General features: G+C 64.5%; 61 protein-coding genes, 8 pseudogenes and 1 riboswitch (1 of these 70 running past the window's edge). Of the genes and pseudogenes, 39 read left to right on the top strand and 30 right to left on the bottom strand.

Annotation, left to right across the window (positions count from 1 at the left end; all coding sequences use genetic code 11):
* The 3 genes in view from ADT71_RS08845 to ADT71_RS08835 are tightly spaced (at most 11 nt apart) and all read right to left on the bottom strand, a layout consistent with a single transcriptional unit that may run on beyond the window.
* A protein-coding gene (locus tag ADT71_RS08845) for a major capsid protein (RefSeq protein ID WP_054436285.1) crosses the window boundary here: on the bottom strand, positions 1-35 show its start. It extends 982 nt beyond the left edge of the window; only the first 35 of its 1,017 coding nucleotides appear in the window; its start codon is at positions 33-35; its stop codon lies beyond the left edge, outside the window.
* 11 nt (positions 36-46) lie between these two features.
* Positions 47-412 carry a head decoration protein gene (locus ADT71_RS08840; protein ID WP_054436284.1) on the bottom strand — a complete coding sequence of 122 codons (366 nt, stop codon included), beginning with the start codon at positions 410-412 and terminating at the stop codon, positions 47-49.
* 3 nt (positions 413-415) lie between these two features.
* Positions 416-1,492 carry a DUF2213 domain-containing protein gene (locus ADT71_RS08835; RefSeq protein ID WP_231635743.1) on the bottom strand — a complete coding sequence of 359 codons (1,077 nt, stop codon included), beginning with the start codon at positions 1,490-1,492 and terminating at the stop codon, positions 416-418.
* A 515-nt stretch (positions 1,493-2,007) separates the two neighbouring features.
* Here ADT71_RS08835 and ADT71_RS31260 point away from each other — a divergent pair.
* The gene (locus ADT71_RS31260) at positions 2,008-2,241 is read left to right on the top strand and encodes a hypothetical protein (RefSeq protein WP_132469712.1); all 234 of its coding nucleotides are present in this window, start codon (positions 2,008-2,010) and stop codon (positions 2,239-2,241) included.
* Between the two features lie 54 nt (positions 2,242-2,295).
* Here ADT71_RS31260 and ADT71_RS08825 read toward each other — a convergent pair whose 3' ends face one another.
* The 20 genes and pseudogenes from ADT71_RS08825 to ADT71_RS08740 form a co-directional block, all read right to left on the bottom strand.
* Entirely contained in the window at positions 2,296-2,712 is a 417-nt protein-coding gene (locus ADT71_RS08825) for a hypothetical protein (protein ID WP_132469711.1), read from the bottom strand.
* 176 nt (positions 2,713-2,888) lie between these two features.
* Complete coding sequence (locus tag ADT71_RS08820; RefSeq protein WP_197282967.1) at positions 2,889-3,692, bottom strand: phage minor head protein; 804 nt, start codon at positions 3,690-3,692, stop codon at positions 2,889-2,891.
* Between the two features lie 88 nt (positions 3,693-3,780).
* Positions 3,781-4,491, bottom strand: a complete 711-nt coding sequence (locus ADT71_RS32035; protein ID WP_054436279.1) for a hypothetical protein — start codon at positions 4,489-4,491, stop codon at positions 3,781-3,783.
* A pseudogene (locus tag ADT71_RS33350) lies at positions 4,479-5,569 on the bottom strand (DUF1073 domain-containing protein). The gene ADT71_RS32035 and the pseudogene ADT71_RS33350 overlap by 13 nt, the downstream one beginning before the upstream one ends.
* 189 nt (positions 5,570-5,758) lie before the next feature.
* Positions 5,759-7,195 carry a phage terminase large subunit gene (gene terL, locus ADT71_RS08800; RefSeq protein ID WP_082370239.1) on the bottom strand — a complete coding sequence of 479 codons (1,437 nt, stop codon included), beginning with the start codon at positions 7,193-7,195 and terminating at the stop codon, positions 5,759-5,761.
* Positions 7,192-7,461 (bottom strand): hypothetical protein, encoded by a 270-nt coding sequence (locus ADT71_RS08795; RefSeq protein WP_054436276.1) that lies wholly within the window; start codon positions 7,459-7,461, stop codon positions 7,192-7,194. The genes terL and ADT71_RS08795 overlap by 4 nt, the downstream gene beginning before the upstream one ends.
* Positions 7,462-7,651: 190 nt before the next feature.
* Positions 7,652-7,777: a hypothetical protein gene (locus ADT71_RS34905; RefSeq protein WP_255351618.1), complete on the bottom strand. Its 126-nt coding sequence runs from the start codon at positions 7,775-7,777 to the stop codon at positions 7,652-7,654.
* Positions 7,777-8,244: a DUF2280 domain-containing protein gene (locus tag ADT71_RS08790; protein WP_054436302.1), complete on the bottom strand. Its 468-nt coding sequence runs from the start codon at positions 8,242-8,244 to the stop codon at positions 7,777-7,779. The genes ADT71_RS34905 and ADT71_RS08790 overlap by 1 nt, the downstream gene beginning before the upstream one ends.
* 20 nt (positions 8,245-8,264) lie before the next feature.
* On the bottom strand, positions 8,265-8,840 hold the full coding sequence (locus tag ADT71_RS08785) for a putative metallopeptidase (RefSeq protein ID WP_231635742.1): 576 nt from the start codon (positions 8,838-8,840) through the stop codon (positions 8,265-8,267).
* A gap of 47 nt (positions 8,841-8,887) precedes the next feature.
* Positions 8,888-9,088 carry a hypothetical protein gene (locus tag ADT71_RS31255; RefSeq protein WP_132469709.1) on the bottom strand — a complete coding sequence of 67 codons (201 nt, stop codon included), beginning with the start codon at positions 9,086-9,088 and terminating at the stop codon, positions 8,888-8,890.
* Entirely contained in the window at positions 9,075-9,647 is a 573-nt protein-coding gene (locus ADT71_RS08780; RefSeq protein WP_054436274.1) for a hypothetical protein, read from the bottom strand. Before ADT71_RS08780 ends, ADT71_RS31255 begins: the two co-directional genes overlap by 14 nt.
* Positions 9,644-10,279, bottom strand: coding sequence for a hypothetical protein (locus ADT71_RS08775; RefSeq protein WP_054436273.1), 636 nt, complete (start codon positions 10,277-10,279; stop codon positions 9,644-9,646). The genes ADT71_RS08780 and ADT71_RS08775 overlap by 4 nt, the downstream gene beginning before the upstream one ends.
* A gap of 528 nt (positions 10,280-10,807) precedes the next feature.
* On the bottom strand, positions 10,808-11,188 hold the full coding sequence (locus tag ADT71_RS08770) for a hypothetical protein (protein ID WP_054436272.1): 381 nt from the start codon (positions 11,186-11,188) through the stop codon (positions 10,808-10,810).
* Positions 11,185-11,337: a hypothetical protein gene (locus ADT71_RS31250; RefSeq protein ID WP_156336527.1), complete on the bottom strand. Its 153-nt coding sequence runs from the start codon at positions 11,335-11,337 to the stop codon at positions 11,185-11,187. The genes ADT71_RS08770 and ADT71_RS31250 overlap by 4 nt, the downstream gene beginning before the upstream one ends.
* Positions 11,334-11,543 (bottom strand): hypothetical protein, encoded by a 210-nt coding sequence (locus ADT71_RS08765; protein ID WP_054436271.1) that lies wholly within the window; start codon positions 11,541-11,543, stop codon positions 11,334-11,336. The genes ADT71_RS31250 and ADT71_RS08765 overlap by 4 nt, the downstream gene beginning before the upstream one ends.
* Complete coding sequence (locus ADT71_RS08760) at positions 11,543-11,824, bottom strand: DUF2312 domain-containing protein (protein ID WP_054436270.1); 282 nt, start codon at positions 11,822-11,824, stop codon at positions 11,543-11,545. The genes ADT71_RS08765 and ADT71_RS08760 overlap by 1 nt, the downstream gene beginning before the upstream one ends.
* Before the next feature lie 79 nt (positions 11,825-11,903).
* Positions 11,904-12,230: a hypothetical protein gene (locus ADT71_RS08755; RefSeq protein ID WP_054436269.1), complete on the bottom strand. Its 327-nt coding sequence runs from the start codon at positions 12,228-12,230 to the stop codon at positions 11,904-11,906.
* Between the two features lie 219 nt (positions 12,231-12,449).
* Positions 12,450-13,283, bottom strand: coding sequence for a DNA adenine methylase (locus ADT71_RS08750; protein WP_054436268.1), 834 nt, complete (start codon positions 13,281-13,283; stop codon positions 12,450-12,452).
* Positions 13,284-13,286: 3 nt separating this feature from the next.
* A complete protein-coding gene (locus ADT71_RS08745) occupies positions 13,287-13,601 on the bottom strand; it encodes a hypothetical protein (RefSeq protein ID WP_054436267.1) in 315 nt (104 codons plus the stop codon).
* A complete protein-coding gene (locus ADT71_RS08740) occupies positions 13,598-13,804 on the bottom strand; it encodes a helix-turn-helix transcriptional regulator (RefSeq protein WP_054436266.1) in 207 nt (68 codons plus the stop codon). Before ADT71_RS08740 ends, ADT71_RS08745 begins: the two co-directional genes overlap by 4 nt.
* Between ADT71_RS08740 and ADT71_RS08735 the strand changes: the two genes are divergently transcribed.
* The gene (locus ADT71_RS08735; RefSeq protein WP_082370238.1) at positions 13,803-14,555 is read left to right on the top strand and encodes a S24 family peptidase; all 753 of its coding nucleotides are present in this window, start codon (positions 13,803-13,805) and stop codon (positions 14,553-14,555) included. The genes ADT71_RS08740 and ADT71_RS08735 overlap by 2 nt on opposite strands.
* 287 nt (positions 14,556-14,842) lie before the next feature.
* Here ADT71_RS08735 and ADT71_RS08730 read toward each other — a convergent pair whose 3' ends face one another.
* Positions 14,843-15,733 carry a hypothetical protein gene (locus ADT71_RS08730; RefSeq protein WP_054436264.1) on the bottom strand — a complete coding sequence of 297 codons (891 nt, stop codon included), beginning with the start codon at positions 15,731-15,733 and terminating at the stop codon, positions 14,843-14,845.
* A gap of 78 nt (positions 15,734-15,811) precedes the next feature.
* Here ADT71_RS08730 and ADT71_RS08725 point away from each other — a divergent pair, with 78 nt between their 5' ends.
* The 12 genes from ADT71_RS08725 to ADT71_RS08670 all read left to right on the top strand — a co-directional run bounded on the left by ADT71_RS08725 (position 15,812) and on the right by ADT71_RS08670 (position 22,775).
* Positions 15,812-16,222 (top strand): HIRAN domain-containing protein, encoded by a 411-nt coding sequence (locus ADT71_RS08725; RefSeq protein WP_082370237.1) that lies wholly within the window; start codon positions 15,812-15,814, stop codon positions 16,220-16,222.
* 128 nt (positions 16,223-16,350) lie between these two features.
* Positions 16,351-16,734 (top strand): hypothetical protein, encoded by a 384-nt coding sequence (locus tag ADT71_RS08720; protein ID WP_054436263.1) that lies wholly within the window; start codon positions 16,351-16,353, stop codon positions 16,732-16,734.
* Positions 16,731-17,045 (top strand): hypothetical protein, encoded by a 315-nt coding sequence (locus ADT71_RS08715; protein ID WP_054436262.1) that lies wholly within the window; start codon positions 16,731-16,733, stop codon positions 17,043-17,045. Before ADT71_RS08720 ends, ADT71_RS08715 begins: the two co-directional genes overlap by 4 nt.
* On the top strand, positions 17,042-17,242 hold the full coding sequence (locus ADT71_RS08710) for a hypothetical protein (RefSeq protein ID WP_054436261.1): 201 nt from the start codon (positions 17,042-17,044) through the stop codon (positions 17,240-17,242). The genes ADT71_RS08715 and ADT71_RS08710 overlap by 4 nt, the downstream gene beginning before the upstream one ends.
* Before the next feature lie 358 nt (positions 17,243-17,600).
* Positions 17,601-18,377, top strand: a complete 777-nt coding sequence (locus ADT71_RS32020; protein WP_197282963.1) for a hypothetical protein — start codon at positions 17,601-17,603, stop codon at positions 18,375-18,377.
* Positions 18,378-18,391: 14 nt separating this feature from the next.
* Entirely contained in the window at positions 18,392-19,381 is a 990-nt protein-coding gene (locus ADT71_RS08700) for a hypothetical protein (RefSeq protein ID WP_132469706.1), read from the top strand.
* A gap of 2 nt (positions 19,382-19,383) precedes the next feature.
* Entirely contained in the window at positions 19,384-19,869 is a 486-nt protein-coding gene (locus ADT71_RS08695; RefSeq protein WP_054436259.1) for an HNH endonuclease signature motif containing protein, read from the top strand.
* A gap of 1 nt (position 19,870) precedes the next feature.
* On the top strand, positions 19,871-20,482 hold the full coding sequence (ssb, locus tag ADT71_RS08690) for a single-stranded DNA-binding protein (protein ID WP_054436258.1): 612 nt from the start codon (positions 19,871-19,873) through the stop codon (positions 20,480-20,482).
* Positions 20,479-20,874 (top strand): hypothetical protein, encoded by a 396-nt coding sequence (locus ADT71_RS08685; RefSeq protein WP_132469705.1) that lies wholly within the window; start codon positions 20,479-20,481, stop codon positions 20,872-20,874. Before ssb ends, ADT71_RS08685 begins: the two co-directional genes overlap by 4 nt.
* A gap of 2 nt (positions 20,875-20,876) precedes the next feature.
* Complete coding sequence (locus ADT71_RS08680) at positions 20,877-21,263, top strand: hypothetical protein (protein WP_054436256.1); 387 nt, start codon at positions 20,877-20,879, stop codon at positions 21,261-21,263.
* On the top strand, positions 21,256-21,663 hold the full coding sequence (locus ADT71_RS08675; RefSeq protein WP_054436255.1) for a recombination protein NinB: 408 nt from the start codon (positions 21,256-21,258) through the stop codon (positions 21,661-21,663). The genes ADT71_RS08680 and ADT71_RS08675 overlap by 8 nt, the downstream gene beginning before the upstream one ends.
* Positions 21,660-22,775, top strand: coding sequence for an ATP-dependent RecD-like DNA helicase (locus ADT71_RS08670; RefSeq protein ID WP_054436254.1), 1,116 nt, complete (start codon positions 21,660-21,662; stop codon positions 22,773-22,775). Before ADT71_RS08675 ends, ADT71_RS08670 begins: the two co-directional genes overlap by 4 nt.
* Before the next feature lie 58 nt (positions 22,776-22,833).
* Here ADT71_RS08670 and ADT71_RS08665 read toward each other — a convergent pair whose 3' ends face one another.
* A complete protein-coding gene (locus ADT71_RS08665; RefSeq protein WP_054436253.1) occupies positions 22,834-23,622 on the bottom strand; it encodes an HNH endonuclease in 789 nt (262 codons plus the stop codon).
* Here ADT71_RS08665 and ADT71_RS35570 point away from each other — a divergent pair.
* The 6 genes and pseudogenes from ADT71_RS35570 to ADT71_RS35565 all read left to right on the top strand — a co-directional run.
* Positions 23,616-24,083, top strand: a pseudogene (locus ADT71_RS35570) (DNA methyltransferase); the annotation flags it as partial. The gene ADT71_RS08665 and the pseudogene ADT71_RS35570 sit on opposite strands and share 7 nt — an antisense overlap.
* 514 nt (positions 24,084-24,597) lie before the next feature.
* A complete protein-coding gene (locus ADT71_RS32015) occupies positions 24,598-24,927 on the top strand; it encodes a DNA methyltransferase (protein WP_369818212.1) in 330 nt (109 codons plus the stop codon).
* Positions 24,924-25,172, top strand: a complete 249-nt coding sequence (locus ADT71_RS31245; RefSeq protein ID WP_132469703.1) for a hypothetical protein — start codon at positions 24,924-24,926, stop codon at positions 25,170-25,172. Before ADT71_RS32015 ends, ADT71_RS31245 begins: the two co-directional genes overlap by 4 nt.
* Positions 25,156-26,217 carry a tyrosine-type recombinase/integrase gene (locus tag ADT71_RS08650; RefSeq protein ID WP_165913309.1) on the top strand — a complete coding sequence of 354 codons (1,062 nt, stop codon included), beginning with the start codon at positions 25,156-25,158 and terminating at the stop codon, positions 26,215-26,217. Before ADT71_RS31245 ends, ADT71_RS08650 begins: the two co-directional genes overlap by 17 nt.
* An 82-nt stretch (positions 26,218-26,299) precedes the next feature.
* Positions 26,300-28,183: a potassium transporter Kup gene (locus tag ADT71_RS08645; RefSeq protein WP_054436250.1), complete on the top strand. Its 1,884-nt coding sequence runs from the start codon at positions 26,300-26,302 to the stop codon at positions 28,181-28,183.
* A 65-nt stretch (positions 28,184-28,248) separates the two neighbouring features.
* The gene (locus ADT71_RS35565; RefSeq protein WP_347812944.1) at positions 28,249-28,797 is read left to right on the top strand and encodes a YbaN family protein; all 549 of its coding nucleotides are present in this window, start codon (positions 28,249-28,251) and stop codon (positions 28,795-28,797) included.
* Positions 28,798-28,806: 9 nt separating this feature from the next.
* Here ADT71_RS35565 and ADT71_RS08635 read toward each other — a convergent pair whose 3' ends face one another.
* Positions 28,807-29,475 carry a TenA family protein gene (locus ADT71_RS08635; RefSeq protein ID WP_231635741.1) on the bottom strand — a complete coding sequence of 223 codons (669 nt, stop codon included), beginning with the start codon at positions 29,473-29,475 and terminating at the stop codon, positions 28,807-28,809.
* A 55-nt stretch (positions 29,476-29,530) separates the two neighbouring features.
* A riboswitch (TPP riboswitch) is annotated at positions 29,531-29,653 on the bottom strand.
* A 126-nt stretch (positions 29,654-29,779) separates the two neighbouring features.
* Here ADT71_RS08635 and ADT71_RS08630 point away from each other — a divergent pair.
* The 9 genes and pseudogenes from ADT71_RS08630 to ADT71_RS08590 all read left to right on the top strand — a co-directional run bounded on the left by ADT71_RS08630 (position 29,780) and on the right by ADT71_RS08590 (position 40,729).
* Positions 29,780-30,360: pseudogene (locus tag ADT71_RS08630) on the top strand (ANTAR domain-containing response regulator).
* Complete coding sequence (locus ADT71_RS08625) at positions 30,357-31,571, top strand: ABC transporter substrate-binding protein (protein ID WP_054436249.1); 1,215 nt, start codon at positions 30,357-30,359, stop codon at positions 31,569-31,571. The pseudogene ADT71_RS08630 and the gene ADT71_RS08625 overlap by 4 nt, the downstream one beginning before the upstream one ends.
* A gap of 317 nt (positions 31,572-31,888) precedes the next feature.
* Entirely contained in the window at positions 31,889-33,145 is a 1,257-nt protein-coding gene (locus tag ADT71_RS08620) for a NarK/NasA family nitrate transporter (protein WP_054436248.1), read from the top strand.
* A 73-nt stretch (positions 33,146-33,218) separates the two neighbouring features.
* Positions 33,219-34,424, top strand: a complete 1,206-nt coding sequence (locus tag ADT71_RS08615; protein ID WP_054436247.1) for an alginate export family protein — start codon at positions 33,219-33,221, stop codon at positions 34,422-34,424.
* Positions 34,425-34,645: 221 nt separating this feature from the next.
* A pseudogene (gene nirB, locus ADT71_RS08610) lies at positions 34,646-37,158 on the top strand (nitrite reductase large subunit NirB).
* Between the two features lie 5 nt (positions 37,159-37,163).
* Positions 37,164-37,497 (top strand): annotated as a pseudogene (nirD, locus tag ADT71_RS08605) (nitrite reductase small subunit NirD).
* A pseudogene (cobA, locus tag ADT71_RS08600) lies at positions 37,497-38,278 on the top strand (uroporphyrinogen-III C-methyltransferase). The pseudogenes nirD and cobA overlap by 1 nt, the downstream one beginning before the upstream one ends.
* On the top strand, positions 38,278-39,540 hold the full coding sequence (locus ADT71_RS08595) for a molybdopterin molybdotransferase MoeA (protein WP_054436246.1): 1,263 nt from the start codon (positions 38,278-38,280) through the stop codon (positions 39,538-39,540). Before cobA ends, ADT71_RS08595 begins: the two are co-directional and overlap by 1 nt.
* Before the next feature lie 193 nt (positions 39,541-39,733).
* Positions 39,734-40,729, top strand: a complete 996-nt coding sequence (locus ADT71_RS08590) for a DUF6607 family protein (RefSeq protein WP_054436245.1) — start codon at positions 39,734-39,736, stop codon at positions 40,727-40,729.
* A 242-nt stretch (positions 40,730-40,971) separates the two neighbouring features.
* Here the strand turns inward: ADT71_RS08590 and ADT71_RS08585 are convergent, their stop codons facing one another.
* Positions 40,972-41,988 carry an IS110 family transposase gene (locus ADT71_RS08585; protein WP_054436244.1) on the bottom strand — a complete coding sequence of 339 codons (1,017 nt, stop codon included), beginning with the start codon at positions 41,986-41,988 and terminating at the stop codon, positions 40,972-40,974.
* 188 nt (positions 41,989-42,176) lie between these two features.
* Here ADT71_RS08585 and ADT71_RS08580 point away from each other — a divergent pair, with 188 nt between their 5' ends.
* From ADT71_RS08580 to ADT71_RS08545, 9 genes and pseudogenes are all read left to right on the top strand, one after another.
* Positions 42,177-42,875, top strand: coding sequence for a 2OG-Fe(II) oxygenase (locus ADT71_RS08580; RefSeq protein WP_054436243.1), 699 nt, complete (start codon positions 42,177-42,179; stop codon positions 42,873-42,875).
* A complete protein-coding gene (alkB, locus tag ADT71_RS08575) occupies positions 42,865-43,506 on the top strand; it encodes a DNA oxidative demethylase AlkB (protein ID WP_054436242.1) in 642 nt (213 codons plus the stop codon). Before ADT71_RS08580 ends, alkB begins: the two co-directional genes overlap by 11 nt.
* Entirely contained in the window at positions 43,503-44,054 is a 552-nt protein-coding gene (locus ADT71_RS08570) for a DNA-3-methyladenine glycosylase I (RefSeq protein WP_054436241.1), read from the top strand. Before alkB ends, ADT71_RS08570 begins: the two co-directional genes overlap by 4 nt.
* A 67-nt stretch (positions 44,055-44,121) precedes the next feature.
* Positions 44,122-45,360 (top strand): annotated as a pseudogene (locus tag ADT71_RS33345) (S9 family peptidase); the annotation flags it as partial.
* Between the two features lie 199 nt (positions 45,361-45,559).
* The gene (locus ADT71_RS33340) at positions 45,560-46,252 is read left to right on the top strand and encodes a prolyl oligopeptidase family serine peptidase (protein ID WP_369818211.1); all 693 of its coding nucleotides are present in this window, start codon (positions 45,560-45,562) and stop codon (positions 46,250-46,252) included.
* Between the two features lie 85 nt (positions 46,253-46,337).
* A complete protein-coding gene (gene rpoZ, locus ADT71_RS08560; protein ID WP_054436240.1) occupies positions 46,338-46,682 on the top strand; it encodes a DNA-directed RNA polymerase subunit omega in 345 nt (114 codons plus the stop codon).
* A 73-nt stretch (positions 46,683-46,755) separates the two neighbouring features.
* Positions 46,756-47,574, top strand: coding sequence for a ParA family protein (locus ADT71_RS08555; protein ID WP_231635740.1), 819 nt, complete (start codon positions 46,756-46,758; stop codon positions 47,572-47,574).
* Positions 47,575-47,643: 69 nt separating this feature from the next.
* Entirely contained in the window at positions 47,644-48,687 is a 1,044-nt protein-coding gene (locus ADT71_RS08550) for a DUF3667 domain-containing protein (protein ID WP_054436239.1), read from the top strand.
* 46 nt (positions 48,688-48,733) lie between these two features.
* Complete coding sequence (locus tag ADT71_RS08545; protein ID WP_054436238.1) at positions 48,734-49,594, top strand: exonuclease domain-containing protein; 861 nt, start codon at positions 48,734-48,736, stop codon at positions 49,592-49,594.
* A gap of 43 nt (positions 49,595-49,637) precedes the next feature.
* Here ADT71_RS08545 and ADT71_RS08540 read toward each other — a convergent pair whose 3' ends face one another.
* On the bottom strand, positions 49,638-50,432 hold the full coding sequence (locus tag ADT71_RS08540; RefSeq protein WP_197282960.1) for an alpha/beta fold hydrolase: 795 nt from the start codon (positions 50,430-50,432) through the stop codon (positions 49,638-49,640).
* An 87-nt stretch (positions 50,433-50,519) separates the two neighbouring features.
* Here ADT71_RS08540 and ADT71_RS08535 point away from each other — a divergent pair, with 87 nt between their 5' ends.
* Positions 50,520-51,416, top strand: coding sequence for a LysR family transcriptional regulator (locus tag ADT71_RS08535; protein ID WP_054436237.1), 897 nt, complete (start codon positions 50,520-50,522; stop codon positions 51,414-51,416).
* A 3-nt stretch (positions 51,417-51,419) separates the two neighbouring features.
* On the opposite strand, the gene ADT71_RS08530 is transcribed toward ADT71_RS08535, so the two are convergent.
* Positions 51,420-51,896, bottom strand: a complete 477-nt coding sequence (locus ADT71_RS08530; protein ID WP_054436236.1) for a hypothetical protein — start codon at positions 51,894-51,896, stop codon at positions 51,420-51,422.
* A gap of 230 nt (positions 51,897-52,126) precedes the next feature.
* A pseudogene (locus ADT71_RS32010) lies at positions 52,127-52,700 on the bottom strand (TonB-dependent receptor); the annotation flags it as partial.

The following is a 52,700-nucleotide window of genomic DNA, read 5'->3' as shown; positions in this document are numbered from 1 at the left end:
AAGGCCGACGAGTTGAAGACGTCCATTCCAGCCATTGTAGGGCCCCTTAGCGTACGATGATGCCGAGCGTTGCGAGCGCGGCATTGGCGGTTGCGATGGCTGCGGCGTCGGCGCCGGCAGAGTAAGTCAGATGGGCGCCGACCACCTGCGCGTCGCGCGAAACGACGGTGCGCTTGGCGGTGCCGACTACGCCTTCGAAAAGGATGCCGGCAACGGTTTGCGAGCCGTCCGAAGCGCCCGGCGTATAGCGGACGAAATTGCCGCCCGAGGTGAGCTTTCCGAGGATGGTGCCGGCGACGAGGCCCGGCGACGCACCGCCGGCTACAGTTACCTGGTCGCGCGAACGGTACATGCCCTTGGCTTCGGAAATGAGGAATCCAGCGGTGTGGATGCCTTCGGTCAGGATGGCCATGTCTTACGCTCCCTTCTTCATGGATACGCCGGCCGACTGGAACAGGTTGTCGTTCCAGGCCGCGGCCCCGTCTGCGAGATTGATGGGCGAGCCGAGCGGTTTCACGCCGTTGTCCTCGACCTTCGCGTCCTTGGTCAGCACGGCAAACGAGGCGGCGATCTGGTCGGCGGTCCAGTCCTTGGCCGCGTCGCCCATCTGCTTCGAGACGGTGGCCGACATGATGGCGGCTTCGTCCATCTCGTCGGTGACGGTGATTCCGAGGGTCTTGGCCTTGTCGGCGACGATGATCAGCGCCTTGCCTGCGTCGCGCAGCTGGGCCGGGGTCGGCTTGGCATCCTTCACCTGCTGTTCGAGCGTGGTGATCTTCGCGTCCTTGGTCTGACTTTCGGCCGTCAGGGTGGCGACCTGCGTTTCCAGGCCTGCGACCTTGCCATTGGCGGCGTCACGGGCGGCGAGGAGGGTGGCAATGTTCGCGGCGGCGGTGTCCGCATTGCTCACATCGACGGACAGCCCGTCGATAAGTACGATCTTCGGCACAGGGCTCTCCTGAGTGAGTGAATCGAGAATGTTGGAGGGAAGGGCGTCGCAGACGGCGAACCCGTCCTTGATGGCGCACTCGGAACCGGCGCGGCCGCGATCGACGAGCGCAACGTGGTTGCCGGTGATGGACTTCTGGCGGGCCTGGCACTTGGTGCCGTCTGGTGCCGTGAAGTCGCCGAATTCGAGGTCGCTGCTGTAGCCGTTGCTCAGCTCGCGCTTGCCGCCGTCGACCTTGGCAATGGCCTCGGCGTCGGTCAGCAGCAGGTCGAAGGCGAGGTAATCGCCGTCGCGCATCGCGCCCATGATCGTGCCGCGCGCGTGGTCACGCCAATTGTAGGTGGTCACGGGGGCGGCGGGGTGGTCGTCAGTGACCGGCTTGCCGATGAAGCTGCGGACGGACTTCTCGTCAAAGACGGTGTCGTCGTCGCGAAGCACGTTGACCAGCGCGGTATCGCGGTGGCCGTGCTTGTTGTCAGGGTCAACCTCGGAGCCACCGTACTGATAGACGCCGGTGCGAGCCGCGCGTGCGCGAACGGCCATGGCGCCGCCTTCGATGCGGCGGGGGGCGTCAAGGGTGAGGCTGTCCCGAAATTGCATATCCGAGAGGATATTAAGTCTGGACGATGTGGCTTACCGCTGTCAGCGGTGCTCCATGTCTATGCAAGAACCTTCGCCGAGATCATCTTTCGATGCCGCCGCAATCAGCGATGCAGAGGAGATACTCCAAGGGGAGATACTCCAAGAGGAGATACTCCAAGAGGTGAGAGACGAATTGATAGTTCAGCTTCGGCCGGGCTCTGACCACCACGCTTGGGTTAGCGATGCGGTCAACGTAGTCGAGGGCAAAGGTGGTAAATGCCCCCTACCCGCACGATGCGTGACAGGGAGTGACGATTGGAAAAAGGTTCACTTGAAAGTGATCATGCCGAGCAAGCAGTCGCTTATGCTGGTTAAGCTAGCAATTAAACGAGACGATTAATTGTCGAGGGTGTTGATTTCGAGTGGGAATCAGCATACACAAAATATGCCGGTTCGATGGAAGTCACGGCGAGGGAGTGACCGTCTTCACGCGCCAGGCTTCGTGCAGCGCGGCTGTCAGGCACCAACCTTCTTCTCCTCCAAATTTCATAGCTGGCGCCAGCTTTATATTTTCACCTTACTCGGTGCACCGGGTCATGGAGCTTTTTGCCATGCCCAGGAAGAAGAAGCGCGGCATTTCTGTATGGATGCCGCTGATTAAAGCCGTTGCCGTTGAACTGCTGAAGTTCGGACTGGCCTACCTCAAGTGAGGCGAGGCGGCGTCTACTGACGCCGCCGACCCACTCCATTTCTGGGCAATCAAACTACCAAGCGTTGGAATCGCCCGCATTGTCTTCGTTGTTGGAGGGCACAATGCTAACAGTCAGCGACTTGGCAGTGGCGCGTTCGTTCCACTTTTCATAAACCCAGATGCGGTTTTCCCCCGCCTTCAACGTGAGTACAGCGCTGAAATTGAATGAGGCAGGGCCGTCCTGCCAATTGAAAGTCTTGGTATCTACAGTGTTGCCGTTCTGGCGAATTTCTATGGTCGAAGTTGGATTTTGCTGATTTCCATTTCCAGAGATGCCGAAGGACCCTTTAAGGATATATGTCCCGGCTCTTTGCACTTTCACCAGTTGTTTAACCGAATTGAATTTCTCTTCGACCATGGTAATGGCTTGGGCTGACGCTATGACCGGAGTTAGTGCAGTTAGCAGTGCAATGGCAATTGACGTGCGCATCCCATCCTCCATTTTCAATTTCCACTATAGTTATAGGTGTATTGAAAATGTAGGTGATTGGGTAATATGAATTACAACTTTATTGCATGCGGTTGGAAGCGTTACCTTTTTTTGTCGCTGATTTTACCAGACGCGACAACGCTTGGATTTCTCCACCGTTTGAGCCGTCTGGGCGGCTATTCGAAATTGAGTACTGCTTGTGATCGACACCCGCAGTAAGGCAACCTTCCCGGCAGGTCCTGCGGCGCCGTCTCATCGGTGTACTCATTCCCATCCCGCGCCTGATGATTGAGGCGCGGGTGGGCTTTCCGGCTATGCCGCCAGATCCACGTATCGATTCCCGCCTCCCGGCGCCGCTCCTCCGCTAGCGCGCTGGTCAGCTTGTTGAGCTGGTCCGAGGCGATGCGCGTCGCCCGGCTGCGGCTCACGCCCACGCTGTCCCGGATGGTCTTCGCCACATCGCGCGCCGGTGTCCGGTTCTGCAGGCCATCGAACACGGCGTTGCTGATCTTCTGCCGCGTCACGTCGGACACGTCCTTGACCAGGGCGACGTTCCACTCGATCGAGGTCTCTAGGTTGGCACGCACGTCGCCGGCGCCGATCATGGTGCCCAGGTCTACGCCGGTGGCAGAAAGGACTGCGCCGCGCCACTTGCCGCGGAACCACTGCTCGGTCCGAAGTGCCCAGTCTCGCACCTCAGGCGTCAGCAGCAGCACAAGCCGGTTGATCTGCTCGGCAGCGCCGTCGATCTCGGCGCGGACGTCAGCCGGCGCGTCCGTCGTCATCTCGGAGACGGTGGCGGCATAGGCGGCGATGATGCGTTCTGCACCGGCTGCCCACGCTTGAACCACAGGGTTATACACAGCCCGAAACAGGTTCGTCGCAAGCGTCCCCGGTGGGTCGATGTCGCGTAGGACGATCGAGCGTTTGCGGCTTCCCGGTTTGGCTCGGCGCGCCATGGCTGAGAGATCATACGTCATTGCGCGCTGCCCGCGAAGTCGCTACAATGCAGCTTCCCACGGGTCGTTTCGGACGTGTGTTTGAGGCTCGCTTCATCAAACCCCGTGGTCATTTCACCCACCATGCATTCATCGGATAGACGGCTTTCGAACTCGTCTCGTAGATGACCGTCATCGTTCCGCGACGGTTGGTATAGGTCGCCTCGAAGCGAGGGCCGTTCATGCCGCGCGATTTGGCAGGACGAACGTCAGTTGCTTGGTTGAGGCCGGTGGCGGCGCGCACGAGATCACCCTTCGTCAGCGCTTTCGCGCCGTGCACCTTGCCTTCGGGGCCGTGGTTCTTCCAGGCATGTGCGATACCGGAATGATCGAGCCGCAGTTCTTTTCCTGCGATGTCGATCCCTGTGCGCTGCTTTACGAGACGCGCAGCAGAGGGCGACACGTCACCGACCGGTCGCTGCTTCTGCCCGCGCCCTCCGCCGATGGCCCTGCCGACATAATCGCCCGGTGATCCACCCCCTCCAGGTCCAGACTTGAACTGGCCGCCGCGAGCGCCGCGCCCCCAGTGGTGCTTATTTCCGTCCTCAAAAGGGGAACTGCCGGTCGGCACACCCCCGTCGTTGACAGCACGGCGGGCGGGCACATTCGTCCCGCCCCCGGCAGACGCAGGATCACCTTCCTTTCCGGCTTGGAGGGCAGACGGATCGTCGTCCGTCTCGTCATCCTCGGAGGTGAGGCCGAACCTCTGCGCCTCCGGGATCTTGGCGAGAGCGTCGGCCAGCCCAGGCATATAGCCACGCTCTTCAATCAGGTTCTGCACGCGCGGGACATGGCCTCTTCCGGCAACATGCCGGTGTCGATCAGCTTCGTGATCGCGTCCATGAGCAAGTCGAAGGTCTCGGCCTCTTCCTTCTCGGTCGGCTTGCGAAGCGGAGCCCAGAGCCACCAGACCTTGTCCGGGTTCTTGGCGCCCGCCGATCGGATCAGAATCGGGTCCAGCTGCTCCAAGCAGGGCCGGGTCTCGTTTTCCTGCCCGTCGCCGACCGTGTCCCACCAATTATCCGTGTCGTGGTCACCGGTGGCGTTCATGCCGCCGGGCGAGCGGCCCATGATCTTGGTGAAGGGGATGCCGGACACGGCGGCCATGCGCTGGTCGATCGCGTCCATGAACGCGGGGATGCCGGACCAGTTGATCTGGTAGTCGTCGATCTTCTCGCCGGGGTCGTCCGTGCCGGTGCCGGAGCGGTAGACCGTCGCGTTAAGAGTGCTTTCCGAGCTGGCGATCAAGGCGATGCGCTCGTTGAGCTGCTGCTTGCCCGCCTCGCTGCCCATCATGTCGAGAAGGTCGGGGATACCGATGCGCAGCAGTTTGGCCTTGCGGATCAGCTCGACGAACCAGGTCTGCGCATGGTCGGAGTTCTGCACGGCGCCGAAGACGCGCAGAAGCTGGCTATCGCCCCAGTACACTTCCTCGTCGCTGACGGACGTTCCCGCCGGGATGGGATCGCCTCGGAACGGTATGACACGGCTCGGGTGTATCGTCGCCTGGCGGCCGTCGCTGTCGATCCGGAATCGCCGCGGCATCCGGTACGTGGGCGAGGCAAGCTCCTTATCGAAGTCCTCGGCGTGATCTCCCAGCGCGAAACGACGTTGACGGCGATCAAGCCACCCTTCTGGATCGTTTCCGGGTTCAGTTCGCTCGCATGGTCGCCAGCGGTCACGAGAATCAAGGCGCCGCCGCCGATGCCGCGCAGGACCTCGGCCTGCTTCACTTTGGCGCGCAGGCCGAGGCGCTTCTCTTCCTTCTCGATCAGTTCGATCGTGGGCTTGTCGGCCTGCCAGTCTCGCCACTTCTGCGTGCGGTCGGCGGCGGGAAGGGTGATGACCTTCCGAAGCATGCCGGACGACATGTAGGCGGCGAGGGCCAGCTGATGGGAGAAGACGCCGGGAAGCGCGGTCGATGCCGCGAGGGAACCTCGGCTGAATGGGTTGAGGCGGCCGACTGCCTCAATCGCCCCGCGAAGACTGTCGGTAAGAAACGCCATAGCGGGGAGGGTACGGCGCGGGCTTTACCGCCTTTACCGCCCTTAGCCTAGCAGCCCCGCCGTCGAATGCCTGCGCTTCTGGAGAGCCACGACTTCGAACGCGCGTGACGTGCTGTCCACCCGGTCGTCGTGCTTGGCGCTCGGGAAGGCCTCAAGCTCGGTGAACCACGGCTCGTTCCATTCACCGCGATAGACGTCGACGTTGCCCGCCTCGCACTGCGCCGAGAACGGGCCGAAGCGGGTGATCTTGTCGCCGGTCTCAGTTGACGACCGCACGGTATAGCCGGACAGCATGAGCGTCAGCGCCTTGACCTGGCTCTTGCCTGCCTGCCCAGGGTCCTGCGGTAGCGAAATGATCGTCTCCTTCCCGTCCTGCGAGGCGTTGTTCATGATGAACGTCTCGACACCGGCGGGCGTGGTCTGAACGGTGTTGTTGTGGACCACGATGTACCGTCCCTCCGGCGTGCGGCCGATCTTCGTGCGGCTCGTTGCGTCGGGGTTCGGGTTCTCAGGTGAAGGCGGGGTGGCCGCAAGGTCATATCCGGCGCCGAACACGGTCCCCACGGGAATGGCGTCGACCACCCGGCACCATGAGCGTTGGAAGTAGAGACCCGCAGCGGGCCGAATCTTCCAGTTGCCTCCCAACAAACGCTCGCGCTCGACCTGCGGCAGGGCGAGCAGCGACGCCATGTACCCCGGATCGGCGGCCATCAGCGCTTTGTTGTCGGTCAGTTTGGCCGGAATGAACGTCAGCGACTTCGCTGGGATGGGTATCGTCTCGCCCTCATCGTTCAGCATGGTGTACTGGGCAAGGTCGGCGGGATCGTCTGCCCACCGCAGATCTTCGCCGACACGCACGAACCACCGCAGCTTGCCCGATCGCTCAGGGATGGGCAGACCCGTGTCCTGGTCGATCCACCATGCGATGAGGTCAGCGACCCAGCTGTCAGCGTCAGGGTTGCAGGTCGCGCGAACGTAGGGCCGGACGCCGCACATGGAGCGGTTCCGGCTGATCATGTACCAGAACTGGGTGGGCGTGAAGTGCGTGAGCTCGTCGAAGCAGATGAGCGGGATCTGCGAGCCCTGCCAATTCAGCCGGGTCTTATCGTGCTCCAGGTGAGCGAAGCTGACAGACGCGCCGGTCGGGAAAGACCATGTGAGGTTGTGCTCTTTCGGCTCCGCGTGGAGCAGGGGATAGAGCGTGGTGCTCTCGTCCCATAGGCCACCCTCGTTGCGGATCTGGACCGTGGAGCGTCGGAAGAACACTGCACCGAATCCCGGATTTCTGACGTGGCGCAGCGGCTCCATGAGCAGGCCCCAGGTCTTGCCGCCGCCCGCGCCGCCGCCGTAGATGACGATGTCGGCAGGCGATGACAGGAACGCTGTCTGGGGGCCGGGCTGGGGCTTGATCGTCTCGGCGGTGATCTCGGGGCCGCCGTTATGTCCGATGCCGGGGGTGATCGAGGTATGTGCGTTCACAGGTGCACGCGTTCCTCGCGCAGATTTTCAGCAGCACGTCGCAGGTAGGCGTAGTGCATCCCCGCCCGGCCGTCCTTCGGTATCAGGCTTTCAATCATACGGGCGGCGACGAGGTGCGGCGCGCTGTCGAAGCAACGGCCGCCCATGGTGCAGCGACCCTGATCGGAGCACGATGGTGCGTATCCCTCGCACGCGAGGATCGCGTTGCCGAAGCGCACCGAGTTCGCCCCGTGGCGCAGGTCGCGTTCAGTGACCTTAACCCTCATCGGAATATCCGTCGTCCGCGCTCATCACGCTGGCGAGGCCCGACCATTGGCCCCTCAGTTTCACCGCAATGCGTGCAGCGGAGCAAAAAATCACGATCGGGCTGGGCCTCGTCTACCAGAACATGGCCGATCGCGTGCTCATGGTTCCCCGCGCACTTCGTGCAGGCGTGATGGTCGAAGTCCCAGACGATCATCCTTCGTCCTCCGACTGCATATCGACTGCCTCGATGCACTCATGGCAGAACTCGGCCGTCGCCATATCTTCGGGTGCAAAGTCGTCGCCGCAGCATTCGCAGCAGACCATGCCGTCATCCATCAGTTGTCCCTCCCATTGTCAGGCAGCGCGAACACGGCGACTGCGGGCGGTGGCGCGGGCAGATCCTTCCCGTCCTTGCCGGTCAGTTCGCGGCGATTGGTGTAGGCGTTGCCCATTTCCTCGGCAGCCTGCTTGTGCAGCTGGGCGGCCAGGGGTAAGTTGCCCTTGTCCTCGGCTTTCGTGGCCATGCGCTGGAGCGCACGGAGGCGGGTGGACCGGTGCGCGATCGCGATCTGCGAGGAATCGTCCACGAACGACTTACGGGCCGCTTCGAACAGGGTGCGCCACTTGGCGGCCACCTGCGCGCCTGACACCTTCGTCGGGTCGTACTTCGCGACATGCTGGCGGGTGATGGCGAGGCCGAATTCCTTGTTTACCGCTTCCACCACCTGCGAAGGGGTGTCGAAGCACGCCAGCGCCTGCACGATGTGGGTTTTCATCTCGTCGTTGAGTTTGGCTTCCGCCATGGTTCCGTATCCTTCCGGTATCAGGCGACGGAGCGCAGGCACGTGCCGCAAACACCGGCGATCGACGCGCGACCAATGGTCGGACCAGCCTTCGCGGCATTGACCATGGCCGACACGCCAGCGGCCTCCGCGCCATACCTTGCGACGACGCCCACGAACTCTTCGACGTCATGCCCCCGCATCACAAACGCAGGAGTTCCGTCCTGTTTGAACTTGGGCATGCCGAACTCGTCGAGCTTCTGGGCGCAGTGATAAAGCTCGTGCTCTACCAGGGCGCAGAACGATGGATCGTCCATTCCGGCGGCAGCGGGCGCGCTGAATGTCAGCAGGAAGTCCGGCATCCCGTCGAACCATTCCTCCACCTGCTGGATCGCCCGAGCGCGCTGCCACTTGCCCATAGCCATGGGGGGCATCAGCTCAGCCTGCCCAATGACCGCGCGCAACTGCTTGCTGTTGTCGCAGTTGGTCCACAGCACGCCAAGAGCGGCATCCCGCAGGTGGACATGCTCGATGTTGAACAGCGGGCTCGCCTCATCGAGGAACGTGGCGCGAATCCACTCCAGCAGTTCCGGCGCGGGGACGAACCGGTCCAGCATTTCGAGATCAGACAGCGTAGCGAGGTCGTGGGGTGGGTACGGGCGATTCATCGCGCAGCCTCCTCCCGAAGGAACCGCTTCCGTTCCGCTGCCATGCGCTTCGCCCCGATCGCCTTGCGCCAGGCGAGCACCGTGGACTTGCCCCAGATCTGTTCGACCCGGCGCCATCCGTGCTTCTTGAACTTCTCCATGAACTCGGGGGGGATGGGCTTCGGTGCGGAGGTGGGCAGGAGCTTACTCTTCGACATCGGAGGCCTCGTCTTCATCAACAATTGCAAACCCGTGGGAGGCGGCGAGCTTGAAGTGCTCGAATGCGCTCTCACGGGCTTCAGGGGTGGCGCGGTTCCAGGCGCGGACGATCAGGGTGCAGAGCGTGCTGTCCTTGTCGTCGTCCGCGAAGTTGGCCCCGGTCTCGTAGCGGCGCTGGGTCACATGCTCGCGGAGGGCGTTCACCGGCAGGTGGTCGGTGCTGGCGCGCTTGAGCAGGGGTAGGGCTTCATCCTGGGGCAGCGAGGCGACCGCGGCGTAGTGGTCTACCGACAGCGTGCGGTCGCGCAGGGCCGGGGGGAACGTGGTCGCGGCCTTGAGTGCGTCCTTCAGGCGCTTCGGGGCGAGGCCGAGGTTCTCGCTCAGGAAGTCGAAGCCGGATTGGGTCAGGTATCCAGCCTCTTTGCCCTCAGCCATCCAGTCGGCTAAAAGCCAGTCGCATTCCCGGCGCTGGTCGGCGAGGCCACGGCCGCGCTCGATCCATTCCTCTTGGGTGGTCGCCGGGGCGCCAGCAGAGATGATGGTGGTGAGCGCGTTCATGCCGCCGTCTCCCGGCGAACGCGCGCCGTGTAAGTGCCGTCCTGATGGCGCCAGAGATAGCTGCGGGTCTCGGCGATCTCCTTCCAGCGGATGGGCAGGGCGTCGATCTCCGTTTGGTCGCACTGGCCGGCGGCGAGGCGGGCCATGGTCTCGTCCATCCGGGCCTCAAGCTCTCGGCGGACAGCGGTCTCGGCGCGGCGCCTGACATGAACGGGGTCGTCGTTCCGCTTCCAGCCTTGCATGAGGGAGATGCACTCGGCGATCGAGGGGAACCACTCGCACTTCGCCGTCGCCTGGTCAGCGAGATAGCTGATCTGGTCCGTCGGGTATCCGCCCAGCTTCTTCTGGTAGGCTGAGATCAGAAGCTTGCCGCTCACGTCGTCGGAGTTCCGCTTGGGCAGGACCGCCAGCATCACCCGGAGGCACTGGTTGAAGTGATCGCGGTCACATGGTTCGAGCGTGGGCAAGGGCGCTACCGCCAAAGCCTGCGCCGCCGCCAGCGTCTCGTCGTCGAGCCGGGCCATCAAAGTCGTCGAGTCCGAGTTGACGATCGAGTTCAGCGATTGCGCCGTCACGCGGCCTTGCGGCACTTCGCAAAGCAGGCGAGCCGCCGTTGTTCCGATTGCTTCCATTGCGATACCGTCCTTCGTCGTGTGCTTTGCGGAGCCAGTTGCGCCAGGTGGCGTCCCAGTCGGACTTGACGCCCTTCGCGCCGGGGGCGGCGCTGGCCCAGTCGCGGAATTTCGAGAGTTCCCGGTCCACCGCGCCGTCCGGCCAAGCCGAGACTTCGGTTGCGGTGCGGTCGTCGAGGTCGGCAGGCGACCAGTCAGCGGGAAGCCGGGTCCCCTTACGCGCACGCGGGGTTTGTGTTTTCGGGTGGGTATGGGTGGTGGGGTTAGAATTATTTTCATTGGGGAGGAGGGAAAGGGAGGGTTCCGGCGTGACAGTCTCAGGGACAGTCACGGCCTCGTCACGGGACTGTCCCGTGACATTCCCGTCCGTGTCACGGTCTCTGGCGCGCTGACGCCGCTTGCGCTCGCGCTCCACGGACCGCTTTTGCTCAAGAGCATCGTCGCGACCTTCCAGCGCGCGGACGGCAATAAGGATCGCCTCCATCGGTGCGCCTGCGGCAGACATTGCCTCCATGAGCTCAGACACCTTCACTGGTCGGCGCCTCCGAAATGTACCTCGATCCGGCCAGGCTTCTCGGGCTCGGCGAAATGGTAGTGGGGCCGGAACTTGCGATCATCGATGCCGAGGGCGTCAGCGATGCCGTCGCGGGCAGCCTTAAAGCTGGCGATCATGTTGTCGTCGTCGCGGAACCGGCGGTCAGGGGGATAGAAGGTGATCTTCACCGGGATTGACCCGGCCTCGGCCAGTTCTACGCCAATGGCTTTCACGCCAGGGCCGAGGGCGGCGCGCGCCAGAAGCGCAGCCTCTTGCCGAGCATTGCGCTTGACGCGTGAGGTCCGCAACCAGTGCGACCGCGCATTCGGCGACAGGCGCTTGTCCGGCCAGGGAAGGGAGATCACCCGGCTCACTGGCGCGTAGCCTTCGGCTGCTCGACAAGCTCGGTCATGCCATACCGGCGCGCCTCGGCTTCAAGCATGGCGAGCTTGCGGCGCGCGGCCTCGATCTGCCCAGGCAGGTAGCAGCGTCGCCGGTATTCGCTTTCGGACATTGCGGTCACAGCGCACTCCAGTCGATGGCCGGCTTGTCAATTCCGCGAGCGCGCATGTCGGCGCGCATCTGGTCGGCGGTGGCGCGGATCAGGGCACGGTCATCGGCAGCACGGGTCTTGGCCCGGCGGCGGCGCAGTGCCTCAGCGCCGGGGCGTTCGACTGGCTCCGTGATGACGACGGGCGCCGGAGCGCGGCGGAAAAGCCGGGCCAGCATCAGTCGATACCCAGCGCGTTCTTGTAGGTGTCGAGCAGCATGTCCATCTCGCGGCGGTCATCCGGCTTCATCTTCCGGATGCGGACGATCTGGCGCATGATCTTGATATCGTATCCGACCGCCTTTCCTTCGTTGTAAACGTCGCGGATATCGTCCGAGATGCCCTTCTTCTCGTCCTCAAGACGCTCCACGCGCTCAATCAACAGGCGAAGGCGATCGTCAGCGGCGCGGTTCTCTTTGCGCTCGGTTCCGGGGATGGAGATTTGTGCGGTGTCGGGCATGTTGGTTCTCCGTGGGGGGCGGGTTAGGCCGCGCCCTTGATCTGGTCTGCTTCGAGGCAAATGGCCGTCAGGGCGGTCATCAGCGGACGGATGGTGTCGGCGAGCTGGCAGGTCTCGCGGTGGTCGCGGTGACGTCGGAAAGGGCCTCGGCGAACTGGCCCGCGAGGTTCGACAGTCGCGAAATCGTCGCGAGGTCGTTGGCGGGCTCCGCCTTGAGCGGCTTCACGCGCAGGCCGTAGAGGGCGAAAACTTCGTCCAGGGCGGTGATGTCGACGGCGAGGCTGTTGAGCGCGGTGTGCAGCTCAGGGACGCTCTCGCCAGTCAGCGCGCGATCGATCGTCTCGTACCGATGTCGATGGAATCGGCGAACGTTCCTTTGCCAACGGTGCGAAGGATTCGCGCCCAACCTGCTGAAATCGCTTTGGACACATCCGACTTGTCGTTCGAACGGACGAGACGGACATGATTGCTGCGCTGCGACATAAGGTCACCCATGAACAGTGCGTTGAAAGGAAAGGCCCTCGTCGCGGAGGGGGGGTGGGGTTCGGAACGACCGGACGGGCAGGGTCACGCCTTCGAGGGCAGGGGCCTGCGGGGCGTGGGTTGGGAGAGTGAAGGTGCGCATTCAGGCGGCCATCCCAGCGAACATGTCCTTCTGAGCCATCGCCGCCATTGCTGCTTGGTTCATCCAGACGACCTCAGTCCGCTCTTTGGCGCCATCGGCGAGAGCTTTGCGGGTGACGCGATGCCAACCGGAAAGCGCGTTATCGTAAAGATCGCAGGGGTAACCCGAAAGCATCACCATGCCGCGCAGGCCATCGAGGAAATCGAGCAAAGTCTCGTGATCGGTGTCGCTCAGTTCGTGCGCGTAGTCCTTCCCGGTGTCGGACCGCGTCTCGAAAACGTACGGAGGATCAACATAGTGCAGCGTCTCGGGGCTATCGTGCCCCGCCATCACATCGCAGGCGTCACGATTAAGAACGACGACGCCTTGCAGGCGATCGACAACATTCCTCAGACTTTCAGGGTAATTTACCCAATCGTGCGCGGGCGTGGTGCCGGAGCGGTTGCTGTTCGAGCGGAATCCGGTGAGGCGATTATGCCCATTGCTGCCGAAGCCCATGAACGACCTGATGATGAGGCGGCGAGCGCGCTCTACAGCGTCGTTGGTTTCCTCGTACGCGCCTTTGAACTCATCGGATGCAAAGGGTGTGAGGCGAATAGCGCGCACCAATTCCTCGGCACGATCGCTACGGAGGACCTGAAACAGGTTGACCACGTTCCCGTCGAGGTCATTCCAAATTTCCGCATAGGAACGCTCCTTGCGGATCAACACCGAACCGGCGCCACCAAAGGGTTCCACGTAGACACGATGCTTCGGCATCATGCTGATGATCCACGGAGCCAGCAGCCATTTGCCGCCGTGCCAGCGCAGAAGGGGGCGGTGGGGTTCAGCCATAGCTCAGGCTCCCATGATTTCTGGATTGGTCTGGACGGACCCGACACGGCGACGTTCGAGTTCTGCGATGAGATCAGCAGTGGACACGGTGTGGAGCGGTCCAACGTCTACGATCTCGATAGCGCGCGCTCGGTTCGGCGCCCGGCGGATGCGGCCCCGCTCTTCGAGGGCGCGCAGGCGATTGAACAGTGTGCCTCTGGAGTTGATGCGCAGGTGCGACATCATCTCGTCGAAGCTCGGCGCTACTCCGCCCGTGCTCTCGATATAGCCCGTAAGGTAGGAGAGCAGGCGGCTTTGCTTTGTGGTGAGGCCGATCATGCGGCGGCATCCCGAGGCTCGACGATCATTTCGCTAGGCTTCGTCTTCCCACCAGTCGCATCGCTGATCTTCACAGCCAGCGGAAGCGAGGGCTGCCTTTGACCGTAGACGATCTTACGAATGGTGGTTTCCGCTTCGCCAACGCGATTGGCGAACTCGGAGACGGCCACTTTCTCGGCCTTGAGATAGTCGAGCAGTTTCATGTGCTCTGATATGCCCAATATGGGCACATCCGGCAAGCCCAAAATGTGCCCAACTGGTCCACTATCGCATTATGCCCTTTCTGGGCACATAGGCCGCATGGCAGCGAACAATATAGCGGTGTTTCGGAAGCAGCGGGGCTTGTCTCAGACGGAGCTGGCCGAGCGCATCGGCACGACGCTCAACATGCTTGGCAAACTGGAGCGTGGCGACCGCTCCCTAGATCAAGCTTGGCTGGACAAGATTGGGGGCGCCCTTGGCGTTGCCCCTCATGAACTTATTGCCCCTGATGCGCCGGAAAAGCCGATCTCTTCTCTGTCCGTCGTGACCCCTTCCTCAGAAGAGGTCGTTCACATCCAGAAGCTGGACCTGTCCCTGTCGATGGGGCCCGGCACTCTCATCGAGGATTGGGTGGAAGCTGAGCCGGTCGCGTTCGATCTGGCGTTCATCCAGGCGATCACTCGCACACCATCGAGCCGTCTTAAGCTGGTCACCGGCATCGGCGATAGCATGTATCCGACGCTGAACTGGGGCGACGTGATCCTGATCGACACGACGGACCGCCAGTTGGCCCGTCAGGATGGGGTCTACTGGATCGATGTGTACGGTGCGGCAGGGCTCAAGCGTTTACGAAACGTTGGGAAGAACCGGGTACTCGTGATCTCTGACAACCCGACGGTGCCAGACATGGAGGTCGATGCGGCTGATCTGCGCATTCAAGGGCGGGCGATTTGGTTGGCGAGAGGAATTTGAGAGCTTTCAAATGTTGGCCCCGCAGTCGGCTCAGCTTGTCTCGGACCGCTGGCATAATCATGTGATGACCAGTAAAGCTTGCCCCAGGAGCTATACCATGCGAATCTTGGCACATGGGCAGGAAAGTGAGATCAGTGGCAACCCCGCCTGATAAAGGCCTTTCGACTTCGGACGCAGTAATCTTGGCAGGCGCAGTCGTGGGAATTCTCATCGGCATCAGCTTGTTGAGCTTTGAGGCTGCGGCCGCCGTCGGTGTCTTGGCACTGATCTTTGTGGTCTTTAAGATATTAACGACCAAGGTCTAGGCTTCGCTGGCGCCGTTCCACCGATGGATGGATCACACGAACTATTCGACGATTTGCCTCTTCCCAAGCTCCGTCGATCATCTTCCGGTCGATCGCCACGTCAACCACCATCAGCTGTCCGACTGCTAGCGGGAGCCCCGTCTGTTGAGCGTTCAAGGCTTCAACAAACTCACTGTCTTCAATGTCAGCGCTCCAGGTGCTTTCACCTTCCCCAAACTTCCACCGCGGCTTGAGGTCTCCTTCTTTGAGGCTTGCCCTTAGGATCTTCACCCGAACGCTCGTCTGCACCTCTGTTTTCTTTTCGGACGGGTGGACCTTCGTAGGTGCTGGGAGGGCATAAGAATCGAAATCTTGACGGCGAATAATGACCTGCGGTCCCCCTTGTCGGGGAGATCGGTCGATACCGATCGCTTTCACTCGCTCGTCTCTTTTAGCTTCCTGCACAAGGTTGTGCTGGCGAGCTAAAACGTCAGTTTCCTGCATGGCTTTGACAACGCGATCGGCAATGTCTTGTTTGTCCTTATCAGAAATCTCGGCAAAATCTTTGTGGCCCAAAAATTCGAGAATCTTGTTTCCACTGTCGGCTTGTAAATGAAGGGCGGGTCCCATGGCGAAAAAGGCCAAAACCGCCGACACAATGGCGCCCAAGGCCTTTCTGTCGCCGGTCTTCAATGCCTTCACGGCATTACTTAACCACAGCGAACCTTCTTCCGTCTGGATCAACTCGACGTCAAAATCCACGCCTGGAGCAACTGCTGCTCCAATGTCCTTAATGATCGCAACCCACTCTATAGCCGATCTGGCTACGACTTCCAGGTCGACATGTTCCCCTTTCGGGATGTCAAAATATAAGCTCAGCGGCGCGTCAGTCATTCTTCGTTTCTCAACAACCTGAGTCTTGAAGTCGAATCATTTCTTGATGTTAGCCTCAGTGGATAGCAACAAGTTGCGATGCCGATCCACCAATTGTCACTCCCCATCGTTGGCGCGGACTACCCCAACAAAGGGAAAAGCCCCGGTCGCCGTTTCGAGATTGCCCTCTGCGCACCAGGCGATCCGCTAGAACTCCGGCCGGAGCCCGACAACCCGGCCGACGAGCACGCAATTGCCGTCTACTCGGAGCGAGGCGTGCAGCTGGGCTACATATCGTCCCAGCGCGCCGTCCGCGTCGCCCAGTTGATCCGGCAGGGCCATACCGTCACCGCCATCTTTCAGGAGGCGACGCGTTTCGGCGCGGTCGCCCGCGTTTCGTTCGACGGGGCGGTGCCGGAGTTGCCGCTGCCAGCTCCCCCGCCGGAAGTGCCGACGACAGGATTCGATCCTGACCCGGATTGGTATCCTGATGAGGTCTGGCCAGACTAAATACAAATGTGCCCTCTTGGGGCATATTTTAATTATTGACATATGCCCAAATAGGGCACATCAAATCTCCATCAGCCCAGCAGTGAGCCGCAAGCGCAGACCTGCCGGGACCACCGATGGAGACCCCAATGGGCATTCATTCCCGTTTCACTGCTGAGGTTCGCCGCGCCGAGTGGCACGAAACCCCGGCTGTCCTGGCGGTAATCGCCAACATCGACATCTACGATCTGTTCCTGCGCCGCCCGTGCCTTGTCATGGGCGCCGACCAGCTCGTAATCACCGGTGAGCCCGTCGAAGTTCTCGACCGCCTGCGCGCCGAGCATGCTTCGAACACCATGGGCAGCTTCGAGAACGCCGCCGACAAGCGCGCGTACATCGCCGCCATGGGGCCGGACGCTCGGGCTGTGCTCGCTAACTGCTTCGGCGATCCCCACAAGTTCAACGGGTACTCGGAATACGAGGCTACCGCGATGTGGCGGTGGGACTTCGAAGCTCGGGGGATTGCGGCATGATCCAAGCCATCCCTCTCGCAATCGACATGTTCGTGTCGTTCGACCAGTCCGATGAAGGAACCAACCTGGGGCTGGACCTCAAGGTCCGCTTCGAGGACGGCGAGTTCTACATCGACGACGCCATTGTCACCGAACCTGCCACCGGCATCTACAGCGCTCGCAAGGAAGTCGCTCCGAACTGGCTCTATCGCCTGATCGAAGCTGATGCTGGTGTGTGCGCTGCCGCCGAGAAGGCTTGGTCGGAGCATCAGGAATATCTCGCTGGGCAGGCCGATGACGACCGCCACGAGGATCGGAGGCTTTCAGCGTGACCCGCCTCGCACAGATTGAAGCGTCGCAGGCTGACCAGATCGGCAAGCTCCGGGGCATCCTCGAATGCCTCGTTGGAGCCATCCGCGAGCCTGAGACCAATCCCGTCCGTGGCGCCTACCTCAACTACATGTTGGGCAGGGCTGACGATGTTCTCGCTGCTGGCCTGATAGCTGGCATGGAAGAGGGGTGCGCCTGATGGCCCGCATAGCTTTCGCCACTATCCTCTGCACCGCAATGCTCTTCGGTGTCGATGCATGGGCTTCATGGCTCATGGAAACCGATCACCAGACGCGGGAGGTTGTGCTCTCGCCCTGGTTTACGGTTCTGGCGATTGGCGGCGCGATTTTCGTCTGCTTTGCAGCCGCCGCCGCTTGCTACGCACTCATCGTTTCCGCCTCCCGCCCGTCGGGTCGCCGGCGAGCGGGGAGGGCGAATAATGCTCACCCGCTCGCCCCTTCGAGACATGGCGATGCTCGCCTTCATCCTAACCGTTTCTGCCAGCCTCGGCGCTCTCTGGGCGCACCTGATGGCCTGGCACTGAGAAGGACACGCACATGAACGCGATTTCCAACATTGAGCCGTCGCCGCTGGCCAAGCTGCGCGAGCCGTTCTCGGCTGATCACATTTCGAAGCTGCCCAAGGAAACGCGGGCGCAGATCGACGCGCGCAAGACCAACAAGAACCTGATGGTGTGGAACTGCAAGGAATGCGGCAACCACCACCACAAGGACGCGGTGCACCTCGATTACGTGGGCCATGCCGCGCTGACGCACCGCCTGCTCGACACTGACCCGGAATGGTTCTGGGAGCCGGTTGCGTTCGGGCAGGATGGCCTCCCGGCACTGGACCGCAACGGCGGCCTCTGGATCAGGCTGACCGTGCTGGGCGTAACCCGTCTCGGATACGGCGATGCCGACGGCAAGCAGGGCGGCAACGCCATCAAGGAAGCTATCGGCGATGCGCTCCGCAATGCCGCCATGCGCTTCGGCGCCGCGCTGGACCTTTGGCACAAGGGCGACCTCCACGGCGACGACGGCGAGCATGCTGACGAGGGCAGCAAGCAGCAGCCCGGCAGTCGCGATAGCGAAGCGCGCGAGCAAGGTATGCCTGACGCCGCTTGGGCGAAGCTGGCCAACCTGATGAAGGCCACCAGCACGAACCCCGGCGCGCTGGTTGACCACTACAAGGTCAAGGACCTGCGCCAGCTCAACAGCCGTCAATACAACGAGGTGATCGATCGCCTCGAACAGCGTCTTGCCGAAGCGGCGAAGGCCGAAACCAACCGCACCGCCACCGGCACCGACCTTGCCGACGACGAAATCCCTTACTGAGAGGCGACCGAACCATGATGTACAAGTCGAGCAAGGGCGACAAAGAGATCGCCTCCATGCCGCTCCCCTACGCGAAGAACGCGCTGAACAAGCTGGTTCGCGACGAGCCGGAGCGGAAGGCCGAAATCGACGCTCTTCAGGAGCACGTTGATCGCCTGACCGCTGAGGCCGATGCGAACGCGCCGGGTGATGGCAATGATGCCAACCCGCGCGCCGTGATCGGTGGGAACAATCCCCCCGAGGAAACTCCGGCACCGAAGGCTGATGGCCGCGCCGCGATCGACACCCATGTTGCCGACCTGCTGACCGAGGCCACGAATTGGGCGGACGGCGCGGCGATCGAGAACGATGGTCAGGCCGCTGCCGTTGGCAAGCTGCACCGCGACATGCAGACCGCCGTTGCACTGGTGAAGGACAACGCCACCACCGAGAAGAAGCCTCACAACGAGGCTATTGCCGAAATCCAGGCATGGCAGAACGGCTACGTCGCCAGCGGTCTCAAGGGCACACCGGACGGCAAGCTGACGAAGGCCATCGCCGCGACCGGTCGCCTGTCCGCCGCCTGGCTGCAGAAGGCCGAGGACGAGCGCAAGGCGCGCGAGAAAGCTACCGCCGATGCCGCTCTAGTTGCTGCGCAGGAGGCTATGACCCTCCGTGCCGAGGCAAAGGAGGCCACGGACCTCGCCGTCATGGACCGAGCCGAAGACGCCCTCGCCGGGGCCAAGGCCCTGCTGCGTGAAGCTGAGGGCGTCGCGAAGGAGAAGGTCCGCGTCGATGCTGGCGAGGGCCAGCGCGCCATGACTCTCCGTTCGGTCTGGCATGCCGATCTGATCGACGCCCCGAACAGCTGGGCGCTCGCCTACGGCCACTACAAGCAGAACCCCGAGTTCATGGCCGAATTCCACGGTCTGATCCAGCGCTGGGCAAGCCGTGACGCCCGCGTTGAGGCGACCCGCGTGCGCGGAATCCCCGGTTTCGTCATCCGTGAAGAGAAGGTGGTCTGACCATGCCTGGTTATCCCGGCCACATCGTGACCCGATTCCTCGCACTCGTCGATCAGACCACGATCACACGCGATGGGTGCTGGATCTGGTGCGGCAGCGGGAAGGGTAATGGATACGGCTCGTTCAACCTGAATGGGAAGACGGAATGCGCCCATCGCGCGGCGTACATCCTCTTCAATCATGAGCACCCCGGTCGGTTGGATGTCTGCCATCGGTGCGACAATCGCGCCTGCGTGAACCCGGACCACCTGTTTCTCGGAACCCGGCTTGAGAACATGCAGGACTGCATGCGCAAGGGTCGGACAGCGCGAGGCGAAAGGCTCAATCCCCGCAAGGGCGAGAATGGTCCGGCTGCGAAGCTGAATTGGGATCAGGTGCGCGCGATCCGCGCCTCGACCGAACCAGCCCGAGCGCTCGCCGCGAGGTACGGCGTCTCGTCCGACAACATCAATCGCATTCGTCGAAACGAAACATGGAAGGCAGCCTGATATGGCCAGCGTCAACAAGGTAATTTTGCTTGGCAATATGTGCGCCGACGCGGAGGTGAAATCCTTCCAGTCTGGTGGCCGTATCGCCAACCTCCGCATCGCCACGAACGAGAGCTGGCGCGACAAACAGTCCGGGGAGCGCAAGGAGCGCGTCGATTACCACTCGGTCGTGATCCAGTCGGAGGGCTTGGTCGGCGTCATTGAACAGTACACCCGCAAGGGATCGAAGCTGTACCTCGAAGGTCAGTTGAGAACCAGAAAATGGACCGACCAGGCGGGAAATGACCGTTACTCGACCGAAATCGCCGTGGGCGGGATCGGCGGCAAGGTCGTCCTGCTGGATAGCCCGCGCGGCGACGGCGAAGGGCAGGGCGGCCGCCAGCAGCGCGGCAACGGCCAGCGCGAGGGCAATGACCGTGGCGGGCAGCGCACCGGTGGCAACTGGGGCCGCCAGTCGGGCGACAAGGAGGTTTACAACTCCGGTCGTGGTGGCTGGCAGGATGGCGGCGATGGCAGCCGTGGATCGGCCGCAAGCAACTGGGGCAACGATGGCGGCTTCGGGGACGATCTCGACGACGACATCCCGTTCATTACCGATCGGAGCATCTGGTGATGCTGGGCGCTGTGCTGATTGCCGCGTCTGAGCGCAATGACGAACCAGAGAAGTTCGACTTCGGTTCCCCGGAAGACGTTCTCATCGAAGTTCTTGCCCACGACAATGCGGACCAGACTCTTCCGCATTGGCCTTTCCACACCATCGAAACCTGCATGGTGATCGGCGGTGTCGATGGTGTCACCGGAGCGGCAAGCTACGAGAGCAGCTATGGGGGGTTCCTCGACTACACGGTGCAGGACCTGATCGATTGCCCGGGTGAAGGATGGTGGGTCGTGGAGGGCGTCACCGGCGATTACCGTAAGGGCGATGGCTGGACCACTGACGATGACATGCGGTTTGATTGCAAAGGCTTCCGCCGCGCAACCGCCGCAGAAATCGCGGAGGCCTGAATATGGCGCTCCCACCCCGCAAGTTCAAAGAGCCCGCGCCCAAGAAGGAAAAGCGCGAAAGCCGCTGGAAGTCTCAGGCGCACCTTGCGTTCGTCCGGTCCTTCCACTGCGCTTGGCCCGGCTGCCAGCGCGCGCCGATCGAGGCGGCACACGTCCGCAACGGAAGCGGGGCGGGCATGTCCCAGAAGCCCGACGATTGGCGTGCAGTTCCGCTGTGCGGCCGTGACCTCGACTTCATCGGACACCACCAGCAGCAGCACCAGATCGGCGAGCAGTCATTCTGGCGCGCCTACCAGGTCGCATCCGGCCAGACGGTAGACCAGCTCATCGAAAGCCTGTGCGACGCCTCGCCGCGCCGCCAGCAGATCAGGGAGGTTCGCAATGGCTAAGCAAGGCGGCCAGACGGTCACGCTCGCCAACCCTTCAGTGCGCGCACTTGCTCACCGGCTGATCGACGCTGCGCCCGCCGGTGCCGTGGTCAACATCAAGGAAGCAGCGCGAACTAGCGACCAAAACGCAAAGCTCTGGGCAATGTTGTCCGACATCGCCCGAGCCAAGCCGCAGGGCCGCGTCCTGACCACGGAAGTCTGGAAGGCGCTCTTCATGAACGCCGCCGGGTTCACCTGCACCTTCGAGCCGACGCTCGACGGGCAGGGCGTGATCCCTCTCGGGTTCAAGTCGAGCCGCCTCAGCAAGGCCGAGTTCTCGGATCTGATCGAGGCGATCCACTGCTTCGCTGCAGAACACGGCATCCAGTTTACCGATCCTATCGAGAGGAAAGTCGCATGAGCTGGTCCCCGCAACAGGATGCCGCCATTCGCTCCGTGCGTGGCTGGCTAGCCGATCCCAAAGGCGCGCAGGTCTATCGCCTGTTCGGCTACGCGGGCACGGGCAAGACGACGCTCGCCAAGGAACTCGCTGGGAGCGTCAAGGGCAAGGTGCTCTATGCCACATTCACTGGCAAGGCCGCCCTGGTCCTGCGCAAGAAAGGCTGCGAGGGCGCCTCGACGATCCATTCCCTGATCTATCAGGTCGAAGTGGACGATCGCACCGGGATCGCCGAGTTCAAGCTGAACGATCAAAGCGCGCTGGCCGATGCCGCCCTGCTGATCGTGGACGAGGTGTCCATGGTAGGCGAGGACTTGGCGCGCGACCTGCTCAGCTTCGGCACCCGCATTCTTGTGCTGGGCGATCCCGCCCAGCTGCCGCCGGTGAAGGGCGAGGGCTTCTTCATCAACGCCGAGCCGGACGCGATGCTGACTGAGGTGCACCGCCAGGCTCAGGACAACCCTATCATTCGCATGTCGATGGAGATCCGCGAGGGCAAGCGCCTGGCGCCGGGCCGCTACGGCGATAGCCTCATCACGACGAGCCGCGCGCTGGGCCGTGACGGACTTGGCGAACTCGTACTCGGTGCCGACCAGCTGCTCTGCGGCCTGAACCGCACCCGCACGTCGTACAACCACCGCATGCGGGAAATGAAGGGCCTGCGTGGCGCGGACAAGCCGTGGCACCCGGCCGTCGGCGATCGCCTGATCTGCCTGCGCAACGACAAGACGCACAACATCTTTAACGGCGGCCTCTGGTCGGCGGACACCATCGAGACGCTGGGCGGCAAGCTGGCGGTCACCGTTGAATCGCTCGACGAGAAGCGCGACCCAATCAAAGTCGAGGTCTTCGAAGAGTTCTTCAACGGCACCGAGCAGAACATCCCTTGGCAGGAGAAGCGCGGCACCCAGGAGTTCACCTTCGGGTGGGCCATCACCTGCCACAAATCGCAGGGCTCCCAGTGGGACAACGTGCTGATCTTCGACGAGAGCGGTTCGTTCCGTGAGGCCCGCAAGAACTGGCTCTACACGGCGGTCACGCGCGCCGCCGAGCAGGTCACGGTGATCGTATGAGGCTTTCAGTCACCAAGTGCGGCTTCGATCGCAGCAATCTTGCTGGTCATCGCGGCGTTCAACTCATTAGCGCTGATCCCATGGTGGGCTTGCCGATGACAGTTTGGGCAAATGCCAGCCATATGTCGAGGGTCGTCGGGACCACCGTCGCTACCCTGCGGATGTGATGGGGCTCCAGGTACGGCTTTCCCGCGGCATTTATAAAGGGCGCCTCGGACCCACAGCACTCACATGTACCATTGGCTCGCGCCAGAACGTAATTTTTTACCTCAGCGCTGCGACGATACACGCTTCGAGTTGCCTGGCCGGTTTTGGTGCTCGGAGCAGCTGCAGCGAATGCTCTCCTCCGCAGATCCAACAGAGTGTTGTCGTTAGCGGCTATCAGACCTTCGGATTCCGCATCATCGTCCTGCGCTTCGCTTTCGCTGATGCAATGTGCAGGGACAAGCAGGAAGACAATGGCGTTTCGCCATTCGCCATTTTTATCTTTCTGGCGCTCAGTCTCCCAACCGGCACAGAAAAACTGCCCAATGTAACGCACAGCAGCGCCTTTTTTGGTCTGTTCGAAGATCAAGATATCGCGGCCGTTTTGCACATGATCTCGAATGGCGCGATTGCCACTGTCCATTTTCATTTCGCCAGTCTGGCCTTTGCCCGTGTAGCGGAGGGAGCCGTCAGGCATCCACTTGTCTCCGTACCCGACGATCTTCGCTCTGTGGCCGGTGAAGATGAAAATCGCCGGCGTGTCACGCGGAGTGGAAATACCTCCCTGCTGCTGTCCGCCAAACTTCGCGTGGATGAAAGCACGTCGGCTGTAGAGCTGATTCTGAATAAAGGGCCATGTCATGTGCCCGACATGGAGCGAAATTCCTTAACGGCGCAAGTCGTAAGGACGGAGGCCGAGGCAGCATGACCCACATCGAAAAGATCGGGCCAGCCACGCTGCACTTGGGCGACTGTCGGGACACGCTGGCCAGCTTGCCCGAGAGCTCGGTCGACAGCATCGTCGCTGATGCGCCGTACGAGCTGGATTTCATGGGCCGGGCTTGGGACCGTACCGGCATCGCGTTCGACGTCGTGATGTGGAAGGCGGCGCTGCGAGTGCTCAAGCCGGGCGGGCACCTGCTCGCGTTCTCCCACGCCCGCACCTATCACCGCATGACCTGCGCGATCGAGAACGCTGGCTTCGAAATCCGCGACCAGATTATGTGGATCTATGGCTCGGGCTTCCCGAAGTCCCGGAACCTGCAGGGCGAGCGTGAAGGCTGGGGTACCGCGTTGAAGCCCGCGCATGAACCCATCGTCATGGCACGCAAGCCACTGATCGGCACCGTCGCGGCCAATGTGGAATCGCACGGAACCGGCGCGATCAATATCGACGGCTGCCGGGTGCCGACTGACGAGGCGCTGCGCGCTGGTGCGGGCGCATTCCGATGCGTCATGATCCCGAAGTACCGCGCGGGCGGGCAGGCGAGGCGAGCGCAACCGAGCGCTATGTCGATCGAGGCACGGCTGACTTTGCGGCGACGCCGGGACCGCGCGGTGGCGATGCGCGGGGACGCTGGCCTGCCAATGTCATGCATGACGGCAGCGACGAAGTTGTGGCCGCTTTTCCAGCGGCACCCGGCCAACAGGGCGACCTTAAATCGCACGCGAATTGCCGCCAATCGCCCAACGGCATCTTCGGTGGAATGCGTCCAGCGCTTGATCATCCGGCGCGCAAGGACTCGGGTACGGCCGCCCGGTTCTTCTACTGCGCAAAGGCCAGCAAGGCTGATCGAGACTCGGGCATGGAGGCATTTGAGCCGAAAGCTTTCGTGGCATTCCAGACCGCCAACGGCAGAGCGGCAAGGCCAGCAGCATCAGCGAGGGCCGCGACACACAGCACCGCAACACGCACCCGACGGTGAAGCCCACCGATCTGATGCGCTGGCTCGTCCGCCTGGTCACGCCGCCGGGCGGGTTGGTGCTCGATCCGTTCATGGGCAGCGGATCGACGGGCCGCGCCGCCATGTTGGAAGGCTTCGAATTCATCGGCTGCGAGCTGACGGCGGAGTACCTGCCGATCGCCGCCGCACGCATCAAGGCGGCACAGGACGAGGCCAACGAGGCAAGCCGCCAAGGCAACCTTTTCATCGGGAGTGCAGCATGACCCCCCATAGCATCGCCCGCTGGCCTGCAATGATGAAGCGCAAGACCGCGGCTGAATATTGCGACATGAGCGAAGCCGCTTTCGAACGCGAGATCATCGCTGGTCGCCTGCCTGCCGGCATCATGTTCGGAGGCCGGGAGCACTGGAGCAAGGAATCGCTCGACGCGGCGTTCGCCCGCCTGTCAGGCGATGCGGTTCCTGAGTATCGCCGCAAGGCGCTGGGGGATCATGCCAAGGCCGCCTAAATATCCCAAGCTCCTGCACGTCAAATACGTGCATTCGAAGGGCAACGTCTACGCCTACTTCAACACGGGCAAGACGAAGGCCAACGGCAACGCGATTTACGTGCGCCTTCCGCACCCGAGCACGACCGGCTTCTTCGACAGCTATGCGGCCATGAAGGGCGCGCGTACCAAGCGGGAGGCGGTCGGCTATCTCGTCGTTGATCTGGTCCGGGATTACGAAGCCTCAATGGAAAAGCGCGCCGATCTGGCTGAGGGGACCAAGGCCCTGTATCGCACCACCAACAAGCGCGTCGTCGAGCTGCTAGGAGAATACCCTGTCAACGACGTGCAGCCTTCTGACGTTCGTTTCATGCTTGAGAACCGGATGACGGGCGCTGGCGCGCACAACATATTCCTTTCGCTGATCCGCAACCTCTATTCCTGGGGCAGACAGAATGAGAAGACGACACTCGATCCTGCAAAAGACCTGAAGCCGCTCAAAATCGGTGAGCACGACCCATGGCCGGAGCCCATCCTGTTTGCAGGCTTGCGAGCTGAAGACGACCTCCTGCGCCTCGCTATCCATCTGCTCTACTACACCGGGCAGCGCATCAGCGACGTGATGAGGATGCGATGGTCCGACATTCTGGACGGCGAAATGCATGTGATCCAGCAGAAGACCAAAAAGGAAGTTACCCCACCTCTGCACCGCGATCTTGCTGCCGAGTTGGCGCGCACGCCGAAGCGCGGCTTCACAATCATTGCCACCGACAAGGGCGAGCCTGTGAAGGCGGCGTTTCTTCGCGAACGGATCAAGGATTTCACAAGGGCACAGGGCAAGGAATGTGTGCCTCATGGCCTGCGCAAGAACGCCGTCATCGCCCTCTTGGAGGCTGGCTGCACCGTGGCTGAGGTGTCTGCCATCACCGGCCAGACCTTCCAGATTGTGGAGAAGTACGCGTCGAAGGTGAACCGCCGTCGCCTTGGAAAGGCAGCCATTCTAAAGTTTGAGAACGCAAGCGGTACAGGAAAACCACTTGGAAAACTTTCGGAGGAACCGCGATGAATCAAGGATCTTGCGAACCCCTGCATAAAGAAAGCATAAAGGTGATGGCGCCCTCGCGCGCGTGGGACTAGGCGCCGGCATCATGAGCGAGACTTCCGGGCACCATGCCCCCAATGAAAGCCTCACGGCGCTGTCGATCGGCGCGATCGGGGTCGTTTTCGGCGATATCGGCACCTCGCCGCTCTATGCCCTGAAGGAAAGCTTCATCGGCCATCACCCGCTGGTGGTGGACCGCCTGCACATGTTCGGCGTGATCTCTCTGATGTTCTGGACGATGATGCTGATCGTCACGATCAAGTACGTCTTCATCATCCTGCGCGCGGACAACAACGGCGAGGGCGGCAGCCTTGCGCTTCTGGCGCTGATCGGGCGCAAGATCGGCAAGAACCGCTGGAGCCCGCTGATCGCGATGCTCGGCGTTATCGCGACGGCCCTGTTCTACGGCGATGCGATCATCACGCCCGCCGTTTCGGTGCTGTCGGCGGTGGAGGGGCTGACGGTGGTGAACCGGGAATTTTCCGCGTTCGTCGTGCCGATCGCGGTGGTGATCCTGATCGGGCTGTTCTCGGTCCAGTCCCACGGCACCGCCGCCATGGGCAAGCTGTTCGGGCCGATCATGATCGTCTATTTCCTCGTGCTGGCGGCGCTGGGCATCGCCTCGATCGCGCGGGCGCCCGAGGTCGTGTCGGCCCTGAGCCCGCACCATGCGGTAGAGTTCTTCATGGTGAACCCCAAGCTCGCCTTCCTCGCGCTTGGATCGGTGGTGCTGGCGGTGACGGGTGCCGAGGCGCTCTATGCGGACATGGGGCATTTCGGGCGCAAGGCGATCTCGATCTCCTGGCTCTACGTCGCTTTTCCCTGCCTCCTGCTCAATTACCTGGGACAGGCCTCGCTGGTCCTGCGCAATCCCGAGGCAATCAGCAATCCGTTCTTCTTCATGGCGCCGGACTGGGCGCGGCTGCCGCTCGTCGCGCTGGCGACGATGGCAACGATCATCGCCAGCCAGGCCGTGATCTCGGGCGCCTTCTCGGTTTCGCAGCAGGCGGTGCAGCTCGGTTTCCTGCCGCGGCTGAAGATCCTGCACACCAGCGCCAAGGCAGTGGGGCAGATCTACGTGCCGCTGGTGAACTGGGCGCTGCTGGTGATGGTGATCCTGCTGGTCCTGGGCTTCCGCAGTTCCGGCAACCTGGCGGCGGCTTACGGGATCGCGGTGACCGGGACGATGCTCATCACCGCCTGCCTGCTGGGGGTGCTGACCTTCACCGTGTGGAAATGGCACCCGCTGGTGGCCGGCGGGGTGACGCTGGGCTTCCTCTTCATCGACGGGCTCTACTTCGCTTCCAACGTCACCAAGATACCCGATGGCGGCTGGTTCCCGCTGCTGGTCGCGGCGGTGGTCTTCACCCTGCTGACCACCTGGGCGACCGGCCGCCGCCTCGTGCGCGAGAGGCTGCACGAGGATTCGATTCCGATCGAGGTCTTCCTGAAGTCGGTGGGCGAGCGGGTCCGGCGCGTGGCAGGCACTTCGGTGTTTCTTGCTTCCTCTGTCGAGGGGGTGCCGCCGGGCCTGCTGCACAATCTCAAGCACAACCATATCCTGCATGACCGCGTGGTGATCCTCACCGTCGCCAATCGCGGGGTGCCGCACGTCGGCGCCGAGGATCGCTGCGATGTCGAGGATCTCGGGCAGGGATTCTACCGGATGGTCCTGCGCTACGGGTTCATGGACGAGGCCGACATTCCCGCCGCGCTTGCCGCCGAGCACCGCGCGGGCGGCCCGTTCAAGCCGATGGAGACCAGTTATTTCCTCTCGCGCCAGACGCTTATCCCGTCGAGCCGACCCGGCATGGCGCTGTGGCGGGAAAAGCTCTTCGCCTCGATGGTCCGCAATGCGCAGAGCGCGATGGAGTTCTTCAAGCTGCCGACCAACCGCGTGATCGAACTGGGCAGCCAGCTTGAAATCTGACGGCACAAGCCATTGTGCTGTTGAGAATTAGTCGCAACTGCGATAGCACGGGCCCATGGTGATCCGTGCCGAATAGCTCTTCCACCCTGTCGCCCGCGCCTGAAACGGCCGATCCGGCTGCCGCGGCGCCCGCTGCTTCCGGCCAGTCCGCTTCCGGCCAGTCCGCTTCGGTCCAGTCCGCTTCGGTCCAGTCTCCGCAGCCGGTGTGGGCGCCCTCCGACGAGATCCTGCGGCGGGGACGTCCGGCGCGGCTGGCGTGGATGGCGCTGGGGCTGCTGCTGGTGGGGATCGGGGTGATCGGCATCTTCGTGCCGCTGCTGCCGACCACCGACTTCATGATCCTGGCGCTGCCCTGCTTCGCGCGGTCCTCGCCCCGGCTGGAGGCGTGGCTGCTCAATCATCCCCGGTTCGGACCGGGGCTGCGGGCATGGCGGGCGGAGCGGGCGATCCCGCGCCCGGCCAAGATCGCCTCCCTTGCCGGGATGACCATCGGTTTCGTCTCGTTCTGCCTGATCGCGCGCCCCGGGCCGCTTCCGGCGCTGGGCGTGGCGGCGGTGCTGCTGGGCTGCGCGACCTGGGTGATCCGGCGCCGCGAACCGCGCGGCGAGAGCTGAGGCCGGACCTTAACCGTCAGATCGGCCAGCCCTCGCGGCGATAGGCCGAATCCCAGAACATCCATTCGAAGCGGGTGGCATTGCGGAATGCGGTGGCCATGGCGGCGCGGGTGGCGGGGGCGGCGTTGGCGGCGGCTTCGTCCACCAGGGCGCGCACGCGCGCGGTCGCTCGCCGAACGAAGGGGCTGCGTAAGTGTCGATCCATGCCGCATAGGGATTGGGCGAGGCAGCGCGCGGCTTGATGTCGCAGCCGACTTCCCAGTAGACCCAGAAGCAGGGCAGGATGCCCGCGATCAGTTCCTCGTAACTGCGCGTGGCGGCAAGGGTGGCGAGATAGCCGGTGTAGCCGAGGCAGGCCGGAGTCGCTTCGCTGTCCTGTGCCATCCGTGCCGTTACGCCGAACCGGGCGAAGAACGCCTGGTGCAGCGCTTCCTCGACCTGCACCGCCACTTTGGCACCGTCCGAGAATTCCAGCCGGCCCGCCGCCGTGGGTGCGCGGGCGGCCGCGATGGCCAGCACGCGTGCATATTCGGCAAGGTAGAGGCTGTCCTGCACGATGTAGTGGCGGAAGCTCTCCGCCTCCAGCGTGCCGCCCGCCAGTTCGGCAAGGAACGGATGCGCGAGGATCGACCGGCGCAGCGGGGCGACCTCGTCCCAGATGGCGTCGCAGAAGCTCATGGCGTTTCGTCCTTGAAGATGGCGCCCGGCGTGAAGGCGAAAGTCATCGAGCCGCAGCAGTGCATGTCCCTATTCCTCCGCCGGTATGAGCCGGATCAGGTTCGCGGGTTTGCGGACTGGGAACGGCCCCGATCCGCCTCTCAGCCCGGACAGCGCCAGGACACCCCGTGGGTTGAAGATGGCACGGCGACCTAGGAAAAGGCGCGAGCCGCGTCAACGGCCGGTGGACGGCGATTGACGCGGCACCGGCTCTCGGCGATGTGCGGGGAAACACGGGCACGGGTTCGATCAAATTGGGGAATCGATGAGAATCGTCATCATCGACGACAGCGGGCTGCGCGCGACGGTTCTCGAGGAGGGCCTGCGCGATGCGGGCTATGACGACATTCACATCGTTCCGCCGCGCGGCGCCTTCGTGGCCCGGCTTGAGCGGATGGCGCCCGATGTCGTCCTGATGGACCTCGCAGCCCCAGCCGCGACACGCTGGAGGAGATGCTCACCGTCAGCCGCGCGCTCGCCCGGCCGATTGCCATGTTCGTGGATCAGTCGGACGAGGCGATGATCGGTGCGGCCATCGATGCCGGGGTTTCGGCCTATGTCGTCGACGGGCTCCGCAAGGAACGGGTCAAGCCCGTGCTCGAACTGGCGGTGCGGCGCTTCAATGCCTTCGCACGGATACAGGCGGAACTGGACGAGGCGCGCACAGCCTTGTCCGACCGCAAGGTGATCGACCGGGCGAAGTCGATCCTGATGGCGCAGCGCAGCCTCTCCGAACAGGAAGCCTATGCGCTGCTGCGCTCTGGTGCGATGAACCAGGGCAAGAAGATCGTGGACGTGGCGCAGGCGCTCATCACCGCCAGCGACCTGCTGGGAGGCGGAATATGACGACGGACCTGCGCATCGCCTTCCTGCCGCTGAACGACGTGGCGGTGCTTGCCGCCGCGCGGGAACGGGGGTTTGCCGAGGAGGAAGGGCTCGCACTGGACCTGCTGCGCACGACGAGCTGGGCAACCTTGCGGGACCGGCTGGTCTATGGGCAGGTGCAGGCCGCGCACATGCTGGCGCCGCTCGCCGTCGCGGTGACGCTGGGGCTCAGCCAGCAGCCCGCCGCGCTTGCCGCGCCCTACAAGCTGGGCGTCAACGGCAACATGCTGGTCATGGCGAAGGATTTCGCCGCCGCGCTCTATCCCGATCCGGCCAGCCGCCTCGCCGATCCGCTGGGCACGGCGCACGATTTCGCCGGGGCCATCGGCCTCTGGCGCCGCAAGCCGGTGATCGGCGTGGTCCATCGCTTCTCCAGCCATGCGCTCATGCTGCGCTACTGGCTGGCGAGCGCGGGCGTCGATCCCGACCGGGACGTGGTGCTGCGGGTGCTGCCGCCCTCGCTGATGGTGGAGGCGCTGCTGGCGGCAGAGATCGACGGTTTCATCGCGGGCGAGCCCTGGGGCAGCGCCGCGATCGAGGCGGGCCTTGCCGAAACCGTGGCGGTGGGGGAGCGGATCTGGCGCCGCGGCGTGGAAAAGGTGCTCGCCTTCCGCCAGAACTGGCTGGAAGAGAACCCCGAAACCGTCGACCGGCTGCTGCGCGCGCTGGCGCGGGCCGCCGCGTGGTGCGATGCGCCGGAGAACCACGATGCGCTGGCGCACCTGTTGTCCGATCCCCGCTATCTCGACCAGCCGGCCGATCTCATCCAGCGCGCGCTGACCGGGCAGATCGTGGCGCGGGCGGGAGATGCGCCGATCTCCAATCCCGATTTCATGCTGTTCTCGCGCGAGGCGACGCCGTTTCCCTGGCGCAGCCAGGCGCTGTGGATCTATTCGCAACTCGCGCGCTGGGGCATGGTCGAACATACGCCCGAGAATGCGGCGAGGGCGGGGGCGGTATTCCGTCCGGACGTGTTCCGCCGCGCTCTGGCGGGCAGCGACATGCCGATGCCGGGCGCCAGCATGAAGCTGGAAGGCGCGGTGGCGGCGCCGCTCGCCGTGGGTTCGCGTCAGGGCGACCTGACGCTGGGGCCGGACAGCTTCTTCGACGGGCGCGTGTTCGATCCCGAACGGATCGAGGACTATCTTGCGGGCTTCGCCAAGCCGGATTGACCGGTTCGTTCCAGCGGCGGCGATTGCGCCCTTGCGGAAAATCCATCTGAATTGATGGACTTGCGCTTCTCCGGCGCCACCCTTGCGCGCATTCATGCGGCGATGATCACGGGCGGCGAATATTGTGCCTTGCAACATGAAGCGAATCGCCTGATGATACAGGCCTCACGCGATGTAGCGTGACCATGTTCGGATGCGCTGCTCCAAGGGCGGGGCGCCATCCTCACCGATATTCGCAGCAAAGCCGCTGACCGGGCTCACCAGAGGGTGACGTCCGGCCTGCGGCTTTTTTGGTGTCCGTTTATGGGGGACCTACGATGGCAACCGCTTACTGGAAACGTGATGGAGAGGCCGCCGGGAATGCGCCGGTCGACGCGCCGACGACCAGCTTCTGGAAGGCCGGTCATGCACCCACGCTGATCGCCGCCTTTCTCTATTTCGACCTCGCCTTCATGGTGTGGGTCCTGCTCGGGCCGCTGGCCCCGGAAATTTCGAAGACGCTGGCGCTGACCCCGGCGGAAAAGGGCCTGATGGTGGCCACCCCCACGCTCGCCGGGGCGCTGCTGCGGGTGGTCAACGGCCTGCTCGTCGATCGGATCGGACCCAAGCGTTCCGGCGCGATCAGCCAGATCATCGTCATCGCCGGGCTGTTTTCCGCATGGCTTGCAGGCGTGAACAGCTTTGCGGGAACGCTGGCGCTCGGCGTGATCCTCGGCTTTGCGGGCGCGAGTTTCGCGATCGCATTGCCGCTCGCCAGCCGCTGGTACCCGCCCGAGCACCAGGGCAAGGCCATGGGGCTGGCCGGCATGGGCAATTCCGGCACCGTGCTCGCTTCGCTTTTCGCGCCCATGCTGGCCAAGATGTTCGGCTGGAATGCGGTGCTCGGCCTTGCCTGCATCCCGCTGTCGCTGGTCTTCGTCGCCTACATGGTCATGGCGAAGGACGCCCCCGACGCACCGGCTCCGCGCAAGCTGATCGACTATTTCGAACCGCTGCGGCAGGCCGATGCATGGTGGCTGATGGGCTTCTATGCCGTGACGTTCGGCGGTTTCGTGGGCCTTGCCGCCTCGCTGCCGATCTACTTTACCGACCAGTTCGGCCTGACCCCGATCGTCGCGGGATACTGCACGGCGGGCTGCGTCTTTGCCGGGTCGCTGGTGCGGCCCATGGGCGGTGCGCTGGCTGACCGGATTGGCGGCGTGAAGGCGCTGATGGTGGTCTACCTCGTCGCCGCGCTGGCGCTTTCCGGGGTTGCCAATGCCACCAGCCTGCCGGGCGCGCTCGGCATGTTCGTGATGGCCATGCTGGCGCTGGGCACCGGCAACGGCGCGGTCTTCCAACTGGTGCCGCAGCGCTTCCAGGCCGAGATCGGCGTGATGACGGGCCTTGTCGGCATGGCAGGCGGGATCGGCGGGTTCTATCTCGCCAGTTCGCTGGGCCTGGCCAAGCAGATGACCGGCAGTTTCGCGCCGGGCTTCCTGATCTTCGCGGGCCTTGCGCTGGCCGCGCTCGCCTCGGTGGCACTGGTCAAGTCTCGCTGGCGCGCGACCTGGAAGACCGCCGCCCGCATATAATGGGAGTGCATCGCGGCGTTCGGACAGGCTGGTCTGGACGCCGCTGACCCTTGCCCCCCAGGAGATCAGTTCAATGCGATACTTGTTTGGAACGGTGGCCGCGCTGGCCGCTACCGGGTCCGCCCATGCCGAGGAAGTGGACCTGAAGCCCATCGTCGAGGCGCGGGCCCGTTATGAACATGTCGATCAGGACGACATCGATCCGGCCGCCGATGCCGTGATCCTGCGCGTTCGCGGCGGCGCCACGGCCACGACAGGGGCCTTCAGCGCCACGGTCGTCGGACAAGGCACGCTGGCGGTGGTGGACCACTACTACGATGGTCTGAACGGCGCCGCGATCCGTCCGCAGGTATCGGATCCGCAGAACATCGCGCTCTATGTCGCCCAGCTTCAGTACAAGGCGAAGGGCGTGACGCTGACCGCGGGCCGCCAGAAGATCGCGCTCGATGACGAGCGGTTCATCGGCAACGCCGGCTTTCGCGACAACGCGCAGACTTTCGATGCCGTGCGCGCCGAACTCACCCCGCTCAAGGGCCTGAAGCTCGATGTGTCCTACGCCTGGAGCGTGCGCACGATCTGGGGCATCGACGGACATGGCGCCCGCCAGCAGGCGGTGAGCGGGGACAATGTCTTCGCCAACCTGTCCTATGCGACGCCGGTCGGCACGTTCACCGGCTTTGCCTATCTGGTGGATCAGGACGAAGCGGCGGTGCAGGGGTTCCGCCTGTCCAGCCAGACCTATGGCGGGCGTTTCGTGGGCAGCCACGGCTTCGGCAAGGCGGCGAAACTGTCCTGGCAGGCAAGTTATGCCCGCCAGTACGACTGGCACAACAATCCCAACAGCTACCATGCCGACTACTGGCTGGCCGATGCGGTGCTGGACGTGAAGGGATGGAAGCTCAACGCCGGTTATGAAGTGCTGGGCGCTGCCGATGGTACCGCGCTGACCAGCTTCCAGGTCCCGCTCGGCACCAATTTCAAATTCCAGGGCTGGACGGACAAGTTCCTGACGACGCCTGCGAACGGCCTGCGCGATCTCTATTTCGGCGGCGGTTACGGCGTGAAGCAACTGGGGCCGCTCTCCGCCGTCGCCCTGCAGGGAACCTGGCACTGCTTCGACAGCGACCGCCTGGACCAGCACTACGGCAACGAAGTGGATATTATCGCGAGTGCGAAGGTCGCCAGGACGACGATCGCGCTGCGCTATGCGCATTATGACGCCCGCCAGATGGCGGTCGATACCGACAAGTACTGGATTCAGCTGGACTGGGCGATCTGATCGCCACCGTTTACGGAATCGCTTGAGCGTTCGGGCGATTCCGTTTATTGTGCAGTGCAAGGGACGACGTTGTCCCAACCAAACATAGCCGATGCGATCCACTGAAGGGCCGCAGAAGCGCAAACGATGGCAAGGCCGCCATCCAGACTTTCGGTTTTCGAACCGAGGGTCCGGATGGCGGCCTTTTTCTTTTTCTCCTTCGAATTTCTGGAGACGCGGGCATGGAATTTCAGGACGGGATCGAAGCTTCTGCGGACTATGAGAGCACGTTGATCGTGCCCTCCGACGATGTGCGCGAACATCTGGTGGTGGTGGGCAACGGCATGGCCGGATGCCGCGCGGTGGAGGAACTGCTGGCGCGCGATGCCGGGCGCTACCGCGTCACCATCTTCGGCGCGAACCGCATGTGAACTACAACCGCATCATGCTGTCCCCGGTGCTGGCGGGAGAGAAGACCTTCGACCAGATCGTCATCAATACCCGCGAATGGTATGACGGGAACGGCATCGAACTCGTCACGTCGGACCCGGTCACCGCTATCGACCGTGCGGGCAGGACCGTCACCTCGCGGTCGGGCCGCAAGGTCCATTACGACCGGCTGCTGATCGCCACCGGTTCCGATCCCTTCATCATCCCGGTTCCCGGCAAGGACCTGCCCGGCGTCATCTCCTTCCGCGACATGAACGACGTGGACCTGATGCTGGAAGCCGCGGGCAGGGGCGGCGATGCGGTGGTGATCGGCGGGGGGCTGCTCGGCCTCGAGGCCGCGCACGGCCTGACCCTGCGCGGGATGAAGGTCACCGTGATCCACCTGATGCCCACCCTGATGGAGCGCCAGCTGGACGAGGCGGCGGGCTGGCTGCTCAAGAGCGCGCTCGAAGGACGGGGCCAGACCATCCTGACCGGCGCCGATACCGCCGAAATCCTGGGCGACGGCAAAGTCGAGAACGTGCGCCTGAAGGACGGCCGCGAAATCCCGGCCAGCCTCGTGGTCATGGCGGTGGGCATCCGTCCCTCCACGGCACTGGCGCGCGCCGCCGGGCTGGATGTGGGGCGCGGCATCAGGGTCGACGATCACATGGTGACGAGCGACCCCGCCGTGCTCGCGGTGGGCGAATGCGTCGAGCATGACGGGAACGTCTACGGCCTTGTCGCGCCGCTCTGGGACATGTGCCGCAGTCTCGCCGATGGCCTGACCGACCGCCACAGCGGCTATCGCGGTTCGGTCACGTCCACCAAGCTCAAGGTCGCCGGGCTCGACGTGTTCTCGGCCGGTGACTTCTCGGGCGGAGAGGGCTGCGAGGATATCGTCCTGCGCGACGCCTCGCGCGGGATCTACAAGCGCGTCGTCGTGAAGGACGGCAAGGTCGTGGGCGCGGTGCTCTACGGCGATACGGCCGACGGCAACTGGTACTTCGACCTGTTGAAGAAGGGGGAGGACGTTTCGGAAATCCGCGACTTCCTGATCCTGGGGCAGGCCTTCGCCTCGGGCGGCACGGCGGACCCGCTGGCGGCGGTGGCGGCGGTGGCGGCGCTTTCCGACGATGCCGAGGTCTGCGGCTGCAACGGCGTTTCCAAGCGGCAGGTCGTCGGCTCGATCGCCGGCGGCGCCTGCAGCCTCGACGCCGTGCGCGCCACCTGCAAGGCATCGGCAAGCTGCGGTTCCTGCACCGGTCTGGTCGAGAGCCTGCTGGCGCTGACCCTGGGCGAGGAGGTCAAGTCCGGCCCGAAGACGATGTGCAAGTGCACCAGCTTCACGCATGACGACGTGCGGCGCGAGATCGTGGCGCAGCACATGAAATCGATCCCCGAAGTGATGCAGAAGCTTCACTGGTCCACGCCCGACGGCTGCTCGTCCTGCCGCCCGGCGCTCAACTACTACCTGCTCTGCGCGCTCCCCGGCGAATACGAGGATGACCAGCAGAGCCGCTTCGTCAACGAACGCATGCACGCCAATATCCAGAAGGACGGCACTTATTCGGTGGTTCCCCGCATGTGGGGCGGCCTGACCAACCCCCGCGAACTGCGCGCGATCGCCGATGTGGTGGAGAAGTACGACGCGCCGATGGTGAAGGTCACCGGCGGGCAGCGGCTCGACATCTTCGGGATCAAGAAGGAAGACCTCCCCGCCGTCTGGGCCGATCTCAATGCCGCCGGGATGGTTTCCGGCCATGCCTACGGCAAGTCGCTGCGCACGGTGAAGACGTGCGTGGGCAGCGAATGGTGCCGCTTCGGCACGCAGGATTCCACCGGCCTTGGCGTGAAGACCGAGCGGATGACCTGGGGCTCGTGGATGCCGCACAAGTTCAAGATCGCGGTCTCCGGCTGCCCGCGCAATTGCGCCGAGGCGACGATCAAGGACTTCGGGATCGTCTGCGTGGATTCGGGCTATGAACTCCACGTCGGCGGCAACGGCGGCATTCACGTTCGCGCCACCGACTTCCTCTGCAAGGTCGCCACCGAGCAGGAGGCGCTCGATTACTGCGCCGCCTTCACCCAGCTCTACCGCGAGGAGGCGCGCTATCTCGAACGCACCGCGCCATGGATCGAACGCGTCGGCGTCGAATATGTGAAGCAGCGCATCGTCGAGGACGACACCGGACGCGAGGCCTTGCGCAGCCGCTTCCTCTATTCGCAGAGCTTCAGCCAGGAAGACCCCTGGGCCGAACGCGCGGCCGGTCACAAGGCCGAACTGCACCAGCACCTTGAACCCCTGGCCATTGCAGCGGAGTAATGCACATGAACGACTGGATCGACATCGGCACCCTCTCCGACATTCCCCTGCGCGCGCCCGGACCGTGCAGATCGAGGGCGAAAAGGAAATCGCGGTGTTCCGCGCCGGAGACGACCGGGTCTTCGCACTCGTCAACGAATGCCCGCACAAGAAGGGCCCGCTCAGCCAGGGCATCGTCCACGGCCATGCGGTGCCTGCCCGCTGCACAACTGGAACATCGCGCTTGCCAGCGGCGAGGCGCAGGGCGAGGACAAGGGCTGCACCCCGACGATCCCGGTGCGGATGGAAGGGGAGCGTATCCTGATCGCGCACCCGCAGAGCCTGAAGGTCGCGGCGTGATGGCGGCGGGGGACCTCATCGCGCCGGGGCAGGTCTGGCTGGTGGGTGCGGGGCCGGGCGATCCCGACCTGCTCACCCGCAAGGCCGAAAGGCTGATCGCGGCGGCGGATGTGGTGTTCTACGACGCGCTGGTCGGGCCGGGCGTGCTGGACCTGATCCCCGCGCGACGGAACGGGTCAGCGTCGGCAAGCGTTCCGGCCGCCACAGCAAGGAGCAGGGTTCGATCAACGACCTGCTGCTGGAAGCGGCGCGCGCGGGCAAGCGGGTGGTGCGGCTGAAGGGCGGTGATCCCTCGGTATTCGGGCGTTCGGCGGAGGAGATGGATCACCTTGCAGCGGCGGGCGTTCCGGTGCGGATCTGCCCCGGCATCACCACCGCCAGCGCGGCGGCGGCGAGCGGGCTGGCCTCGCTCACCCTGCGCGGCGTGGCGCGCGGCCTGACGCTGGTGACCGCGCATCTCAAGGCGGGCGAGCCTTTGCGGCTGGACTGGGAAACGCTGGCCCGGCCGGGCGGCACACTCGGCGTCTACATGGGGCGCGCGGCGGCGGGCGAGATCGGCCGTTCGCTGATCGCCGCCGGACGCGATCCCGATACGCCGGTGATGATCGCGGTCAACGTGTCCCTCCCGAGCGAGCGCCTGATCCGGGGCAAGCTTTCGGCGCTGGCCTTCCTCGTCGCCACGATCAGCGATGACGACCCGACGCTGCTGCTGATCGGCGAAGCCGTGGAGACCCGGCGCGCGGCAGTGGACGTGCTGCGGGAACTGGCCTGCCCGGCCTGATGACGGCGCCCGCATCCTTTGCGATAGACGATGCCCATGCCGTAGTGACCGGAATGCTGGGCGGGCCGGGCAGGACCGAAACCGTGGCGCTGGGCGCGGGTCTTGGCCGGATCGCCGCGCGCGGTGTCGCCGCGACCGGGGATCAGCCCCGCTTCGCGGCGGCGGCGATGGACGGCTGGGCGATATGCCGAGGGGATGATGGCGGGCAGGAAGGTGGCGGGACGTCGTTCCGGGTCATCGGCGAAAGCCGCGCCGGCCACGCGTTCCAGGGCGAATTGCAGGCGGGCGAGGCGGTTCATGTCTCCACCGGCGCGATGATGCCCGGCGGCGCCGATGCCCTCGTGCGGCGCGAGCAGGGACGTCAGCTCGGCACCGTGCTTTCCATCGGCGAATGCGTGAGCGGGCGCGATATCCGGCCGCGCGGCTGTGATTTCCGGCAGGGCGACCGTCTGCTGGCGGCGGGCAAGCGGATCGATCATTTCGATATCGCGCGGCTGGCCGCCTCGGGCACCGCGCAAGTGGAGGTTCGCGCCCGCCCGCGCGTGGCGCTGCTCGCCACCGGGGACGAACTCGTGGTTCCCGGTGCAACGGCACATGCCGCCGCGAACTATGACGCGCTGTCGCCCGCGCTTTGCGCAAGGCTGGGACAGGTCGGCGCGGCGGTGCTGGACCTTGGCATTGCGGGGGATGACGACGCCGCGATCGCCGCGCGCCTTCGCCGCGCCGATGCGGAGATCCTCGTCGTCATCGGCGGTGCGTCCGGTGGGCGGCATGACCGGGTGCGCGCGGCGCTTGGCGGGCTGGGACTGTCGGTCCTGGTGCCGAGCGTGCGGATGCGGCCGGGAAAGCCGTTCTGGTTCGGCCGCCTTGGGGATGACCGTTTCGTCATGGGCCTGCCCGGCAACCCCGTGGCGGCGCTGGCGGCGGCGGAGCTGTTCCTGGTTCCGGCCCTGCTCGCGCTTCAGGGGCTGGGCGCGGCCATAAGCTGGACCGATTGCCCGGAGCTGGGCGATCCGGCAGGGGGAGCGGGCTGCGAACGCCTGCGTTTCGCGCGCCTTGCCGATAACGCGGGCGCCGGGCGGTGCATTGAACTGCTGGGCGGCAGCGACAGCGCCGCATTGGCCCCGCTGCTGGGTGCGAATGCGCTGGTGCGGCTGGGAAGCGCGCCAATGGCGGCCTTGCGCAATTCCTGCGGCTTGCGGGCTTCGCCTGAGCGGCAAATCTTCCGGCATGGATTGACGGGAGCGCGTTCCTTTCGATAAATCGCTTCTGCGAATCATTATCAAATAACTATCAAATATCGATGCAGGGCGTTGAGCCGGTTCGCCCGCTCCGGCGATCGTGCCGGAATTGTCGCGTTCCCAAGCGTCGATGCAGTGAGGGGCCGGATCTTCGCCTGGCGGCGGGGTCTGCTGCTCGCTCGCTTGCGAAGAGGGTACGAAGAAGATGAAGAGAATGATGCTCAAGTCGGCGCTGCTCGCGGCGACCCTGGCCGGCGGTCTGGCCCTTGCCGGACCTGCCATGGCGGACGGGCCGGTCGCCGGGCGTTCGGCGGAGGCGGAGACCGCGGCGTTCGATGCGGACCGTGCTGCGATCCTTGCCATGGCGGGCAATTACAAGGTCACCTTCGACATGCGCGAGACCACGCCATGGCGCGCCGATTACACGCCGATTCCGGGCAAGGTCTCGGGCGGGCACGAAGCGGTTCGCGTGATCGAGGACAGCGGGCGGCGCATCGTGCTGCAGCACCTGCTCGTGGTGGACGAGGGCGACGGCAAGCAGATGGTCATCAAGCACTGGCGGCAGGACTGGACGTACGAGCCGGAAAGCGTGCTGGTCTACGCGGGGAAGGGGCGCTGGAACGTCGAGGCCGTGCCCGCCGCCTTCCGCAAGGGGCGCTGGTCGCAGACGGTGTGGCAGACGGACGATTCCCCGCGCTATGGCGGCTGGGGGCAGTGGACCGAGGAAGGCGGGGTGCGCCGCTGGCGCAGCAACTGGACCTGGCGTCCGCTTGCCCGCCGCGATGCCGTGCGCAAGCCGCCCTATGACCGCTATCTCGCGATCAACCGCCATTCGCCGAGCCCCGCCGGGTGGATTCACTGGCAGGACAATATCAAGGAGGGGCCTGAACCGGGTTCCGCCGATGGCAGGATCGTGCCCTTCGTGCAGGAATCGGTGCTGAACAGCTATGTGCGCGACGACAGCGTCAGCCTGGCCGCGGCCGACAGCTACTGGGCGGCGACGAAGGATTACTGGGCCGCGATCCGCACCGACTGGGACGAGGCGATCGCCCGCGACAAGGGCGTTTCCGTGGCCGAAGTGGCCGAAACCGGCTCTGCCAGCGGCGAGCGGCTGATGGGGCTCGCCGACGATATCCAGTCCGGCAAGGTCAGGCTGCCGCAGGCGGTGCAGCGCGGCAAGGCGGTGATCGCCGAAGTAACGCGCCGCTAGGCCGGAGCGGAGCAACAGAAGGTTGTCTAATTGATCTTCGCATTGCCGTTCCCTTTTTCTCGTGCCCGATTGCCAATGGTTGTCTTCGGGGTCATCGGACGGTTCTATGAACTGGTTGTCCGTGCCTCATGATCGCGGCCTAGCGGGTGTGGGTGGACGTCTCTGGGTCCCAAACGAGGTTGAAGCCTCCACTTTCTTGACGAGATCGTCCGGGCATGGCTGAGCGGGAACGGGGCGCTGAATCAGGCCCAGCGGAACTCGGTCTCGTTCAACCAAATGGAATGGAGTAATGTAGCCAGTTTGCGGGCGACCGCGATTTTGGCGCGCTTGGGGCCCTTAGCTTCGGCCATTTTCCTGCCCCAGGTTTGAAGGGCGCAAGGCCTTTTGAGGCGAGTGAGAAGGATATTGGCGGCTTCATATAGCGAGTGTCGCAACATCGGATCGCCAGCCTTTGAAATATGCCCTTGCGTATCCCGCTCACCTGACTGGCTTCGTCGCGGAACCAGGCCGGCATAGGCGCCTACATCGTCGCCTCTGGCGAAGCGACGAGGGTCTTCGATGCTCATGGTGTAGGTGAGCGCCGTAATCGGACCGACGCCCGGAACTGTCATCAGTCGTGCGCAAACCGGGTCAGACGCAGCGCGCTTCTCCAAATTGCTGTTCAAGTTCCGCAACTGCTTTTCGACCGCTTCGATGGATGCCAGAAGTGGCGCGAACAGCGCTTCGAGATCAGGACGCTGAGAATACAGCACGGACAGGCGCCCGGCGCGTTTGCCGGGTGCTCTGGCCGAACCAAGCTGAAGGCCGAACAGCTTCAACAAGCCGCGAAGCTGGTTGATCATGGCAGTCCGTGCCGTGATCAGCTGAGCCCGAATGCGAATGGCGGCACGGTCGAAATGCGTGGCCGACGCCTTCATGTGGATGCGCTTGAACCAGCCTGTCCGCGCCATTTGGGCGAGCCCCTCGGCGTCATGAACATCGCTTTTGTTAACCCGCGCCGAAAGCACGCCCTTGGCGTGACGAGCGCAGATGCATTCTATCGGAACATCGCGGGCCACCATGCCATGATAGAGGAACGTCGAAAGCGGTCCAGTCTCCATCACGACCCGGACCAGATCCGGGCAATATCTGCCAAGCCATTTGGCGAGAATGGCTGGATCGCTGGCCATCACCTCGCGCCTGAGCACAGCGCCTTCGACGTCCACCACACAAACATGCGTGGCCTTGTCACTCACATCCAGTACTGCATAGATCGGCATCGGTCACCCTCCTGCATTGAAGCGGTCATCCGACTTCGTACCATCCAAGAGGGTGGCTACATCAATTACGCGGTGTCCCAACCAGAACCCCTGTCCCCGTCTCCAGTGGGGGCAGGGGTTCCTGGCATCCGGTTTGATCGCAAGCTTCGGAGTGACAGGCGGCGGATCGGCGCGCTAGGTCCGCTGCGATGAGGCAGACCGATAGTATCGACTGGCAGGCCATTGCCGCCGATCTGGATAATGAGGGCTGGGCCGTGCTGCCCGGCCTGCTGGACGAGGCGGAATGCGATGCCGTGGCCGGGCTCTATGGCCCTTCCGACCGGTTCCGCAGCCATGTCCACATGGCGCGTCACGGCTTCGGCTTGGGGGAATACCGCTACTTCGCCTATCCGCTCCCGCCGCTGGTGCAGGATTTGCGGGCCGCGCTCTACCCCGCCCTCGCGCCGGTGGCCAACCGCTGGCACGAGCGCATGGGGATCGACACCCGTTTTCCCGAAGATCATGCCGCATTCCTGGCGCGCTGCCATGCGGCGGGCCAGCGCCGACCCACGCCGCTGCTGCTGCAATACGGCCCGGGCGATTACAACTGCCTTCACCAGGACCTTTACGGCGAACATGTCTTCCCCTTGCAGGTGGCGGTGCTGCTGTCCTCTCCGGGGCGGGATTTCACCGGCGGGGAGCTGGTCCTGACCGAGCAGCGTCCGCGCATGCAGTCGCGTCCGGTCGTGGTGCCGCTGGGCAAGGGGGACGGGGTGGTCTTCGCGGTGAACCAGCGCCCGCAGAAGGGATCGCGCGGGGATTACCGCGTGGTGATGCGGCATGGCGTCTCGAAACTGCGCACAGGGCGGCGCCATACGCTGGGGATCATTTTCCACGATGCAGCCTGACCTCTTCGCCGACACGCGCAGCCGCATCGATCTCGGCCCGGGCGCGGTGCTGCTCGGCGGTTTCGCGCTGGCCGAAGCGGAAGCGCTGATCGGCGAAATTCCGGCCCTCGCCGCCGTTTCGGGATTTCGCCACATGGAGACCCGCAGCGGCGGAAGGCTCTCGGTCGCCATGTTCAACTGCGGGGAGACCGGCTGGGTGAGCGACCGGCGCGGCTATCGCTATCAGGCCATCGATCCGCGGACCGACCGGCCCTGGCCGGCGATCCCGCCCCGGTTCCTGGCGCTGGCCGCGGGCGCGGCGGCGCAGGCGGGTTATCCCGGCTTCGTGCCCGACGCCTGCCTCGTCAATCGCTACGACGCCGAGACGAAGCTCTCGCTCCACCAGGACATGGACGAGCGCGACCATTCGGCGCCGATCGTCTCGGTCTCGCTGGGACAGGCCGCCACGTTTCTGTGGGGCGGCCTGTCCCGCAGCGATCGCCCGCGCCGCCACCGGGTGCTGCATGCCGACGTGGTAGTCTGGGGCGAGCCTTCGCGCATGGTGTTCCACGGGGTGGACAGCGTGGAGCGGGGCACGCATCCTCTCACCGGCCCGTGCCGCTACAACCTCACATTCCGGAAAGCCCGATGACCGATACGATCCACCGCTGCCGCTGGGCCGAGGGCGATGCCCGCATGCAGGCCTATCACGACGAGGAATGGGGCGTGCCGATCCGCGATTCCCGCGCGCTCTGGGAGAAGATGGTGCTCGACACCTTCCAGGCGGGCCTGTCCTGGCGCACGATCCTCAACAAGCGCGAGGCCTTCCGCGCCGCTTTCGAGGATTTCGAGCCGGAACGCATCGCCGCCTATGGCCCTGCCGAGATCGCGCGCCTGATGGGCGATGCCGGTATCGTGCGCGCCCGCGCCAAGATCGAGGCGACCATCCGCAACGCACGTGCCTTCCTGGCCATGCAGGAGCAGGGCGAGGACTTCTCGCGGTTCGTCTGGTCGTTCGTGGGCGATGCGCCGCAGAAGGGCGACGGCACCGGCAGCGCCGCCCGGTCCGCCGCCGGAGACGCGCTTTCGGCCGCGCTGAAGAAGCGCGGTTTCTCGTTCGTGGGGCCGGTGGTGGTCCATGCCTGGCTTCAGGCAACGGGGGTGATAAACGATCACGAGGCGACCTGCTTCCGCCGTTGATATCGCGCCTTTCCAAGATCGCATCGGCCCGATAGCATCCGGCTTCCAGTTGCAGGGGGTATGGGCGATGCGGTCGAAGTTCCTTTCGGGCCTGACGGTCATGAGCGCGGCTCTGGCGGCCATGCCCGCCTTTGCGCAAAGCGTGCCGACAGCGCCGCCGGTTGCGGAGAAGAAGCCCTATCAGGTGCCTTCTCCCGGCGGCCCGCGCGAGGATGACTATTACTGGCTGCGCGACGATACCCGCAAGAACGCCGAGATGCTCTCCTACCTCGCCGCCGAAAACGCCTGGACCGATGCGCAGATGGCGCGGCTCAAGCCGTTGGCGCAGAAGCTTTACGAAGAGACCGTCTCGCACATCAAGCAGGACGACAACTCCGTTCCCTATGACGACAACGGCTGGTCCTACGCCCGCCGTTTCGCCGCGGGCGCGGACTATCCGGTGAACGAACGCCGCAAGGCGGGGACCACCGGCGCATGGCAGGTGCTGTTCGATCAGCCCGCCATGGCGAAGGGGCACAGCTTCTTCTCGCTCGGCGACTTCGCGGTGAGCGACGACAATACCAAAGTCGCCTGGGCGGAGGATACCGTCGGTCGGCGGCAGTATGTCCTGCGGGTCAAGGACATCGCGACCGGCAAGGTCATGAGCGACACCGTCGGCAATGTGGAACCCAATCTGGTATGGAGCGGGGACGGGCGCACCGTGCTCTATATCGCCAAGGATCCGGTGACCCTGCGCGGCTATCAGGTGAAGGCCCATGTGCTCGGCACCGCCCCGGCGAGCGACCGGCTGCTCTACGAGGAGAAGGACGACACCTTCCAGATGGGCATCCTGCGCACGCGGGACAGCAAATACGTCTGCGTGGTGGTGCAGAGCACCGTCAGCGACGAGCAGCGCTGCGCGCCTGCGGCCTCGCCCGCCCCGGCCGCCTTCACCACCATCGCCCCGCGCGAGAAGGAGTTCCGCTACTCCGCCGAACACCTCGGCGATCGCTGGGTGATCCGCACCAATCGCGGCGCGAAGAACTACAAGCTGGTGACCCTTGCAGATGCCGGGGCGGCGAAGGGCGAGGCTGTTTGGAAGGATCTCGCTCCCGCCAGCGACACCGTCTTCATCGAGGATTTCGCGCCGTTCGAGGGCTTCGTCGCCATCGACCAGCGCGAAGGCGGCAACCGCATGATCCGCCTGCTGACCGATGCCGGAAAATCGATCCCGGTCGAGGCCGGCGAGCCTGCCTACCGGATGGCGCTAGACGTCAACAGGGTGCCGTCCTCGCGCTGGGTCCGCTATACTTACGGTTCTCTCGTCACGCCGACGACGACGATCGAGATCGATGCCGGAACCGGCGAGAAACGCGTGCTCAAGGTCACGCCGGTGCCGGGCTACGATCCCTCGAAATACGTGACCGAGCGGGTCTGGGCTACCGCGCGGGACGGAACCCGGGTGCCGGTGTCGCTGGTCCATGCCAGGGGCGTGAAGCGAGACGGCACTGCCCCGCTGTTCCAGTATGCCTACGGCAGCTACGGCTATTCGACGATCCGGCGGTCATCCTTCGCGGATCGGGATGCTGGACCGGGGCGTGGTCTATGCCATCGCCCATATTCGCGGCGGGCAGGAAATGGGGCGCGGCTGGTACGACGACGGGCACCTGCTGAACAAGAAGAACACCTTCACCGACTTCATCGACGTGACCCGCTATCTCGTGGCGCAGGCCTACGGGGCGAAGGGCCGGGTGGCCGCGATGGGCGGCAGCGCGGGCGGGCTGCTGATGGGCGCCGTCGCCAACATGGCGCCGCAGGACTACAAGGCGATCGTCGCGCAAGTGCCGTTCGTGGACGTGGTGACGACGATGCTCGACGCTTCGATCCCGCTCACCACTTTCGAATACGACGAATGGGGCAATCCCGCGGTCCAGCCCTATTACGACTACATGCTGAGCTATTCGCCCTACGACAACGTGACCGCGAAAGCCTATCCCTCGCTGTTCGTATCGACCGGGCTGTGGGACAGCCAGGTCCAGTACTACGAACCGGCCAAGTGGGTCGCGAAGCTGCGCGCCACCAAGACCGATGCCAACCCGCTGCTGTTCCGCATCAACATGGAGGCCGGGCACGGCGGCAAGTCGGGCCGGTTCGAACGCTACCGCGATTCGGCGGAATGGACGGCTTTCGTGCTGGACCAGCTCGGCGTTCCCCAATGAGCAGCGCGCGCTTTCCTTGACTCCTTGCGGGCGTTCGCTTAGGGGCCATCGTTTACCGATCCACCAGATTTCATACGGAGTGCCCATGGCGCGCGTTACCGTCGAAGATTGCGTCGACAAGATCCCCAACCGCTTCGATCTGGTCCTGCTGGCCGCACAGCGTGCGCGCGAGATTTCGGGCGGTGCCGAACTCACCATCGAACGCGACCGTGACAAGAACCCGGTCGTCGCCCTGCGCGAAATCGCGGAGCAGACCGTGACCCCGGCGGTCCTCAAGGAAACGCTGGTCACCTCGATGCAGCGCGTTCTGCCCGACGACGACGACGAGATGGACGAAATCGGTTCGCTCAGCCAGTCGGCCGAAGCCCTGCGCATCACCGCGTCGGCTCCGACCCGCAATACCTCGCTGGGCGGCGATTACGACGGTTGATCTTGCGCGTTCCCGGTTGACGGATCGCCGCTGACCGGCAACCATCGTTCAGGTGGTTGGCAAGAAACACAAGTTGCCCCGGATTGCCGGGGCTGCCGGCGGGCCGCCCCGAAGGGCGCGGCCCGTTGTTGCGAGTTCGCGGCACGAACGCGCGCCCGGCGCCACGATCGCCATCTACAGCGTCAAGGGCGGGGTCGGGAAGACGACTTTCGCGGCCAATCTCTCCTGGTGTGCGGCGCAGACCGGGCGGCGCACGCTGCTGTGGGATCTCGATGCGGCGGGAGGCTCCGGCTTCCTCTACGGGCTGGAGCCGGGACGCTCGGGTCTCGCCGAAGAGGTATTTTCGCGCGATCGCCCGGCATCGCGGCTGATCCAGCATACCGCGTGGGAGAACATAGACGTCCTCCCCGCCGATGAAAGCATTCGCGCGCTCGATGCCCAGCTCATGCGGATCGGCAAGCGCAAGCGGCTGGCGAAACTCGCCGGGGAGCTTTCGGAAAACTATGAGCGCATCGTGCTCGATTGTCCTCCGGTCATGAACGAACTTTCGGCCCAGGTCGTGCGCGCGGCCGACCTGGTGATCGTGCCGCTGCCGCCATCGCCGCTTTCGGCGCGGGCCTTCGAACTGGTAGTGCGCGAGATCGCGGGCAATACCCGCCGCCATCCGCCGATCCTGCCAGTGCTCTCGATGCTCGACTTGCGCCGCGCGCTGCACAAGCAGGCGCGCGAGGCGAACCCGAACTGGCCCTCCATCCCCTATGCCAGCGCGGTCGAACAATGCGCCGTGCAGCGCCAGCCGGTGGGCGTCCATGCACCGCAGAGCCCCGCCGCGCAGCAGTTCTCCCGGCTGTGGGGCGCGATCGAGGCGAAGCTGGCCGAACGCGCGGGCTGAGGGTTCTTGCGGAACCGCTGTTCAGCGGCGGCGCAAAAGGGTAGATTTCCCGCGCTTCAGGGGGAATGCATGAACGAGATCAGCGAAAGTCTGGCCGAAATCGGGCAGGGCGGCCTCATCGCGAACGCGGCCGAGCCGCACCGGGACGCGGGCGACACCGGCCATACGCATGAAACCGCGTGCCTCAATTGCGGCACGGCGCTGATCGGTTCGCACTGCCATGCCTGCGGACAGGCCGCCCACGTCCACCGCAGCCTCGGCGCGTTCTTCCACGACCTGCTGCACGGCGTGTTCCATTTCGAGGGGCGGATCTGGCGGACCCTGCCGATGCTGCTGCGCCGTCCGGGCCGGCTGACGCGCGAATATATCGACGGCCGCCGAGCAAGCTATGTCTCGCCGATCGCGCTGTTCCTGTTCAGCGTGTTCCTGATGTTCGCGGTGTTCCACGCGGTGGAGGATCACGAGACCATCGCCGCCGCACCTGTCGAGAGCGGAGACTTCGAGACGGCGGCGACGGCCGGCCAGCAGAAGCTGGACGGGCTGAAGGCACAGCGCCGGACGCTGCGCGCGCAAGGCAGCGATACCGCCGAGGTCGAGCGGCGGATCGACGAGCAGCGCCAGGCGCTCGAAGTGCTGAAGGAGACGCGGGCGGCGGTAGCGGGGAATGGCGGCGAACAGCATTTCAGCGATATTCGCCCGCTCGACAAGGCTATCGGCAAGTTCCGCAAGAACCCCGAACTCGCGGCCTACAAGCTCCAGACTTACGCCTACAAGTACAGCTGGGCGCTGATCCCGATCTCGGTTCCGTTCCTGTGGCTGCTGTTCCCCTTCAGCCGCCGGTTCCATCTCTACGATCACACGGTCTTCGTGACTTATTCGCTCTGCTTCATGACCCTGCTGGTGATCCTGGGCATGGCGCTTCAGGCAGCCGGGGCGGGCTTCGTGGCAGGCTTGCTGTTCTTCGTGCCGCCGTTCCATATGTATGCACAACTGCGCGGCGCCTATGGGGTGGGCCGCTTCGGCGCGATATGGCGCACGGTGCTGCTGGGCTGGTTCGCCTCCACCGCGCTACTGCTGTTCTTCATCATGATCATGGCGCAGATCAGCCTCTGATACCCGCCTCGCCCTGCGGGCAGCGGCCTGCTAAGGCGCGGGGGTGATGACCAGCCAGCCGAATCCCGCCGCCAGCCCCGAGACCGAGACCGAACCCGATTTCGTCGTCGTCGACGTGGAGACCGCCTGTTCGCGGGTCAGCAGTATCTGCCAGATCGGCATCGTGGGCTTTCGAAACGGGCGGGAGACTTTCGCCTACGAAACGCTGGTCGACCCGCGCGACGAATTCTCGCCGTTCAACGTGGGCATCCATGGCATCAGGCCCGAGCAGGTCGTGGGCCATCCCTGCTTCGGCGATATTCACGCCGCCGTCACCGGGCATCTGGCCGGGCGGATCACCGTTGCCCATTCCCACTTCGACAAGGGCGCGCTTGCCGCAGCCTGCCGGATCGGCGAACTGCCGGAGATCGAGACGCGCTGGCTCGACAGCGTGCGCGTGGCCAAGCGGGCCTGGCCCGAGCTTCCCAGCCACCGGCTCAATATCCTGACCTCGTTCCTCGGTATCGAGCACCGCCATCACGACGCGCTGAGCGATGCGCGCGCGGCCGGCATGGTGATCGTCCGTGCCATCGAACATACCGGTCTCGGGCTCGACGGGTGGATGACCGCCCCGGCCAGGAAGAAGATCGAGGTGCCTCAGCCCGCCACAGACGGTCCGCTCTCGGGCGAACGTGTCGCCATTCTGGGAGAGCCGCGCGATGGCCCGCTGGCACAGTTCGTGGCGCGGGCGGGCGGGCGCGTGGTGGCTTCGGTGGGGATGACCACGACGATGCTGGTCGTCAGCACGAAGAACCCCTACGGCCGCTGGGTCAGCGCCGCGCCCCAGCACCGCAAGGCGCAGGAACTGCGCGATGCAGGCCGGCCGATCGCCATCCTGACCGAGGGCGATTTGCGCAGCAGGTTCTGATCGGGCGGCCCCGGCAAGGAGCGGGGCGGACGCCCTTTCCCGGTCAGGCGGCTTCGCGTTGCAGCCAGCCGCGCAGCAGGAAATTGGTCTGCTCGGGATGCTCCAGCGCGGCCATGTGCCCGCAAGAGCCGATCTCGTGATAGCTGGACGTGGCGATCCGCTCGTGGATTTCGCGGGCGTGATCGGGCGGGGTGATGCGGTCGCCGTCACCGACGACGATCATCGTCGGCACCTTGATCCGGCTCAGGCCCTCGAGCGAATCGGGACGGGTCATGATCGCGTGCTGCTGGCGGATGAACGCCTCGCCGCCGACGCGTGACGCCATGGCGCGCATCTCGTCTGCGACATGGCCTTCGGTGTGATCGGGATGGACCAGATCGCCGAGCAGCTTGCGGGTGACGCCAAGGAACTTGCCGCGCTGGAGCGAGGCGATGCCCGCCTTGCGTTGCAGGGTGCGTTCCGGCGTGTCGCTGCGGGCGCTGGAGTTGATGAGCGCGAGGCGGCTCACGCGTTCCGGCGCGCGGCGCATGATTTCCAGCGCGACATAGCCGCCCATCGACAGGCTCACCAGCGAGAAGCGGCGCGGCGCGGCGGCCAGCGTGCGTTCGGCCATGGCGCCGATCGTGTCGTCCAGCGTGAGGTCGGCGACCATCGGCGCGGCGACATCGGCAAGGCTGCGGATCTGGCGGCTCCAGAGGGACTGGTCGCACAGCAGGCCGGGCAGGAACACCACGGGTTCCAGCGCAGGCGCGGCGCGGGTTTCCACCTGCCGCTCGTCAGTCATGAACCAGTCGGCACGGGCCTGCGTGCCGGTTTCCTCAATTGCCAGAGTCGCCATATCAAATCTCCTGGGCCCGAATTGGGCTTGTGATCGTCATCTGTCCAATTCATGATGATGGCGATCTTGATATGTTTTAGGTATGATGTGGAACTCCGGCATATTCGCTACTTCCTCGCCGTGGCCGAGGAGCGCCATTTTACCCGCGCCGCGCAGCGCCTGGGCATCGGGCAGCCGCCGCTCAGCCACCAGATCAAGGATCTGGAGCGTGAAGTGGGCACTCCGCTGTTCCACCGCATTCCGCAAGGCGCCGAACTGACCGAGGCCGGGCGGGCCTTCGAGGAGCGGGTTCGCGCGATTCCCGGCATCGTTGCCGAAGCGGTGAGCGCCGCGCAGCGGGCCGCGGCAGGGGAAACGGGGCGGATTCGCGTGGGCTTCACCGGATCGGCGGCGTTCAACCCGCTCGTGCCGCAGGCGATCCGCATCTATCGGCGGCGCTTTCCCGAGGTGGAGCTGAGCCTGACCGAGCACAATTCCAACGGTCTGGTGGAAGGGCTCGGGGACGGTTCGCTGGACGTGGCGTTCCTGCGCCCCGATGCCGTGGACAAGACCGGCCTGCGCCTGTTCCATCTGGCCGACGAACCCCTGATCGCGGCGCTGGCCTCTTCGCGAATGCCGCATGGCGATCCGATCCGGCTGGAGCAGCTTGCGCTCGATCCGTTCATCCTCACGCCGCGCGCGCTTGGTCCCACGCTGTTCGATGCCACGCTGGAGGCCTGCCGAAGGGCCGGGTTCGATCCGGTGATCGGCCAGTCGGCGCCGCAGGTGGCGTCCGTGCTGGCACTGGTGGCGGCGGAACTCGGAGTGGCGCTGGTGCCGCATTCCATGCGTGACGCCTCGTTCAGGGGCGTGACCTATCACGACCTCGAAGGCGACATGCCGACCGCGACGCTGGCGCTGGCGATCCGCAGCGACGAGCGCGCCGCGACGGTCAGCGCCTTCGTGGCGGAAGCCCGCTTTCCCAGCGAGCCGGACGGAGGCTGAGGATCAGCGCACGCGCACCTTGCGCGCCTGCATGAGCGTGAGCGCGATCATCAGCCGCGTGGAATGGATCGCGCCATCCAGCAGGGTGCCGCGCGGCTCCGCGCAGGCGAGCGTGACGGGGCGAAGTTCAGGCCCTTCGAGCAGGCTGACCATCAGCCGTTCGTCGGATGAGAGGCGGTGCGCAAGGCCCAGCCGCATCGGGCGGCCCAGCGCGGCTTCGAAGAGCAGGCAGAAACTGTCGATCACCGGCGCGAGCATGGCGCAGTCGAACAGGTCGAGCCGGGCGGCGAGGCTGGGCTGGGCATGTTCGCCATCCTCGCGCGCACTGCGCCAGCACCGGGCGATGTCGACCAGCACGCTGGCGGGAAGGGTGCGGCGGGCAAAGGCGGGCTTGAAATCCTGCAGGGGCTCGGGATCGCCCGGAACGGAACTGCCGGAGCAGGACGCGCAAGGCACGGGAACGGGAAAATGAAAGGACATAACGAGGCACTCCAGGTCGCACCATTATGCTAATGCAAATCATTCGCAAATAAAAGCCCCGAAGCCGTCGTCCCGGCGCTGGGCGCGCACGGGCCGGCTTGCCGGGCTGAGCCCGCGCCTGATCGGCCCGCACCGACCGGCGCGGGTAACGGCAGGCACATCCCCGCCGTCACCCGCGGCCCCGGTCCTGCTATCGGCCCAACCCCGCGATCCCGCCGGGCCGGGCGCGCTCAGGGGCGGAAGCCGCCCGAAGGCCGTTGGCCGCCCGGAGGCGCGGTGAAGAACAGCTTGCGGAACGTGAGCTGGAACGCCCGGCCCACCGGGTCGAGGTAATAGGGCGAATAGGCGTAGGGCGTGTCGCCGTTGCCGTCGCGCACCTTCTGGCGGGAGTCGAGCAGGTTGGAGACCGAGAACGTCACGCGCGCGCCGCGCAGGAACGGGATCTTGTCCACCAGCTTGGGTTGCTGGCCGAGATCGGCGAAGAGCCGCAAGTCGAACTTGGCGAAATCGTCGAAGCGCAGCTTGGTCGCCGCATAGCCGTCCACGCCGTCCACCGTGGTGCCGCTTTGCCAGCTTCCGGTCAGGCGCATTCCGAGGCCGCTCTGCGAATAGCCGGTCTGGAGTTCCAGCTTGTGGCGGGGCGTGCCGCCGCTGCTGGCGCCGATGGTGCCGCCGTTGAGGAGATCGATCTCCGGCTGCCCATCGCGCAGCACGACGCGGTCGGAGAAGACCCAGGTGTGGTAGAGCGAGAACGTCATGCGTCCGCCGCGCCCGCCGCCGGGCCCGCCGAAGCCGCGCGGACCG

The organism is Novosphingobium sp. ST904 (assembly GCF_001298105.1).
In the GTDB taxonomy this organism is placed as follows: domain Bacteria; phylum Pseudomonadota; class Alphaproteobacteria; order Sphingomonadales; family Sphingomonadaceae; genus Novosphingobium.
Note: the sequence above shows the minus strand (reverse complement) of the source record. Positions and strands in the feature narration are given on the sequence as shown.

What these genes read in the sequence shown, in the direction of transcription:
- ADT71_RS08775 (WP_054436273.1), bottom strand. Translation starts at nt 10,279, where the DNA reads ATGGAAGCAATCGGAACAACGGCGGCTCGCCTGCTTTGCGAAGTGCCG.
- ADT71_RS08620 (WP_054436248.1), top strand. Translation starts at nt 31,889, where the DNA reads ATGGCAACCGCTTACTGGAAACGTGATGGAGAGGCCGCCGGGAATGCG.
- ADT71_RS08635 (WP_231635741.1), bottom strand. Translation starts at nt 29,475, where the DNA reads ATGAGCTTCTGCGACGCCATCTGGGACGAGGTCGCCCCGCTGCGCCGG.
- ADT71_RS33340 (WP_369818211.1), top strand. Translation starts at nt 45,560, where the DNA reads ATGCCTACGGCAGCTACGGCTATTCGACGATCCGGCGGTCATCCTTCG.
- alkB (WP_054436242.1), top strand. Translation starts at nt 42,865, where the DNA reads ATGCAGCCTGACCTCTTCGCCGACACGCGCAGCCGCATCGATCTCGGC.
- ADT71_RS08595 (WP_054436246.1), top strand. Translation starts at nt 38,278, where the DNA reads ATGACGGCGCCCGCATCCTTTGCGATAGACGATGCCCATGCCGTAGTG.
- ADT71_RS08715 (WP_054436262.1), top strand. Translation starts at nt 16,731, where the DNA reads ATGATCCAAGCCATCCCTCTCGCAATCGACATGTTCGTGTCGTTCGAC.
- ADT71_RS08665 (WP_054436253.1), bottom strand. Translation starts at nt 23,622, where the DNA reads ATGACATGGCCCTTTATTCAGAATCAGCTCTACAGCCGACGTGCTTTC.
- ADT71_RS08765 (WP_054436271.1), bottom strand. Translation starts at nt 11,543, where the DNA reads ATGCTGGCCCGGCTTTTCCGCCGCGCTCCGGCGCCCGTCGTCATCACG.
- ADT71_RS08650 (WP_165913309.1), top strand. Translation starts at nt 25,156, where the DNA reads ATGCCAAGGCCGCCTAAATATCCCAAGCTCCTGCACGTCAAATACGTG.
- ADT71_RS08820 (WP_197282967.1), bottom strand. Translation starts at nt 3,692, where the DNA reads ATGACGTATGATCTCTCAGCCATGGCGCGCCGAGCCAAACCGGGAAGC.
- ADT71_RS08645 (WP_054436250.1), top strand. Translation starts at nt 26,300, where the DNA reads ATGAGCGAGACTTCCGGGCACCATGCCCCCAATGAAAGCCTCACGGCG.
- ADT71_RS08785 (WP_231635742.1), bottom strand. Translation starts at nt 8,840, where the DNA reads ATGCTGGACCGGTTCGTCCCCGCGCCGGAACTGCTGGAGTGGATTCGC.
- ADT71_RS08550 (WP_054436239.1), top strand. Translation starts at nt 47,644, where the DNA reads ATGAACGAGATCAGCGAAAGTCTGGCCGAAATCGGGCAGGGCGGCCTC.
- rpoZ (WP_054436240.1), top strand. Translation starts at nt 46,338, where the DNA reads ATGGCGCGCGTTACCGTCGAAGATTGCGTCGACAAGATCCCCAACCGC.
- ADT71_RS32020 (WP_197282963.1), top strand. Translation starts at nt 17,601, where the DNA reads ATGAACGCGATTTCCAACATTGAGCCGTCGCCGCTGGCCAAGCTGCGC.
- ADT71_RS08760 (WP_054436270.1), bottom strand. Translation starts at nt 11,824, where the DNA reads ATGCCCGACACCGCACAAATCTCCATCCCCGGAACCGAGCGCAAAGAG.
- ADT71_RS08585 (WP_054436244.1), bottom strand. Translation starts at nt 41,988, where the DNA reads ATGCCGATCTATGCAGTACTGGATGTGAGTGACAAGGCCACGCATGTT.
- ADT71_RS08545 (WP_054436238.1), top strand. Translation starts at nt 48,734, where the DNA reads ATGACCAGCCAGCCGAATCCCGCCGCCAGCCCCGAGACCGAGACCGAA.
- ADT71_RS34905 (WP_255351618.1), bottom strand. Translation starts at nt 7,777, where the DNA reads ATGGATGACGGCATGGTCTGCTGCGAATGCTGCGGCGACGACTTTGCA.
- ADT71_RS08740 (WP_054436266.1), bottom strand. Translation starts at nt 13,804, where the DNA reads ATGAAACTGCTCGACTATCTCAAGGCCGAGAAAGTGGCCGTCTCCGAG.
- ADT71_RS31245 (WP_132469703.1), top strand. Translation starts at nt 24,924, where the DNA reads ATGACCCCCCATAGCATCGCCCGCTGGCCTGCAATGATGAAGCGCAAG.
- ssb (WP_054436258.1), top strand. Translation starts at nt 19,871, where the DNA reads ATGGCCAGCGTCAACAAGGTAATTTTGCTTGGCAATATGTGCGCCGAC.
- ADT71_RS08590 (WP_054436245.1), top strand. Translation starts at nt 39,734, where the DNA reads ATGATGCTCAAGTCGGCGCTGCTCGCGGCGACCCTGGCCGGCGGTCTG.
- ADT71_RS08750 (WP_054436268.1), bottom strand. Translation starts at nt 13,283, where the DNA reads ATGGCTGAACCCCACCGCCCCCTTCTGCGCTGGCACGGCGGCAAATGG.
- ADT71_RS08835 (WP_231635743.1), bottom strand. Translation starts at nt 1,492, where the DNA reads ATGGCCGTTCGCGCACGCGCGGCTCGCACCGGCGTCTATCAGTACGGT.
- ADT71_RS08675 (WP_054436255.1), top strand. Translation starts at nt 21,256, where the DNA reads ATGGCTAAGCAAGGCGGCCAGACGGTCACGCTCGCCAACCCTTCAGTG.
- ADT71_RS08730 (WP_054436264.1), bottom strand. Translation starts at nt 15,733, where the DNA reads ATGACTGACGCGCCGCTGAGCTTATATTTTGACATCCCGAAAGGGGAA.
- ADT71_RS08790 (WP_054436302.1), bottom strand. Translation starts at nt 8,244, where the DNA reads ATGGCGGAAGCCAAACTCAACGACGAGATGAAAACCCACATCGTGCAG.
- ADT71_RS08725 (WP_082370237.1), top strand. Translation starts at nt 15,812, where the DNA reads ATGCCGATCCACCAATTGTCACTCCCCATCGTTGGCGCGGACTACCCC.
- ADT71_RS31255 (WP_132469709.1), bottom strand. Translation starts at nt 9,088, where the DNA reads ATGTCGAAGAGTAAGCTCCTGCCCACCTCCGCACCGAAGCCCATCCCC.
- ADT71_RS08695 (WP_054436259.1), top strand. Translation starts at nt 19,384, where the DNA reads ATGCCTGGTTATCCCGGCCACATCGTGACCCGATTCCTCGCACTCGTC.
- ADT71_RS08580 (WP_054436243.1), top strand. Translation starts at nt 42,177, where the DNA reads ATGAGGCAGACCGATAGTATCGACTGGCAGGCCATTGCCGCCGATCTG.
- ADT71_RS08795 (WP_054436276.1), bottom strand. Translation starts at nt 7,461, where the DNA reads ATGAGGGTTAAGGTCACTGAACGCGACCTGCGCCACGGGGCGAACTCG.
- ADT71_RS08530 (WP_054436236.1), bottom strand. Translation starts at nt 51,896, where the DNA reads ATGTCCTTTCATTTTCCCGTTCCCGTGCCTTGCGCGTCCTGCTCCGGC.
- ADT71_RS08570 (WP_054436241.1), top strand. Translation starts at nt 43,503, where the DNA reads ATGACCGATACGATCCACCGCTGCCGCTGGGCCGAGGGCGATGCCCGC.
- ADT71_RS08735 (WP_082370238.1), top strand. Translation starts at nt 13,803, where the DNA reads ATGTGCTCTGATATGCCCAATATGGGCACATCCGGCAAGCCCAAAATG.
- ADT71_RS08625 (WP_054436249.1), top strand. Translation starts at nt 30,357, where the DNA reads ATGACGACGGACCTGCGCATCGCCTTCCTGCCGCTGAACGACGTGGCG.
- ADT71_RS08700 (WP_132469706.1), top strand. Translation starts at nt 18,392, where the DNA reads ATGATGTACAAGTCGAGCAAGGGCGACAAAGAGATCGCCTCCATGCCG.
- ADT71_RS08680 (WP_054436256.1), top strand. Translation starts at nt 20,877, where the DNA reads ATGGCGCTCCCACCCCGCAAGTTCAAAGAGCCCGCGCCCAAGAAGGAA.
- ADT71_RS08840 (WP_054436284.1), bottom strand. Translation starts at nt 412, where the DNA reads ATGGCCATCCTGACCGAAGGCATCCACACCGCTGGATTCCTCATTTCC.
- ADT71_RS08745 (WP_054436267.1), bottom strand. Translation starts at nt 13,601, where the DNA reads ATGATCGGCCTCACCACAAAGCAAAGCCGCCTGCTCTCCTACCTTACG.
- ADT71_RS08720 (WP_054436263.1), top strand. Translation starts at nt 16,351, where the DNA reads ATGGGCATTCATTCCCGTTTCACTGCTGAGGTTCGCCGCGCCGAGTGG.
- ADT71_RS08780 (WP_054436274.1), bottom strand. Translation starts at nt 9,647, where the DNA reads ATGAACGCGCTCACCACCATCATCTCTGCTGGCGCCCCGGCGACCACC.
- ADT71_RS08540 (WP_197282960.1), bottom strand. Translation starts at nt 50,432, where the DNA reads ATGGCGACTCTGGCAATTGAGGAAACCGGCACGCAGGCCCGTGCCGAC.
- ADT71_RS08825 (WP_132469711.1), bottom strand. Translation starts at nt 2,712, where the DNA reads ATGCGCACGTCAATTGCCATTGCACTGCTAACTGCACTAACTCCGGTC.
- ADT71_RS08615 (WP_054436247.1), top strand. Translation starts at nt 33,219, where the DNA reads ATGCGATACTTGTTTGGAACGGTGGCCGCGCTGGCCGCTACCGGGTCC.
- ADT71_RS08670 (WP_054436254.1), top strand. Translation starts at nt 21,660, where the DNA reads ATGAGCTGGTCCCCGCAACAGGATGCCGCCATTCGCTCCGTGCGTGGC.